This is a genomic window from Pseudomonas sp. PA1(2017) (assembly GCF_001945375.1).
Taxonomy (GTDB): domain Bacteria; phylum Pseudomonadota; class Gammaproteobacteria; order Pseudomonadales; family Pseudomonadaceae; genus Aquipseudomonas.
This window is the reverse complement of the sequence record NZ_MSXU01000003.1, coordinates 17,222-72,549: the sequence shown is the minus strand read 5'-3', so window position 1 is coordinate 72,549 and position 55,328 is coordinate 17,222. Positions and strand designations below refer to the sequence as shown.

The window sequence follows — 55,328 nt, the reverse complement described above, 5'->3', positions numbered from 1 at the left end:
CGCACATGGGCGTTACGCTGCAGTGCCCAGGCCGAGGCGCCCATGAACACCAGCGCGTGGGCGTAGAGCACGGCTTCCTGCAGCGCAGTGGCACCCAGGTTCATGCCATAGCGCAGGATCACCACCAGGGCCGTGCCGAGTACCAGAAACAGGGTCAACCAGGAGCAGGCCTGGCCGAAGCGGAAGTTCACGGCGTCGATGACCCGTGCGATCCCCAGAGGAAGTGAAGGCGTATTGGACATGATGCGTCCTTATAGTTATCGAAAAAGAGCGAAAAGCGGGGGATTTTAGGCGGCGCTTCGCGCGTACGGCAATGGCGCCCAGGCCGGTTGGCGCGGTTTGCCGTGATTTGTCGAATGACCTGGAAGCATCGGTCTTGAGCCTTCCGAGGGGACTGATGGCCATTGGCTAGACATGGATTGAAACACTTGCCGATCCTGTCTGGCCGGCGCCCGGTACTAGGATTGGCGCGCGGGGCGGTTGGCGGATCGCCACTGTGCATCGGGCTGGAACGGCCCACGGGTCATTATTACAACAACAAGGAGTTACCTATGAAACGTCGCCAAATACTGGCAGCGGCAGGTGTCGGCATCGCTGCAGGAGCGCTGGTCGGGTGCAAGGAGGAGGCCGGCGCTGCTGACGCGTCCAAGCCGGCCGCCGAGGCCAAGACCTTCAACTGGAAGATGGTCACCTCCTGGCCGAAGAACTTCCCTGGAGTAGGCGTCGGCGCCGAGCGTTTCGCCAAGCTCGTCGAGCAGATGAGCAATGGTCGCCTGAAGATCAAGGTCTACGCCGCCGGTGAGCTGGTGCCGGCTCTCGAAGTGTTCGATGCGGTCTCGCGCGGCACCGCGGAAATGGGCCACGGCGCGCCCTACTACTGGAAGGGCAAGGTGCCTGCCGCGCAGTTCTTCTGCGCCCTGCCGTTCGGCCCCAACGCCCAGGAAATGAACGCCTGGCTGCACTACGGTGGCGGCATCCAGCTCTGGGAAGAGGTCTACAAACCCTACGGTGTGCTGCCGATGGCCTGCGGTGCCACCGGCGTGCAGACCGCCGGCTGGTTCAACAAGGAAATCAACTCGGTCGACGACCTCAAGGGCCTGAAGATGCGCACCCCGGGCCTGGGCGGCGAAGTGCTGACCAAGGTCGGCGGTACCGTGGTGAACATGCCGGCCGGTGAAATCTTCACCGCCCTGCAGACCGGCACCATCGACGCCACCGAGTGGATCGGGCCATACAACGACCAGGCCCTGGGCCTGCACAAAGCGGCCAAGTATTACTACACGCCGGGCTGGCAGGAGCCGAACGTCACCTTCGAGCTGGACGTCAACCTCAAGGCTTGGGAGACCCTGCCGGCGGACCTGCAGGCCATCGTTCGCGCCGCCGCCCGCGACGTCAACGGCGACATGCTCGACGATTACAACGCCAAGAACATGGAAGCCATGGAGCAACTGAAGAAGGACGGCGTCGACGTGCGCCGCCTGCCGGATGACGTGCTCGCCAGGCTCAAGGAAGTCTCGGCCGAGGTGGTTGACGCCACCGCCGCCGCGGATCCTGCCGCGCAAAAGGTCTGGGAGCAGCAGAAGGCCTACCTGCAACGCCTGTACGAGTATGCCGAAGCCAACGAAAAGGATATTTATGCGATTCGCTGATCTTCTGAGTGAAGACAGGAGATGACGGTCGCTGCTTTGGCTTTTCGGTGCTTTTCTGCCACAAGACTTGCAGGCGACACCAATCGCCCCTTCAGGAGGCCGAGTGGAGTCGTTGTGGAGAGGGCCGGGCGGGTAGCCTTGAGCGGCATGGATGCCGCGAGAGCCGCGATGGGCCATGGATGGCCCTTCGTGGGGGGCCGCCTAGGTCGGGCCTTCGGAGCGATGATGGAACGAGGGAACCCCGGCGCAGCCGGGGCCGGATGTCGGGGCTAGACCTTTTGGTTTCTTTTGGCGGGGCCGGCCATCCGGGCAATGCCAAAAGAAACCCGCTCGACAGAGCGGAACCGAGTGTACAAGCAACACGGTAATTCTCGCTTGAGAAGATCAAAAGCTCGCGGCTAAAGCCCTTTCCACTAGGTTTGCGAATATCCGGTCTCGCCACCTGGCAGTCAGAACCGATCAAGCCATCCCGCAGTTAATCAGCTGCAGAAATGACAACGCCGGCTACGAGGCCGGCGTTTTTCGTTTCACGAACCGCGGTCAGGGACGCTTGCGATTGCTGATCATGGTGCCGTTACCCACATCGGTGAAGATCTCCAGCAGCACCGCATTCGGCACGCGACCGTCGATGATGTGCGAGCTGGTCACGCCACCCTGCACCGCTTCCAGGGCGCACTTGATCTTCGGCAGCATGCCGCCGTAAATGGTGCCGTCGGCGATCAGCTCGTTGACCTGCTCGGTGCTCAGCCCGGTCAGCACTTCGCCCTGCTTGTCCATCAGGCCGGCGATGTTGGTCAGCAGCATCAGCTTCTCGGCTTTCAGCGCTTCGGCCACCTTGCCGGCCACCAGGTCGGCGTTGATGTTGTACGACTCGCCTTTGGGGCCTACGCCAATCGGTGCGATCACTGGAATGAAGTCGCCCTTGACCAGCATGTTCAACAGGTCGGTGTTCACCCCGGTGACTTCGCCAACATGGCCGATGTCGATGATTTCCGGCTGGGTCATTTCCGGCGTCTGCCGGCTGACGGTGAGCTTGCGTGCACGGATCAGCTCGGCGTCTTTACCGGTCAGGCCGATGGCGCTGCCGCCATGACGGTTGATCAGGTTGACGATGTCCTTGTTGACCTGGCCGCCGAGCACCATTTCCACCACGTCCATGGTCGCCGCGTCGGTGACGCGCATGCCATCGATGAAGTGGCTTTCGATGCTCAGGCGCTTGAGCAGGTCGCCGATCTGCGGGCCGCCGCCGTGAACCACCACCGGGTTGATGCCCACCGCCTTCATCAGCACGATGTCGCGCGCGAAGCCTTCCTTCAGGTCATCACTTTCCATGGCGTTGCCGCCGTATTTGATCACCAGGGTCTTGCCAACGAAGCGGCGAATGTAGGGCAGTGCTTCGGACAGCACCTTGGCGACGTTGGTGGCGGCTTCACGCTCTAGGGTCATGCGGGGCTCCAGTGCTGGACGGGTCAGAACGGTAGTTGGACGTCAGGGGCGACGTTGTGCATCTGCGAGCGGAACAGCTCCTGGATCCGCTCCAGCTCGGCCTGGCTTTCCGCTTCGAAGCGCAGCACCAGCACCGGCGTGGTGTTGGATGCACGCACCAGGCCCCAGCCTTTGGGGTAATCGACGCGCACACCGTCGAGGTTGGTCACACTGCCTTCGCCCCACTGACCTTCACGCTGCAGGCGCTCGATGATCGGGAACTTGGTCTGCTCGGTGACCTGCACGTTGATTTCCGGGGTCGACACGTCGTTCGGGAACGCGGCGAACACCTGCTCGGCGGTGCGCTTGTCCTGGCTGAGGATTTCCAGCAGGCGCGCGGCAGCGTAGATGCCGTCGTCGAAACCGAACCAGCGTTCCTTGAAGAACACGTGGCCGCTCATCTCGCCGGCCAGCAGGGCGCCGGTTTCCTTCATCTTCTTCTTGATCAGCGAGTGACCGGTTTTCCACATTACCGGGCGACCGCCGTAGCCGCTGATCAGCGGGGTCAGGCGGCGGGTGCATTTGACGTCGAAGATGATGTCGGCGCCCGGGTTGCGCGACACCACGTCCTTGGCGAACAGCATCAGCAGGCGGTCCGGGTAGACGATGGTGCCGGTGTTGGTGACCACGCCCACGCGGTCGCCATCGCCGTCGAAGGCCAGGCCGACGTCGGCATTCTCTTCCTTGACCTTGGCGATCAGGTCGATCAGGTTCTCGGGCTTGCCCGGATCCGGGTGGTGGTTGGGGAAGTTGCCGTCGACCTCGCAGTACAGCGGGATCACCTTGCAGCCCAGCGCCTCGATCAGCTGCGGGGCGATCACCCCGGCAGCGCCGTTGCCGCAATCGACCACCACGCGCAGCGGCTTGGCCATGGCGATGTCGCTGCGGATCTGCTCCAGATAACGTGGCAGCAGATCGACGCGCTCGACGCTGCCTTCACCGCTGCTCAGGTCGTTGGTGTCGATGCGGGTCTTCAGCGCCTGAATCTGTTCGTTGGCCAGGGTGTCGCCGGCGATGACGATCTTGAAGCCGTTGTAGTCCGGCGGGTTGTGGCTGCCGGTGAGCATCACCGCAGTCTTGCCGGCCAGCACGTGGGCGGCGAAGTAGACGACCGGGGTCGGCACCATGCCGACGTCGCTGACCTGGCAGCCACTGTCGGCCACGCCCTGAATCAGCTGTTCCACCAGGCTCGGGCCGGACAGGCGGCCGTCGCGGCCAACGGCGACGTTCGGCTCGCCTTCGGCCAGGCTTTGCGAGCCGATGGCGCGGCCGATCCAGTAGGCGGTTTCTGGGGTCAGGCCTGCGCCCACCACACCGCGGATGTCATAGGCTCGGAAGATGTCTGCTGGGAGTTTCGGGGCTTGCGGCGCGGTCATGATCGGTGTCTGCTCCAGTCCCAGGAGATCCTGGTCGTCGTCGAGAATGTCGATATCGAGAATATCGGTGTCTTGAAACAGCGGATTCACGAGATCCGCCGGCTTGGCTGCGACGCGACTACTGGGTGTTTCACTGGCGGCGATGTCCGGGCGGGTCGCCACGGGTTCCTGGGCGCGACGGGGCAGTCGGCTCAGGCTCTGTGCCAGGTGGTGCAGGGCGGGCAGGCTCAAGCTGAAGGCTTTGACGGCTTTGCCCGCGGAGAGTTCTTTAACCAGTTCGGCCAATTGCGCAGTATCGCGATCCAGGCGCTGCTGCAGGCTGCGTTGGGTCAGATAAAGACCGGCCAGCGCACCGATCAGCGCAACCAGCAGCGCGAGGCCCAGCAACAGGGGCGACAGGCCCGAGGCGCCGAGGCCTGAGGCCGGCGTGAAGTTCAGCATCCAGTGCGGGTTGCCGGTGGCGAACGCCTGGGGCACGCCTTCGGCCTGGCCGCGCTGGGCCAGCACCTGGGCGGCGCCGGCATCGAAGCGTTGCACCAGCTGGATCTGCCCGACGTCCGCCGGCATTGGCGGCAGGTTGCCGAGCAGCCGGTTGAGGTCGACGGCCAGCAGCAGCGTGCCGACCATGGGCTGTTTGTCGTCCTGGCGTACCGGCGCCACGCTGTAGGCCAGCCAGCGCTCACCGACCTTGTAGGCTTCCACGGCCGGCGCCTGACCGGCTTCCAGGCGGCGCAGCAAGTCCAGCGCGGCGAAGTTCATCGGCGCGCTGCGCGAGCTGTCCGGAACCGCCTGGCCAGGCAGGTTGAGCTGGGCATCGACTACGCCATTCCAGTAGCGCAGGCCGTTCTCGGCATTGCGCACCTGGGCGTCATCGCCACTCTGCAGGGCTTGCGAGAGCGCCGGGTTGCGCGCTGCGGCGAGGGTGTCGGCGCTGAGTTGCTTGAGCGCCTGCTGCAGGCTGGCCGCCTGGCTGCTGCCCCAGGCCTGGCTGAGCTGTTGCTGCTGTAACTCTTGCGCCGGGCTCACCGCGGCGAACCACAGGATGGCACCGGCCAGGGCCACGCCAAGGGCGGCGGCGATCACGCCGGGGGCCAGGTCGGCCGATGCCTTGCTCTGGCCGCGAGTGGCGGGTTTCGAGTCGCCGGGGCGTTCTTCCTTGGGCGCGCGTTTGAAGCCTTTCATCCGACGTCTCCTGGCGAGCTAGAAGGGGATCACTTGGTGCCCGAGTGGCCGAATCCACCGGCACCGCGTTCGCTGTCGTCGAATTCCTCGACCACCTCGAAACGTGCCTGGATGACCGGTACCAGCACCAGTTGGGCGATACGTTCACCCACGGCCATCTTGAACGCGCTGTTGCCGCGGTTCCAGCACGACACCATCAGCTCGCCCTGGTAGTCCGAGTCGATCAGACCAACCAGATTGCCGAGCACGATGCCGTGTTTGTGGCCCAGGCCGGAGCGCGGCAGGATCAGGGCGGCCAGGCCCGGATCGGCGACGTGTATCGCCAGGCCGGTGGGAATCAGCACGGTCTGGCCCGGTTCCAGGGTCAGGTCTTCCTTGAGCATGGCGCGCAGATCCAGGCCGGCCGAACCGGGCGTGGCGTAGGCGGGCATGGGGAATTCGCTGCCGAGGCGGGGGTCGAGGATCTTGGCTTGTAGGGCGTGCATGGGGCGATCAGGGTTTCCGTGCGAATGAATGTCAGTGTTTGGGTTGCTGCGCGGCGATGAAACTCACCAGTTGGCGGGCGATCTTGCCCTTGCTGGTCTGCGCAAAGCTGGTCTGGTGCAGCGCGCGATCGATGATGGTGATCGCGTTGTCTTCGCTGTTGAAACCGATGCTCGGGTTGGCCACGTCGTTGGCGACGATCAGGTCGAGGTTCTTGTCCTTGAGCTTGCGCGAGGCGTACTCCAGAAGGTTCTCGGTTTCGGCGGCGAAACCGACGCTGAACGGGCGATCATCTCGGTGCGCCAGGGTGGCGAGGATGTCGGGGTTGCGCACCATCTGCAACAGCAGGCCATCGCCGCTGTTGGGGTCTTTCTTCAATTTGTGCTGGGCGACAACTTCCGGGCGGTAGTCGGCCACCGCCGCGGCGGCGATGAGAATGTCGCAGGGCATGGCCGCTTCGCAGGCGGCGAGCATGTCGCGGGCACTGACCACGTCGATGCGGTTGACCCGATCCGGCGTCGCCAGGTGCACCGGGCCGCTGATCAGGGTGACCTTGGCGCCGGCTTCCATGGCGGCCTCGGCGAGGGCGAAGCCCATCTTGCCGGAGCTGTGGTTGGTGATGTAACGCACCGGGTCGATGTTTTCCTGGGTCGGGCCGGCGGTGATCAATACGTGCTTGCCGGTCAGCGCCAGGTGCTCGAAGCAGTCGGCGGCCAGGTGTGCCAGGTCGTCGGCCTCGAGCATGCGGCCCAGGCCGACGTCGCCACAGGCCTGGCTACCGGAGGCCGGGCCGAACATTTTCAGGCCACGGCTGCGCAGCAGCTCGACGTTGGCCAAGGTGGCCGGGTCGCGCCACATCGCCTGGTTCATGGCCGGCGCCAGGGCCACCGGCGCATCGGTAGCCAGCACCAGGGTGGTGAGCAGGTCATCCGCGACGCCCTGGGCCAGGCGCGCCATCAGGTCGGCGGTGGCCGGCGCGATCAGCACCAGGTCGGCCCAGCGTGCCAGTTCGATATGGCCCATGGCGGCTTCGGCCGCCGGGTCGAGCAGATCCAGATGCACCGGGTGGCCGGACAACGCCTGCAGGGTCAGCGGGGTGATGAATTCGCGACCACCCTGGGTCATGACCACGCGCACTTCGGCGCCCTGATCCTTGAGGCGGCGGACCAGCTCGGCGCTCTTGTACGCCGCGATGCCGCCACCCACGCCGAGGATGATGCGTTTGCGATACAGCCGCTGCATAACTCTGCCTTTGTCGTGTGTAGTTACAGACGCAGGTGCCCGAGACCTCCCCAGGCCCGGCGCCCCGCGAAAAACGCGGCTACGATAGCACAGCGGCAGCAGGGGGGCAGCGGCGCGCCGGGCGGCGATTCGTCGGCAGCGGACTGGATGGGCAAGGGGCGTGCGATGAGCATTCGTGAGTGGCCTGCGGCAGAGCGCCCGCGGGAGAAATTGCTGGCCCAGGGAGCGGCCAGCCTGACCGACGCCGAGCTCCTGGCGATCTTCCTGCGTACCGGCGTGGCCGGGCAGAGTGCAGTGGACCTGGCCCGCCACCTGCTCGCCGATTTCGGCAGCCTGCGCGCATTGCTTCAGGCCGACCTGCCGTCCTTCTGCCAGCACCTGGGCCTCGGCCCTGCCAAGTTCGCCCAATTGCAGGCCGTGCTGGAAATGGGCCGTCGCCACCTGGCCGAACAACTGCGCCGTGATTCGGCCCTGGAAAGCCCCCAGGCGGTGCGCGATTACCTCAAGGCGCAGCTGCGTCACGAACCCCACGAAGTGTTCGGCTGCCTGTTTCTCGATGCCAAGCACCGGGTGTTGGCTTTCGAGGCGCTGTTTCACGGTTCCATCGACAGCGCCAGCGTCTACCCGCGGCAGGTGGTCAAGCGCGCCCTGGCCCACAATGCAGCGGCGCTGATCCTGACCCACAACCATCCCTCTGGCGTCGCCGAGCCGAGCCAGGCAGACAAGGTGCTGACCCAGCGCCTCAAGGACGCCTTGGCGCTGGTCGAGGTGCGCGTGCTCGACCATTTCATCGTCGGCGACGGCGAGCCGCTGTCGATGGCCGAGCACGGCTGGATGTAGCGGCGACTCGGCAGCCGTCAGCGGGCCTTGAGCAAGTCGCCGACTTCCAGCAGCACCATTTCGTTGTCGTCTGCTTTGTTCGGTTCGCGGCTGCTGGAGAACGGCAGGTTGTTGTCGTTGCCGACCACGATATGCCGATCATCGATGATGTCGACGTTCTCGATGGTGAAGAACGGGAAGGTCAGCACGCCGTCGTTCAGCGGCTTGCGGGCGATGCGCTGCGGGTTCTGGATGGTGAGCAGGTCGATGTAGCCGACCTTGCGCACGGCCTGGCCGACGTTGCCATCATCGAAAGCGACCTTGTAGACGCGCTTGAAGCGGGCGATATCCGAAAAACAGCGGGTGCCTTTCTCGTCAGGCGGGCAGGCCTTGTCCGCCGTGCCTTCACCATTGTCGCGCTCGATGATCAGGCCGCTGGCCGCATCGATCATGTTGAAATCGCCGATGGCGTGGCCGGGTTGCTCCAGCGGGTAGAACCAGTGGCGGCCCGTCCAGGCCTCGCTGGCGACATCGAATTCGAGCACGCGCAATACGTTCTTGCCATCGCGCTGCTCGGCACCCTTGCTGGCCGCGTCCCACAGCGGGCCTTCCAAAAGCGCGTATAGCTTGCTGCCGTCCTTCGCGGCGGCCATACCCTCCAGGCCCTTGGAGCGGCGCACCTGGAAGTTCATGGCGTCGGCCGGCCAGGCGGGGGGCGTCAGGGCGGGGTTGTCGGACGAGCGCACGGGTTTGCCGTCGGCCTCGACATCGAGCACCGCCTGTACGCGGCCCTTCATGTCTGTCTTGATCAGGTAGGGGCCGAACTCGTCGCCAATCCAGATGGAATCGCCGATCAGCTGGACGCTTTCCGGGTCGAAGTCTGCGCCGCTCAGGTAGCGCGTCGGCGTGCCCTCGTGAACGATGCGGAACGGGACCTTCTTGTCCGGGTCGCTGAGAAACACCGTGTTCAGCCGCTTGAATTCGCCGCTCTTGAAGTCGATGGCGTAATGGTTGAGATAGAGCATGGCGTCGGCGGAGTTGGCCTTGGTGCCGAAGCCGTTGTCGGTGAGTACCCAGAAGCTGCCGTCCGGCATGTGCTTGATGCCGGAGTGACCCTGCAGTGGCTGGCCTTCGAAGGGCAGCGAGAGGCCGGTGGGGCGATTGGCCGACAGGCCTTCGAGGCTGCCGATCTGTTCATTGCGCTGGCCGTTGGAGAATTTGCCGCTGAGGGTGAAATCCGCCGGCGCGTCCGCGGGCGGGCGGATGAAGCTGGCGGCCGGCAACACGGCATGGCCAGCCAACGTGGCCGGATAGCCGGTGGCGGTGTCCTGAGCCGCGACGAGCGAGGCCCAGCAGAGCGTGCTGGCCAGTAGTGCGTGAAGATGAGTGAGTCGACGCATACCTGATGATTCCCTGCGCTGAAAAGCCAACAGGGTGCGGCAGGCGTATGTCATGCCGGTGACAGGGCCCGGCATGGTTACCGCGGCCGGGCTGCCACCATCATGGATGGCAGCCCATCTGGGTCACGGCACGCTGACCTTGGAGAAATCCTGACGGCCGAACGGGCTGACGCTGTAGCCCTCGACGCCCTTGCGGGTCAGGGCATAGGCGGTCGGGTGGGCCAGGGGCAGCCACAGCGCCTGCTGCTGGATGATCGCCTGGGCGTCCTTGTACAGCGCGCTGCGTTTGGCCTGGTCGCTGACCGCCTTGCCATCGGCGATCAGCTTGTCGAGCTTGGCGTCGCAGAAGCGTGCGAAGTTCAGGCCGGACTCCACCGAGGCACAGGAAAACTGCGGGGTCAGGAAGTTGTCCGGGTCGCCGTTGTCGCCGGCCCAGCCCATGAACAGCAGGTCATGCTCGCCGGCCTTGGCGCGGCGGATCAGTTCGCCCCACTCGATCACGCGGATCTGCGCCTTGATGCCGACTTCGGCCAGATCGGCCTGCAGCAATTGTGCGCCCAGGCTTGGGTTGGGGTTGAGCAGGCTGCCCGAGGGGCGCGTCCAGATGGTGGTGCTGAACCCATCGGCCAGCCCGGCCTCTTTGAGCAGGTCACGGGCTTTTTGCGGGTCATGGGCGTAGCCCGGCAGATCGCTGGCGTAGCTCCAGGTGTTCGGCGGATAAGGGCCGTTGGCGGGTTCGGCGCTGTTCTCGAACACGGCCTTGAGGTAGCTGCTCTTGTCGAACGCCAGGTTGATCGCCTGGCGCACGACGGGCTTGTCCAGCGGCGGGTGCTGGCTGTTGATGGCCACGAAGGCGGTCATGAAGGCGGCGGTCTTCACGGTGTCGAGGTCGGCGTCCTTGCTCGCCGCTTCGACGTCGACCGGCTTGGGCGACAGGGCAATCTGGCATTCGCCCCGGCGCAGGCGTTGCAGGCGCACGTTGGCGTCCGGGGTGATGGCGTACACCAGTTCGTCGACCTTCGGCTTGCCGGCGAAGTAGTCGGCGTTGGCCGTGTAGCGCACCGCGGCATCCTTCTGGAAACGTTTGAACACGAAGGGGCCGGTGCCGATCGGCTGGCTGTTGAGCTTTTCCGGCGTGCCGGCCTTGATCAGTTGGTCGGCGTACTCGGCGGAATAGATGGAGGCAAAGCCCATGCTCAGGGTGGCGAGAAAGGTCGCGTCCGGTTTGTTCAGGGTGATGCGTACAGTATGTGCGTCGACCTTCTCCACCGTCTTGATCAGCGCCGGCCATTGCATGGACTGGGCATGGGGATAGCCGCTGGTGGCCGTCTTGTGCCACGGGTGGTTGGGGTCGAGCATGCGCTGGAAGCTGAACAGCACGTCGTCGGCTTCCAGCGTCGGGCGGCTGGGCTTGAAGTAGGCGGTGCGGTGCAGCAGCACGTCCGGGCGCAGGGTAAAGGTGTAGCTCAGGCCGTCGTCGGAGATCTTCCAGCTGCTGGCCAGGCTCGGCTCCAGCTTGCCGCTGGCGGCGTCGAATTCGACCAGGCGATTCATCAGCACGTCGGCCGAGGCATTGGTGGTGGTCAGGGAGTTGTACTGCACCACGTCGAAGCCATCTGGGCTGGCTTCGGTACAGACGCTCAGGGTCGCGGCCTGGGCGAATAGCGGGGCGACGAGCAGCGGCAACAGGGCAAGGCGCATAGTGATCTCCTGAACGTAACGGCGCGCATCCGGCGGGCCGGTCATGAAATACTGAGGGGAGAGAGGGTCGCGTTAACGCGTGGACAGACCCTAAACGATAAGATGCAGGCTAACAATGCAATACGGCGACGAGCGGTCGTTCGCGTCCATGCCCGACGCCTGGGGCTCAAGCCCCGAATGGCCTGGATTTTAAAGTGCGCTCGCGCTTGTTGCTGTGGGGGCTTTCTGGTATAAAGCAGCGCTCTTTTCTAGGGGCCCGGTTGCTTGATCGCGATCTATCACCGGTAAGACCCTGAAGAAACGCGGCGCCCAGCGCCGAAAAACAGAGATTAAGCGGCCAACCCATGCCGGGTTGGGCATGTGGTTTTAGAGGGCTGAGGTATGTCGAGAGTCTGTCAAGTTACCGGTAAGGGTCCGGTAACCGGGAATAACATTTCCCACGCAAACAACAAAACCCGTCGTCGTTTCCTGCCGAACCTGCAGCATCACCGCTTCTGGGTCGAGTCTGAAAACCGCTTCGTACGTCTGCGCCTGTCCACCAAAGGCATGCGCATCATCGACAAGCGTGGTATTGACGTAGTGCTGGCCGAGCTTCGTGCTCGCGGCGAAAAGGTTTAAGGAGACTGTCATGCGTGAACTGATCCGTTTGGTGTCCAGCGCCGGTACCGGCCACTTCTACACCACCGACAAGAACAAGCGCACCACTCCGGACAAGATCGAGATCAAGAAATACGATCCGGTCGTCCGCAAGCACGTTGCGTACAAGGAAGCCAAGATCAAGTAATTGATCGGCTGACTCGAAAAGCCCGCCCCATGGCGGGCTTTTTCATGCCTGCGATTTGGCGTGCCGCCGGTCGTTCAGGGCGCCGGTCGTAGCGTCAGCGTGCTGCGCGTATGGGCGGTTACGTTGTCGGTACTCAGGTGCTGCGGCACGTACTCGCCGTGTATGAAGCGCTGGGCCTGGTCGCTGTAGTGGCGGTCGAACGGTACGCCGCTCTGGCCAAGCGGGTTGATACCCAGGCTGTTGTCGGCATCGGCCAGGTCGACCAGCCGCCGCGTCGAGGGCCCGTAACCCACTGCCCAGGGCGCCGTGCCGATACGGTGCGACAGGTTGTTGGGCATCTCGTGGCCACCGGGCGCCGGCAGCGGGCCGATGTTGAGCAGCATGTTCAGCGGCCACTGTACGCCCAGCGGATGCTGATGGGTGAGGGTATGGGCCTGGCCCCAGCGCCATTGCGCCGGATCGTCGCCCAGGGTGGCGCGCAGGTGCTGCACGGTGGCGCGCCAGGCTTCGGCCACCGCTTCGGCGCGGCTGCGCGGCTGGCCATCGGCGCGCGCCCACCAGGGAGAATCGGGGGCAGCGGTCAGGCGCGGCAGTGCGCTGTCGATCATTCGCGTCGACAGCAGTTGCTCGAAGGCCTGCGCGCCCAGGCGCGGCGCCAGTGCCGTGCGGCCCAGTTCATAGGTGAGCTGGTTGAACAGCGTCGCCGGCAGCGATTGCAGCGGGTGATCGCCCTGCCAGGCTGCCAGAGCCTCGACCAGCTCCCGCTCCTGTTGGTCCGCAGCGGCGGCGCGCAGCTCGCCGAGAATTGGCGCCAGCAACCGCGGCCCGTAGGCTGTGGCGGTATCCAGTTGCAGGGCCTGGCTGTTGTGCAGGTCCCAGCGCACCTGCGGGTCGGCCAGTCGCTGATTCAGGCGTTGGCCGCGTTCCGGCGGGTTGTAGTAGCCCGGAATCTCGATGCCGCTCGCCGGCAGCGGCTGGAAGTTGGCCGAGACGATGTAGCCGCGCGGTGGGTTCTCTTCCTGCGGGTTGGCACTGAAGGGATGAAAACCCGGCTTGTCGGCGGCGCTCGTGCTGCCATCGAGGATGAACGCCGGGTTCACCCCGGTGGGCCGCACCGGCAGCTTGGCCGCGGCCCACCAGGCGATGTCGCCGCTGGCGTTGGCCCACACCAGGTTGAGGCCCGGCGCATGGATGCGCTCGGCGGCGGCGCGGCCCTTTGCCAGGGTGTTGGCACGGTTCAGGCGGTAGAAGGCGTCGAGTAGCGGGTTTTCGGTTTCCAGAAAGGTCCACCACATGGCGATCGGCGTGCTGCCGGCGCTGTCACCCAGAGCATCGTTGATGATGGGCCCGTGGGGCGAGCGGCGCAGTTGCAGGGTCACCGGCTCGCCGTCCTTGACCCGGATGACTTCCTCGCGCTGCTGCAGATCGACCCAGCGGCCCTGGTACCAGACCTGGGCAGGGTTGTCCGGGTTGAGGCGTTCGGCGACCAGGTCCATGTCGTCGTTCTGGAACATGGTCAGGGTCCAGGCGAACTCCCGGTTGTGGCCGAGAAAGGCCACCGGGGTCGCGGGCTGGTGATGGCCGTAGAGTTCGAAGCCCGGGTATTTGAGGTGCGCCTCGTACCACACCGACGGTGCCGAGAAGCGGATGTGCGGATCGCCAGCCAGCAGCGGCTTGCCGCTGGCGGTGCGGGCGCCGGCCACTGCCCAGGCGTTGCTGCCCTCGAACTGCGGCAGGCCGCTGTCAGCCAGGGCCTGATCGCTCAGGGCGGCGATCCGGTCGAGCATCCGCCAGTCGTTTTTGCCCAGTGCCGTGTCGAGCACGCCCTCGGGGTGCCAGTCGATATCGAAGATCGCCAAGTAATCGCTGCCCAGTTCATCACGAATGCGCGTCAGTAGCGGTTCGCTGCGCAGCGCCGCGGCGAAGCTGTAGGCCAGGTAGCCGGCGATGGACAGGGTGTCGGCTGCGGTGAACGGGCGCTTCTCGATGCCCAACAGGTCGAACTCCAGCGGCGCCGGGCGACTGTTCTGGTACTGGTTGATGCCGTCGAGGTAAGCGGCCAGCGCCTTGCCATGGGGGCTGTCGGGGTCAAGCTCGCGGGCTTGCTGGTCGGCGCGCTGGCGAATCTGCAAGGTGCGGAACAGGCGATCGGTGGGCAGCAGTTTGGCGCCGAGCACTTCGGCCAGCTCACCGCGGGCCAGGCGGCGCAGCATCTCCATCTGGAACAGGCGATCCTGGGCCTGTACGAAGCCCAGGGCGCGGTACAGGTCGGCTTCGTTCTGCGCCTCGATGTGGGGCACACCACGCTCGTCATAGCGCACCTGCACCGGTGCGCCGAGGTGCTGCAGCGCCAGCTCGCCGCTCCGCAGCGGCCGCTTGTCGTGCAGGTACCAGGCGCCACCACCTGCGACAGTCAGCAGGACGACCGCCAGGGTGATCAGGGTGCGTCTCATGCTGCCGTCCTTGTCTCACGCGGGCCGCCATGCTGCGGGCAATCAGCACGGACTGCAAGGCGACCTGCTCAGGACGTGACGCGGCTCTGACTGGTCTGGAACTGCCCGCACAGCCCGTTGAGGTGCTCGGCCAGGGACGCCAGGCGCTGACTGTCGCCGGCCACCTCACCGGCATCGCGAGCGGTGTCACCGGCCACCTGGCGCACCTGTTCGATCAGCCTGGCCACTTCGGTGGTTGCCGCCAGCTGCTCGCGGGTGGACACGCCGATGGTCTGGATCGCTTCGATGGAGCGGTGCACGTTGTCCAGCAGCGCCACCGTACGCTCGGTATGGCCGACGCAGCGGGCCACGCCGGCGTGGCTTTCGGCCATGGCGCTGACCGCGTTGGCCGAGCCCTGCTGCAGGCGACTGATCATGCCCTGGATTTCGCCGGTGGCCTGTTGGGTACGCTGCGCGAGCTGGCGTACCTCATCGGCCACCACGGCGAAGCCGCGGCCCTGTTCGCCTGCCCGTGCCGCTTCGATGGCCGCATTGAGGGCGAGCAAGTTGGTCTGTTCGGCCACCGAACGAATCACCTCCAGCACCCGGTCGATGGCCTGGGCCTCGACGGCCAGTTGTTGCACCACGCCGCTGCTGCTGTCCATCTGTCGAGCCAGGGTGTGGATTTCGCTCTGGGTGTCGCTGATCGCCGCGGCCCCCGCAGCGGCATCGGCATCGGCCTGGCGAGCGGTATGTGCCGCCTGCTCGGCGCTGTTGGAGACGTCGCCGACGGCATGGCTCAGCTGCTCGATGGCGCCGCCCATCTGCGCCGTGGCATCGAGCAGCGCATCGGCGCAGTGATTCAGTTCCTGGGTCGACTGGGTGAGGCGCTGGCTGGTGTCGCGCATCTCGTCACCGGCGCCGATGACCCGGCTCACCAGATTGTCGAGCAGCGCCAGGAAGCGGTTGAAGCGCTGCGCCAAACCGTCACTGGATGGGCTGCGGTAGGCCAGATCCACCGGCTGGCCCTCGCGCAGCAGGTGCGCCGAGGTACGTTGCAGGTCTTCCCCGGCTGCTGCCTCGCGGGCAGCGTGGCGCGCGAGCACCAGCAGAATGGCGGTTTCGACGATCACATAACCGGCGTGGATGAACACCACGTGCCAGCCGGAGCCCGGCTGCAGCAGGTAGATGCCGTTGTCGCCCTGCTGCAATGCGAAAAAGCTCAGGTGGTGCACGGCGATGGTGCCGGCCGCCAGGAGAATGGGCAGCCAGTCGCGGTAGTAGACCAGAAAGGCCAGCAGCACGAAGACGCTGAAGTGCGTCTCCACCATGCCGTGGCTCTGCTGGATATGCAGCGCTGCCAGCACCATGAAGGCCACGGCGATCAGGCAGCGGTACAGGCGCGTGCCACCGACCATCGCGTAGAGCGTGCTGAGCGTAACGGCGGTACCGCCGCCGATGATCAGGGCGGCGGCCCAGGTCGCGTGCCAGAAGGCCAGGCCCAGCGCGTACAGCACCATCAGCCAGACGACGCACAGCATCAGGCGATCGGCCTGGCGATAGAAATGATCGTGCATGGGTGTCCGTTCCTGTCGAGGCGGCGCTCAGAAGTGGCGGCCGTACGGAAAGAAAAGCAGATTCGGCTTTTTTTGCTGGCCGATTGCCGCTATTTAATCCAATCGCAGAAACAGCCGCTGGCCAGGTTGTTGTCCGCCAGCACCTTTCGCCCGTCGAGCAACGCATCGAGCAGCGGTTCGACGAAGCTGTTGCCAGAGGTGCAGGTGAACCCGCTGCTGTAGGGGCCGACGTAGACCAGTTCGCCGCGCTGGTCCCAGATCGCCACCGCCGGGCTGGCGGGTAGCCGTTCACTGCCGGCGAGGCCAGGCAGCGGCTGCAGCGCGCTCAGAGGCTGCGGCAACTGCCCTTCGCTACCGGGTTTCTGCACCGCATAGAACTGCACGCCGCGCCCGGCGTAACGCTCGACCAGTTCGCCGAGGTGCTGCTGGTTGCCGACGTTGCAGGGGCACGCGGGGTCCCAGAAATGCACCAGCCGAATCTCGCCTGGCCCTGCCAGTTGGTCTGGCAGGCGTAGCTGGCTGCCGGAAAACAGCGCGGTACGCTCATCGAACGGGCGCAGATAGCGCGCCTCGAACCACCAGAAGGCGGCGACCATGGCGGCCAGCCAGATGACGGCGACCAGGCAGGCGAGCAGGGTGGTGCGGCGGGAGCGGGCCATGCCGACAATTTCCGTTGAGCGGTCCGGTAGCTTGCCATGGCGCGCATGGCAGCAGAAGATCGTCACTGTACCGGGCACGTGCCCTGATGATGCTGCCGTGAATCAACGAGTCGATGGTGCCAATGTCCGATATCTTCCAACCCGAACCGCTGGTCGCCAGCCTGCGCCCGCTGGCCAGCGCTGCGCCATTGTCGGCTGCGGAGCTGGCCTATCGGCAGTTCTACGGCTTCGTGCCGCGCGAGGCGGTCGAGAGTCGGCTCGGCTGGTTCGAGGTGGACGATTACCGTATCGCCGGCCAGCTCTGGAAACCCCTGGCGCCCCGTGCCACGCTGCTGCTGCTGCACGGCTATTACGACCACAGTGGCCTGTACCGGCATGTGATCGAGTGGGCGCTGGAAGCCGGCTTCGCGGTGCTCGCCGTGGACTTGCCGGGGCATGGGCTGTCCAGCGGAGCGCGTGCCAGCATCAGGGATTTCGCCGAATACCAGGCCGTGCTGCGCGGCGCTCTGCAACAGGCCGATGCGCTGGGCCTGCCGGTGCCCTGGCACCTGTGTGGGCAGAGCACCGGCGGGGCGATCCTGATCGATTATCTGCTCAACGACAAACCGCTCGGCGCCGTCGGTGAAACCATCCTGCTGGCGCCTCTGGTTCGGCCACGGCGCTGGAACTGGTCGCAGCTCAGCTACCGCCTGCTGCGCCGCTTCGTGCAGGAAATCCCGCGGCGCTTCAGCGAGAACTCCAGCGACCCGGAATTTCTCGACTTCCTGCGCAACCATGACCCGCTGCAACCCAAGGTGGTGCCGACCGTCTGGGTCGGTGCACTGAGCCAGTGGGTGCCGCGCATCGAGCAGGCGCCACGCAGCAAGCGCAGCCCGCTGATCATCCAGGGGGAGGCGGACATGACGGTGGACTGGCGCCACAACCTGACGGTGCTCGAAAACAAGTTCAGCACGCCGCGGATCTTCCGGCTCCCCGAAGCGCGTCATCACCTCGCCAACGAGGCGGCTCCGCTACGCCAGCGCTATTTCGATTATCTCGGCGAACAGTTGAGCTGAGATTTACTGGCCGACCGCCAGGCCGGCGCGGATCGCTGTCAGAGCTGCCTTGTAGTAGGTCGCGCCTTCGCTGGACTGGGCGAAGGTCACGAACTCCTCCAGCTCCGGATCGGACAGCCCGCGGTAGACGTGCAGCAGGGTGTTGTCCAGGTCCTTGTCGATCTGGCTCATCAGCCGTTGGCGCTGACCGTCGAGCAGTCCCTGGGCAGTACCGCCGCCGAGCAGGCCGGGAATCATCTGGCTGAGGCTGTCGGCCGCCACGCCGGCTAGCGCCAGGCTGATCTCGGCACCCGCTTCACTGGCTGGCAAGGCCTGGGCCAGGTGGCGGATCAGCAGGCGGCGGGTAGCGTCGGCTTCGCTGACCGGCAGGCCGTCGGCGTATTTGGCCAGCTGATCGGGCCGGGTGGCGAGCAGCTCGGCGCTGACGATCTTGCGGCCCAGGGGCGATTCGAAGAAGCGCAGGGCGGGCGCCGGGTCAGCGAGGTTGGTGCGCAGGCTGCTTTCAGCGCGCTCGTCCATGGCGCGGGCGGCGAAGCGCCGATTGCTGTTGTCGACCAGCGCCTGATAGACCGCCGGCGGCAGGCTCTTGCTGTAGCGCGCCTGGGCGGCGCTCAGGGCATCGCTGAAATGCGCGCGCTGCTGCGGCCAGCCGGCTTTTTCATACAGCTCGGCATGGGTGTCGGCCACGGCGGGCAGGCTCAGGAGCAACAGCAAGAAACAACACAACGCGCGCATACGAACTCCTGTCTGGGGCGGCTATTTTCGGCAGCCAGGTGGAGCTTGTCGAGGTGTACTCGACACAGGGTAGAATCCTGCCATGACGACAGACATTTCCGATTCGCTGCTGAGCCGCATCATCGATGACCTTGCCGAATTCGGATGGTCGTTGCAAACCCAATTCGCCCCCGCTTCTCTGACCCGGGAACTGGCCGATGAGTGCCGCCAGCGCATCGCCCAGGGCACCCTGGCGCCGGCCGGTACCGGCCGTGGCCATGCGGTGGCGGTGCACGAAGGCACTCGCAGCGACCACATCCAGTGGCTCGAAGTCGGGCAGTCGTCGGCCTGCGATGGCTACTTGCAGTTACTCGACGAGCTGCGTGTGGCGATCAACCAGAGCCTTTACCTGGGGCTGGTGGACTACGAGAGTCACTTCGCCTTCTATCCACCGGGCGGCTTCTATCTCAAGCACCTGGATCGCTTTCGCGACGACGACCGCCGCGCGGTATCGGCCGTGCTCTACCTCAACGACGACTGGCAGGCCGAGGAGGGCGGCATGCTGCGCTTGTATCTGGCGGACGGCCAGGTGCGCGACGTGCTGCCCGAAGCCGGCACGCTGGTGGTGTTTCTCTCGGCGGATGTACCCCACGAGGTGCTGCCGGCCACCCGCGACCGGCTGTCCTTGACCGGCTGGTTTCGCCGCCGTGGCGATGGCGTGCTCTGAGCGGCTTGTCGTGACACGCAAATGAAAAAGGGAGGCCGAAGCCTCCCTTTTTCACTGCAGTAACGGCTTAGAACAGCACGCGGCTGCGGATGGTGCCGTTGACATGCTGCAGCTTCTCCAGCGCCAGGTCCGAGTAGTCGGCATCGACGTCGATGACCACGTAGCCGACCTTGTCGTTGGTCTGCAGGTACTGGCCGGAGATGTTGATGCCGTTGTCGGCGAACACCTTGTTGATCTCGCTCATCACGCCCGGGACGTTGGCGTGGATGTGCAGCAGACGGTGCTTGCCCGGGTGCGCCGGCAGGGCCACTTCAGGGAAGTTGACCGAGGACACCGAGGTGCCGTTGTCGCTGTACTTGACCAGCTTCTCGGCCACTTCCAGGCCGATGTTGGCCTGGGCTTCGGCGGTGGATCCGCCGATGTGCGGGGTCAGGATCACGCGGTCCAGGCCGCGCAGCGGGCTTTCGAAGACGTCGTCGTTGGACTTCGGCTCGACCGGGAACACGTCGATGGCCGCGCCGATCAGGTGTTCGTCCTTGATCGCCTGAGCCAGGTGGTCGAGTTCGACCACGGTGCCGCGCGCGGCGTTGATCAGGATGCCGCCCTTCTTCATGGCGCGGATTTCCGCCTCGCCGATCATCCACTGGGTGGACGGCAGCTCTGGTACGTGCAGGGAGACGATGTCGCACAGGCCGAGCAAGTCATGCAGCTTGCCGATCTGCTGGGCGTTGCCCAGTGGCAGCTTGGTCACGGTGTCGTAGAAGAACACCTGCATGCCGAGGGCCTCGGCGAGTACCGAAAGCTGGGTGCCGATCGAGCCGTAACCGACGATACCCAGCTTCTTGCCGCGGATTTCAAAGGAGTTGGCCGCCGACTTGATCCAGCCGCCACGGTGGCAGGAGGCGTTCTTCTCGGGAATGCCGCGCAGCAGCAGGATGGCCTGGGCCAGCACCAGTTCGGCCACCGAGCGGGTGTTGGAATACGGCGCGTTGAACACGGCGATACCGCGCTCGCGAGCGGCGTCCAGATCGACCTGGTTGGTGCCGATGCAGAAGCAGCCGACGGCGACCAGCTTCTTGGCGCAGTCGAAGATATCTTCGGTCAGTTGGGTGCGCGAACGGATGCCGATGAAGTGTGCGTCGGCGATCTTGGCCTTCAGCTCCTCGCCGGAGAGCGCGGTCTTGAGATACTCGATGTTGGTGTAGCCGGACGCCTTCAGGGTATCCACGGCATTTTGGTGGACGCCTTCGAGAAGAAGGAACTTGATCTTGCTCTTGTCGAGAGAGGTCGTGCTCATCGGAGTACCTGTTGCCCCACTAATTTAAGTGTCAGGAGAAGGATCGGCGCGCTCGCCAATCGGCCCGGCAGATCGCTGTGCAGGGCGATTGGCGGGGTGCATATGCTAGCATGGCTTCCCTTTTCCTTGCTCGGTTGCGACCTGAACGGTTCTCAGGGCGACCATGAACGTTTCGAGAGTTGCTATGACCGATCTCATGCCGATTGACGAACTCAGAACGCTGGTCGAGCCCGGCAAGGTGTTGACCGACGCCGCTTCCCTGGAAGCCTACGGCAAGGACTGGACCCGCCAGTACACGCCTGCGCCCAGCGCCATCGTGTTTCCCAAGACGGTCGAGCAGGTGCAGGCCATCGTGCGCTGGGCCAACGCCCACAAGGTCGCCCTGGTGCCTTCGGGCGGTCGCACCGGGTTGTCGGCGGCGGCGGTGGCCGCAAACGGCGAGGTGGTGGTGTCGTTCGACTATATGAACCAGATCCTCGACTTCGACGAGTCCAACCGCACCGTGGTCTGCCAGCCGGGCGTGGTGACCGGTGTGCTGCAGCAGTTCGCCGAAGACAAGGGCCTTTACTACCCGGTGGATTTCGCCTCCAGCGGCTCCAGCCAGATCGGCGGCAATATCGGCACCAATGCCGGCGGCATCAAGGTGATTCGCTACGGCCTGACCCGAAACTGGGTGGCGGGGCTGAAAGTGGTCACCGGCACCGGCGAATTGCTCGAGCTGAACAAGGACCTGATCAAGAACGCCACCGGTTACGACCTGCGCCAGCTGTTCATCGGTGCCGAGGGCACCCTGGGCTTCGTGGTCGAGGCGACCATGCGCCTGGATCGCGCCCCGCGCAACCTCACCGCCATGGTGCTCGGCACCGCGGATTTCGACTCGATCATGCCGGTGCTGCACGCCTTCCAGAGCAAACTCGACCTTACTGCCTTCGAGTTCTTCTCCGACAAGGGGCTGGCGCGGATCATGGCCCGTGGTGACGTACCGTCACCCTTCGAGACCCACTGCCCGTTCTACGCCCTCTTGGAGTTCGAGGCCAGCAGCGAGGAAGTGGCCAGCGAGGCGCTGAGCACCTTCGAGCACTGCATCGAACGGGGTTGGGTGCTGGACGGGGTGATGAGCCAGAGCCAGACGCAGCTGAAGAACCTCTGGAAGCTGCGCGAGTACCTGTCGGAAACCATCTCGCACCACACGCCCTACAAGAACGACATCTCCGTCACCGTCTCGAAGGTGCCGGCCTTTCTGCGCGATATCGACGCCATCGTCACCCAGCACTATCCCGACCATGAAGTGGTCTGGTACGGCCATATCGGCGACGGCAACCTGCACCTGAACATCCTCAAACCCGAGCATATGGACAAGGAGGCCTTCTTCGCCTCGTGCACGCGGGTCAACAAATGGGTGTTCGAGACCGTCCAGCGCTACAACGGCTCGATCTCCGCCGAGCACGGTGTGGGCCTGGTCAAGCGCGATTATCTGGAATACAGCCGCTCGCCGGCGGAAATCGCCTACATGAAGGCGATCAAGGCGGTGTTCGACCCCAACGGCATCATGAACCCGGGCAAGATCTTCGCCTGAACTAGGGTCTGCTGCCGTTCCACGCACGGCCGTGCCGGAGCCCGATTTGCCGCGAGGCAAGGCACGAGCATCGAAGTTTAGTAGGCTAAATGAGCCGGCGAGAAACGCTGTCTCGCGGCAAAACAGGCCCGGCCCTATGGGTTGCGCGAGAAATCTCGCCATGCGTCGTTGGAGGACTTGAAAAGGGAATGCCATTCCCTGCGTCCTCCGCCTAGCTTGGCAAAATTTCTCGCTGCAACGCGGGTCGCGGTGAAACGGCAGCAGACCCTACACAATAAAGGAGCGACCATGAGCTACCAGCACCAGTACATCGATGGCACCCGTATCCATTTCCCGCTGGGCAAGGTGGTGTGCGTCGGCCGTAACTACGCCGAGCACGCCAAGGAACTCAACAATCCGCTGCCGACCGAGCCGATGCTGTTCATCAAGCCTGGCAGCTGCGTGGTGCCGCTGGAAGGCGGCTTCAGCATCCCGCAAGACCGTGGCTCCGTGCATTACGAAGTGGAAATCGCCGTGCTGATCGGCAAGCCATTGTCGCGCAAGCCGAATGAAGAAGAAGTGCTCGACGCCATCTCCGGTTTCGCCCCGGCCCTGGACCTGACCCTGCGCGACGTGCAGAACAAGCTCAAGGACAAAGGCCACCCGTGGGAGCCGGCCAAGTCCTTCGACGGCGCCTGCGTGCTGGCGCCCTTCGTGCCGGGTGACGCGATCAGCGACCTGTCCGACATCGGTATCCGCCTGACCATCAACGGCGATGTGCGCCAGGATGGCACCAGCGGCGACATGATCTTCCCGATCGTGCCGGTGATCCAGGAGATGGCCGGGCACTTCAACCTGCAGCCCGGCGACGTGATCCTTACCGGCACGCCCGCTGGCGTCGGCCCGCTGAACACGGGCGACGAGCTGGTGCTGGATCTGGTCGGTCACTCCAGTTTTGCCAGCCGGGTAATCTGACAGGCGTAGCGCCCAATCCATGGGCTGCTGAAAGGCAGGAGCCGACACTCAAACCAACCTGTGGGAGCCCCGACCTCGGGGCGAAACGATTGCAGCCTGACTGCCTATTTCGGCGGTGCCTGAGCGATTCGCCGCGAGGTCGCGGCTCCCACAATGGATCGGATAACGTCCGCTCCCGCCACACGGCGGTCATCGCCCCTGAAACCGGCCTCCTGCCAATTAAGCTTCGCTTAAGCCCGCTTTAAGGCTCGCTTCAGCTAGGCGACTTAACCTGACCCCGTCATCTACAGATAGAGGGTCATCCCCATGAAAGCTCCCGTCATCGCACTGCTGCTCGCTCCGCTGTTCTCGACCGCCGCTCTGGCTGCCGGCTACACCGGCCCGGGCCAGGTCGCCCAGGTCACCACGGTCGAACAGGCTCTGAAAGCCGGCGACGATACGCCAGTGGTGCTGCAAGGCCAGATCACCAAGCGCCTGCAGGATGAACTCTATGAGTTCAAGGACGCCACCGGCACCATCCATGTCGAGATCGACGACGAAGACTGGCCGCCGCAGGCCATCTCCGAGAAAGCCACCGTCAAGCTGACCGGTGAAGTCGATAAGGACCTGACCAGCCGTGAAATCGACGTCGATATCGTCGAACTGGTGAAATAAGCCACACGCTGTTAGCTTCCCATCACCGCATTGAATGGCCGCCTCTCGATGATTCGAGGGGCGGCGTCGTCATTTCTGTCGTTGCATATGTGAGTCGCCATGGGCCGTCTGTTTTCGATCAAGGGATTACTCCTGCTGTTGGTGCTTGTGCTGTTGGCCGCACTGGTCACCGTTGCCGTGCAGTTCCGCCTGTTCGAACGGGCCTGGTTCAACGTCAGTCAGCCGGTCGAGGCGCCCGCCCACTCACTGTGGCTGAGCGACTACAAGGTAGTGATCGAGGCACAGCGCATCGAGGGGCTGGAGGACGACGTGTCAGCGCTGACCTACGATCCTGATCGCAAGAGCCTGTATACCGTTACCAACCAGCACCCCAAGCTGATCGAGCTGTCGCTGGATGGCAAGGTACTGAGGCAGATCGAACTGATCGGCTTTGGCGATCCGGAAGCCGTCGAATACGTGGCACCCGGGCGCTTCGTGATCGCCGACGAGCGAGCACAGCGGCTGGTCAAGGTGCGGATCGATGAGGACACCACGTCCATCGATGCCGCCGAAGGGCAGCAGATGTCGCTGGGCCTGGAAATGGGCACCAAGAACAAGGGCTTCGAGGGCTTGGCCTATGACCTGAAAGGCCAGCGGCTGTTCGTGGCCAAGGAGCGCGACCCGATGCGCATTTACGAGGTGCAGGGCTTCCCCAACCTCGACCCGGCAACGCCCAATCCCGTGCAGATTCGCGACGACCGAAAACGCGACGCCGGCATCTTTGTACGCGATCTTTCCAGCCTGCACTACGACAGCCTGACCGGCCACCTGCTGGCGCTCTCGGACGAGTCGCGGCTGGTCGTTGAGCTGGATGAGGCGGGCAAGCCGATCAGTAGCCTGTCGCTGTTGCAGGGGCAGCAGGGCCTGAAGAAATCGGTGCCACAGGCCGAAGGCATCACCATGGATGATCAGGGTGTGCTGTACATGACCAGCGAGCCCAACCTCTTCTATGTGTTCAGCAAGGGTGGTAAGGCCGGGTGAGGCTGGTCAGCGTCGCAGGTCGTGAGAGGCCGCACCACGCGCAGCGGCTGTTTTCTTCTTTCATGGGTGAGCGGGTATGGGGCGTCTGATTTCTTTCAAGTCACTGTTAGTGTTGCTGGCATTGGTCACTGCGCTGCTGCTGATTCTGTGGGGGCAGGAATTTCGAGTGTTCGAACGCGCCTGGTTCAACGTGCGGCAGCCGGCCGAGGCGCCGGCCAGCACGCTGTGGCTGGACGACTATCGGGTAACCCGTGAAGCCAGGGTGATCGAAGGCCTGGACGATGATGTGTCGGCGCTGGCCTATGATCCGGTGCGCAAGAGCCTGTTCACCGTCACCAATCAGAATTCCCGGCTGGTCGAACTGTCGCTCGACGGCAAGGTGCTGCGCGAGATCGGCCTGGTCGGCTTCGGCGATCCCGAGGCCGTTGAGTATGTCGCCCCCGGCGTTTTCGTGATCGCTGACGAGCGCCCGCAGCGTCTGGTCGAGGTGCGTATCGACGACGCCACCACTCAGGTCGATGCTGCCGACGGCCAGCAGCTGTCGCTGGGCCTGGAAATGGAAGCCAAGAACAAGGGCTTCGAGGGCCTGGCCTACGACCTGGCGGGCCAACGCCTGTTCATTGCCAAGGAGCGCGATCCACTGCGCATCTACGAAGTGCACGGCTTTCCGCATCTGGACTCGCAGAGCCCGTCGGCGATTCGCATCGTCGATGATCGCGAGCGCGATGCCGGCCTGTTCGTCCGTGACCTGTCCAGCCTGCAATACGATGCCCGTACCGGCCACCTGCTGGCACTGTCCGATGATTCGCGGCTGCTGGTGGAGATGGATGCCAAGGGCGAACCGGTCAGCAGCCTGTCGCTGCTCGGTGGCCAGCAGGGGCTCGAGAAGTCCGTGCCGCAGGCCGAAGGTATCGCCATGGACGAGCAGGGCGTGATCTACATGATCAGCGAGCCGAACCTGTTCTACACCTTCGAAAAAAAGGCCGGGTGATCGCTCAGCCGGCCTTCGCTGATCCAATCCGAGTGCTTAGCGCTGCAGCGACTTCACGCCTTCGGCGGTGCCGAGCAGCAGCAGGTCTGCCGGGCGCGCGGCGAACAGGCCGTTGGTGACCACGCCGACGATGGCGTTGATGTCCGCTTCTAACTTCACCGGGTCGGTGATGCTCATGTTGTGCACGTCGATGATCACGTTGCCGTTGTCGGTCACCACGCCTTCGCGGTACACCGGGTCGCCGCCCAGCTTGACCAGCTCCCGGGCCACATGGCTACGCGCCATGGGGATCACTTCTACCGGCAGCGGGAAGGCGCCGAGCACCGGCACCAGCTTGCTGCCGTCGGCGATGCAGATGAAGGTACGCGCCACTGCGGCGACGATCTTCTCGCGGGTCAGGGCCGCGCCGCCGCCCTTGATCAGGTTCAGGCGCTCGTCGCTTTCGTCGGCGCCGTCGACGTAGAACTCCAGGTCGCTGACGGTATTGAGCTCATACACCGGGATGCCGTGGCCTTTGAGCCGCGCGGCGGTGGCTTCGGAGCTGGCCACCGCGCCGTCGAACTCCAGTTTGTGCTTGGCCAGGGCGTCGATGAAGCAGTTGGCCGTGGAGCCGGTGCCGACCCCGATGACGCTCTTGGCATCGAGCTTGGGAAGGATGAAGTCGACGGCGGCCTGGGCCACGGCTTGTTTGAGCTGATCCTGGGTCATGCGGGTTCCACGAGAAGGAAGGAAACGAGGCCGCGATTATAGCCGGCAAAACCCCGGAATTCGTATGGTCGCTCGGCGGATGGTAGGGGCTGCTGTTGTGGTCCCCTTGCAATCTGGTGAAATTTTCCGCCGCAATGCGGCTTGTGCTGAAACGACGGCAGCCCCTGGTGTTAGACTCGTCCGTTCCCCTCGAAGCCGCCTGCGATGCCCGCCATGCTCGAACAGTACGTCAAGAAGACTCTGACCTCCCGTGTCTATGACGTTGCCGTGGAAACCCCGCTGCAACCCGCTCGCCAGCTTTCCGAACGCCTGGGCAATCAGATTCTGCTCAAGCGCGAGGATCTGCAGCCGGTGTACTCGTTCAAGATTCGTGGCGCCTACAACAAGCTGGCGCAGCTCTCGCCCGAGGAGCTGGCCCGTGGCGTGGTGACCGCCTCGGCCGGCAACCATGCCCAGGGGCTGGCCCTGGCCGCCAAGCACATGGGCGTGAAGGCGACCATCGTCATGCCGCGCACCACTCCTGAGCTCAAGGTGCAGGGTGTGCGTTCGCGTGGTGGCAAGGTCGTGCTGCACGGCGACGCCTTTCCCGAGGCCCTGGCCCACTCGCTGAAGCTGGTCGAGGAAAAGGGCTATACCTACATCCACCCCTACGACGACCCGCTGGTGATCGCCGGCCAGGGTACCGTGGCGATGGAGATCCTGCGCCAGCATCAGGGGCCGCTGCATGCGGTGTTCGTGCCGGTGGGTGGCGGCGGCCTGATCGCCGGTATCGCCGCCTACGTCAAATACCTGTACCCGAACACCAAGGTCATCGGCGTGGAGCCGGACGACTCCAACTGCCTGCAGCAGGCCCTGGCCGCTGGCGAGCGCGTGGTGCTGCCTCAGGTCGGGCTGTTCGCCGACGGCGTGGCGGTGGCGCAGATCGGCCAGCATACGTTCGATATCTGCAAGCAATGCGTGGACGAGGTGATCACCGTCAGCACCGACGAGATCTGCGCAGCGATCAAGGATATCTACGACGATACCCGTTCGATCACTGAACCTGCCGGCGCGTTGGCCGTAGCCGGGATCAAGCGCTACGTCGAGCGTGAAGGCATCGCCGACCTGACGCTGGTGGGCATCGACTCCGGCGCCAACGTCAACTTCGACCGCCTGCGTCATGTGGCCGAGCGCGCCGAACTGGGTGAGAAACGCGAAGCGATCATCGCCGTGACCATCCCGGAGAAGCCGGGCAGCTTCAAGGCGTTCTGCGAGGCCATCGGCAAGCGGCAGATCACCGAGTTCAACTACCGCTATCATCAGGACGGCGAGGCGCACATCTTCGTTGGCGTGCAGACCCACCCGGAGAACGACCCACGTGCGGCATTGGTGGAGAACCTTCGTGGCCAGGGCTTCCCGGTGCTGGACCTGACCGACAACGAACTGGCCAAGCTGCACATCCGCCACACCGTGGGCGGGCATGCGGCGGCAGTGCCGGACGAATGCGTGTTCCGCTTCGAATTCCCCGAGCGGCCGGGCGCGCTGTTCAACTTCCTCAACAAGCTGGGCGGGCGCTGGAACATCACCCTGTTCCATTACCGCAATCACGGCGCTGCCGATGGCCGGGTGCTGGCTGCCCTGCAGGTCCCCGAAGACGAGCGCCATCTGCTGGCGCCGGCGCTGGACGCCATCGGCTATCCGTACTGGGACGAAAGCGACAACCCGGCCTACAAGCTGTTTCTTGGCTAGCCATCTGATCAGCGTCTTTCATAGGCGCCGATCAACATAGGCTTTTTGATAGCTCTGATAGGTTCCCGGGTATCGCTCTGCTCCACCCAGGCTACCGTTCTTGCGCGTGTAGCCTGGCGTTGAGCGCAGCGGTACCCAGGGCCTGTACTTATAAAAAACAAAGGAAATACCGTGATGGAGCATTATCTGCTGATCAGAGTCCTCCATGCGCTGCCCGGCATTCTGCTGCTGGCCGGCGTTCTGGCCCATGCCTTCATGCTCTGGAAAGCCTGGCGCGGCGGTGACCGGGAGGTGTTGCAACGCAAGTTGCGGCGCACCCGCACCATCAGCCTGCCGGTGTTCGCCGTGCTGGCGCTGAGCCTGCCGGTGACCGGCTGGTGGATGGTCAACCTGGCCGGCTGGCCGCTGAGCCAGCTGTGGTTGCTGCTGGGCAGCATCCTGTTTGCCGTGCTGATGATCGTCGGCCTGTTGCTGCTCGGCCGCCTCGGCGCCTGGCAGGCCCAGGCCGACGGCGCGGTGCCCGCCAAGTCGTTGCGACTGGTGGTGGTCTACACCGCGCTGATCGTCGTGCTGCTGGTGGTGATCATGGCGGTGATGGGTGCCAAGCCGGCATGATCAGCTGTGCGCCTGGGCGGCGGGGCGCAGCCAGGTAACGGCCAGCAGCAAGTAGATCAATGAGCCACCCCAGTACAGCCAGGCGAAGCCGTTGTCCAGTTCGATCAGCAGGTAGGCCAGCAGAGGGCCCAGCGCGGCCCCGAGATCCTGGGCGATCGAATAGCGAGTCATGAAGGCGACGACATTGCCAGCACTGGCGGCATCGCTGGCCAGGGCGTCCGAGAGCGTGGTCAGCGCAGTCGCCAGTACCATCACCAGCATGGTCACGGCAATCCAGGCGATCAGCGGCAGGCCGCTGGCCATCAGGCCAAAGCTCGCCGCGGCGCCCATCAGCGTCCATCCATAAAGCCGTGAGCGCCCACCCGGGCCGTCTGACCAGGCGCCGACGCGCCGGCCTAGCCAGGGTTCCCAGGCCCAGCGCAGCGCCTGCAGAACGCCGGACAAGGCAGTGGCGCCGAGCAGCAGACCGAACACGTCGAGCTCGTTGCCGTAAAAGTGGGCGATCAGAGCGCTAAGCGTCGCTGCCAGCACGCCCTGAATCAGCAGAGCAACGCAAAAGCCATTGACCAGAACCCCGCGGGCGCCGGCCGCCGGCTTGCCGTCGAGCAAGGCGCGGCTACCTCGCGCGGGTGCGATATGTTGTTGGTCATGGCCGGCGGGCAGGTGGAAATGACGCAGCAACAGTGGCAAGCCCAGCAGGGCCAGGCCGGTAAAGCTCAGCGCCAGCGCTGGCAACCCATAGAGCGGAACCAGCAACCCCCCGAGCAGCATTCCCGCCAGGCTGCCGAGCCGGTAAAGGCCGTTGTAGAGGCCCATTGCCTGGCCACGCGACTGCCCGTCCGAGCAGTAGACTACGGCCGACAGGCCGCCAATGCGAAAGAATGACCAGCCGATCCCCCAGGCTGCGCGCAACACGAGCCAGACGAGAAAGCCTTTGGCGATGCCGTAGCCCAATGTCGTGGCGGCGCCGAGTACGGTGGCCAGCAACAGCCCGGTGCGCAGACTGATACGCTGATACAGCCAGCCGATCAGTGGGTTGAATGGCAGGCGGATAAGCCGGTTTACCGACAGCAGTACGCCGACCTGCCAGAGTGCATCGAGGCCCACGTCCTGCCAGTAGACGGGCAGGGCGATGTACAGCATGGAGTCGCCAGCCAGACACAGCGCGGTGGCCAGTGCGACCACCACCAGTGGTCGCGACGCAGGCTGCTCGACGGGGCGCGGCATAAAGCTCCTTGGCCGCTTACGGGGCCTGTTGCGCCTCAGTCGCGCAGTGACATGACCGGCCAGCCGCGTTTTTGCGCTTCGGCCAGCAGGTTCGGATCCGGGTCAACGGCGACCGGATAGCTGACCTGCTCGAGAAGGGGCAGATCGTTCATCGAGTCGCTGTAGAACGTCGCGCCGTCCAGGTTGAAGCCGTTTTCCTGCATCCAGCGGTTGAGGCGGGTGACCTTGCCTTCCTTGAAGCAGGGCACGTCGGTGGTGCGCCCGGTGTAGCGACCGTCGACCATCTCGCACTCGGTGGCCAGCAGGGTGTCGACGCCCAGGCGCGCGGCGATGGGCGCGGTGACGAAACGGTTGGTGGCGGTGATGATCACCAGCTTGTCGCCGGCTACGCGGTGCTTGTCGAGCAGCGCCAGGGCCTTGGGCAGGATGATCGGTTCGATGCATTCGGCCATGAACTCGCGGTGCCAGGCGTCGAGCTGGGCCATCTCGGTGCGGCCGAAGATAGCCAGGGTGAAGTTCAGGTAGTCGGTGATGTTCAGGCGCCCGGCCAGGTAGTCCTGGTAGAAGGCATCGTTGCGCGCCTTGTAGGTGGCGCCGTCGAGGATGCCGCGTTCGCACAGCCAGTCGCCCCAGGCATGGTCGCTGTCGCCGCCAAGCAGGGTGTTGTCGAGATCGAATAAAGCCAAACGCACAGAATCACCTCTTCATACAGGGCCATGGAGGCGGCCAGAATAGCGGCTTTGCCGGCCCGGGGAAAACCGCGCGACGGGCCGCCATGCAGTCCCATCCGAGCGCGTTGCCGCTGTCGCGAGCTTTGTGGAACAATGCGGAGACATGCGTTTACGAGGTTGTGTGCCGTGATCGATCCTGATGGTTTTCGCCCCAACGTCGGCATCATTCTCACCAATGATGTCGGCCAGGTGCTTTGGGCGCGTCGAATTAACCAGGATGCCTGGCAGTTCCCGCAAGGCGGTATCAATGACCGCGAGTCGCCGGAAGAAGCGTTGTACCGCGAATTGAACGAAGAAGTGGGCCTTGAAGAGCAGGACGTGAAAATTCTCGCCTGCACCCGGGGCTGGTTGAGGTATCGTCTGCCGCAGCGCCTGGTGCGCACGCACAGCCAACCGCTGTGCATCGGCCAGAAACAGAAGTGGTTCCTGCTGCGCCTGACCTCCGACGAGCAGCGCGTGCGTATGGACCTGACCGGCAAGCCGGAGTTCGACGGCTGGCGCTGGGTCAGTTATTGGTACCCGTTGGGGCAGGTGGTTACATTCAAGCGCGAAGTCTACCGTCGCGCACTCAAGGAACTCGCACCGCGCCTGCTGGCACGGGATTAGGCAGGGTCAGGCATGCTCAACACGCTGCGCAAGATCGTCCAGGAAGTGAACGCCGCCAAGGATCTCAAAGCGGCGCTGGGCATCATCGTGCAGCGCGTCAAGGAGACCATGGGCACCCAGGTGTGCTCGGTCTACCTGCTCGACCCGGAGACCAACCGTTTCGTGCTGATGGCCACTGACGGCCTCAACAAGCGCTCGATCGGCAAGGTCAGCATGGCGCCGAACGAGGGCCTGGTCGGCCTGGTCGGCACCCGTGAAGAGCCGCTGAACCTCGAAAACGCCTCCGAGCACCCCCGTTACCGTTACTTCGCCGAAACCGGTGAAGAGCGCTACGCCTCCTTCCTCGGCTCACCGATCATCCACCACCGTCGGGTGATGGGTGTGCTCGTCGTGCAGCAGAAAGAGCGCCGCCAGTTCGACGAAGGCGAGGAAGCTTTTCTGGTCACCATGAGCGCGCAGCTCGCCGGGGTGATCGCCCACGCCGAGGCCACCGGTTCGATCCGTGGCCTGGGCAAGCAGGGCAAGGGCATTCAGGAGGCCAAGTTCATCGGTGTGCCGGGCTCGCCCGGCGCAGCGGTCGGGACTGCCGTGGTGGTGCTGCCGCCGGCCGATCTGGAAGTGGTGCCGGACAAGAGCATCGACGACATCGATGCCGAACTGAAACTGTTCCAGAACGCCCTGGAAGGCGTGCGCGCCGACATGCGCAACCTTTCCGAGCGCATGGCGACCCAGCTGCGCCCCGAAGAGCGCGCGCTGTTCGACGTTTACCAGATGATGCTCGAAGACGCCGCCCTCGGTAACGAGGTGGTCAACGTCATCAAGACCGGCCAGTGGGCCCAGGGCGCCCTGCGCCATGTGGTCAGCGAGCACATCAACCGCTTCGAGCTGATGGACGACGCCTACCTGCGCGAGCGCGCCTCGGACGTCCGCGACCTGGGCCGCCGTCTGCTCGCCTACCTGCAACAGGCCCGTCAGCAGACCCTGGTGTATCCGGACAACTGCATCCTGGTCGCCGAAGAACTGTCGCCGGCGATGCTCGGCGAAGTGCCGGAAGGCAAGCTGGTCGGCCTGGTATCGGTGCAGGGCTCGGGCAACTCCCACGTGGCGATCTTCGCCCGTGCCATGGGCATTCCCACGGTGATGGGTGCGGTCGAGCTGCCGTATTCGAAGATCGATGGCATTCAGCTGATCGTCGACGGTTACCACGGTGAAGTGTTCACCAACCCCAGCGAGATCCTGCGCAAGCAGTATGCCGATGTGGTCGAGGAGGATCGCCAGCTCACCAAGGGCCTCGACGCCCTGCGCGCGCTGCCCTGCGAGACGCTCGACGGTCACCAGATGCCGCTGTGGGTCAACACCGGTCTGCTCGCTGACGTGGTGCGCGCCCAGGAGCGCGGCGCCGAGGGCGTCGGCCTGTACCGTACCGAAGTGCCGTTCATGATCAAGGACCGCTTCCCCAGCGAAAAGGAACAGCTGGCCATCTACCGCGAGCAGCTGACCGCCTTCCATCCGCTACCGGTGACCATGCGTACGCTGGATGTCGGTGGCGACAAGGGCCTGAGCTACTTCCCGATCAAGGAAGACAACCCCTTCCTGGGCTGGCGCGGCATTCGCGTGACCCTCGACCACCCGGAAATCTTCCTGGTGCAGGTGCGCGCCATGCTCAAGGCCAGCGAGGGCCTGAACAACCTGCGCATCCTGCTGCCGATGATTTCCGGTATCCAGGAACTGGAAGAGTCCCTGCACCTGATCCACCGCGCCTGGGGCGAGGTGCGCGACGAAGGCACCGACGTACCGCTGCCGCCCATCGGCGTGATGATCGAGATTCCCGCCGCGGTCTACCAAACCCGCGACTTGGCTCGTCAGGTGGACTTCTTGTCTGTCGGCTCCAACGACCTGACCCAGTACCTGCTGGCCGTGGACCGCAACAACCCGCGGGTGGCCGACCTCTACGACTTCCTCCATCCGGCGGTGCTGCAGGCGCTGACCAAGGTGGTCGAAGATGCCCACGCCGAAGGCAAGCCGGTGAGCATCTGCGGTGAAATGGCCGGCGACCCGAGCGCCGCCGTGCTGCTGATGGCCATGGGCTTCGACAGCCTGTCGATGAACGCCACCAACCTGCCGAAGGTGAAATGGCTGCTGCGCCAGATCAGCCTGAGCAAGGCCAAGGACCTGCTTGGCCAGGCCATGCGCATCGACAACCCGCAGGTCATCCACAGCACCCTGCAACTGGCCCTGCGCAACCTGGGCCTGGGCCGCATGATCAACCCGGCGTCGGATATTCAGGCTTAGCGGCTGGAGCAGAGCTGCTTCCACGGCACCCAGTTGCCAGCCTAGATCTCGAACCTCGCTTCTCCAATTGGTACGCCTTCGGCACCGAAGCTGCGCTCGACGACTCGCCGTCGACCGTCAGCATGGGCGAACACCAAGGTGCTCGCGCGGGTGCCGTAGGTCGGGCTGGTGATGAACACGCTGCCGAGCAGCCGTTCGAGATCCAGGCTCACCCCCGTCTTGGGTAGCGCCGCATCGTCCGGTTTGGTGGTGTCGGCCAGCAGCGCGAACAGCGCCTGCTCATCCGGCGCCTCGAGCGTGGCGACAAGTGCTGCCTTGGCGCGTTCGAGCTTGGGCCAGGGCGTATCCAATCCTGCATTGGAAACGCCATGGATACCGGCGGGCAGCGCCTGGGCCTGTCCGCCGTGCGAATTGAAGTGCCACAGTGCGTGGCGGTCGCCGACCAGCAGGTTGAAGCCGCTGTATTCATCCGCCTCACGGCGCAACTCGTTCAGAAAAGCCTCTGGACCCTGGTTTCCCAGCAGAAAGCGCAGCGGCAATTCACCCCGCGAACGAGAGCCCTGCTCGGCCTGCGGGTCTCGGATATTGGTGAGGGCGGCAAAGCGGCCTTCGGGGCCGATGCCCAGCCACATGCCGCCAGCCTGCAGATCGCGCCCGGCGATCAGCCCAGGCGCATCCGGCCACTCGGCCATGACGGCGGTCGGGCGGGCATGGAATTCATCGCGGTTGGCGGCGACCAGTAGCGGCAAGGTGTGGCCGGGACGCCAGGCGAGGACGATCAGGCACATGTTTATTTCAGCCTGCTGCGTACGCCAGCGGCGTCGAGAATTTCGCCGACATGTACCACGACCTTGCGCGCTCCCGCGCCCATGCCGAGCTCCATCAGAATGCGCTCTTCCACCTGGGAAAGGCCGCCTTCCAGCCGCTCCAGTGGCTGGATCAACAGTTTGGGTGCGGCATTGAGAAAGGCCAGGCGCTTGGGCATCAGGCCTTGCACTGTCTTTGCGATCAAGCGGTCGGCGATGCTGAAATCCGCCACCAGCAGACGTTGATTGCTAAACGGCGGGTCAGCCTCCAGTACCGTTACGCGGGCGCTTTCCAGATGGGTCAGGTGCAGATGATTGCAGGCGATGCGCAGGTAAAAGGTATTGGCCACGGTGCAGTTCGCTGTCTGGGAGAGCCCTCACTCTACGCAAAGCATCGTGTGGCATCCATCGCCAAAACTAGAGGCTGCGGGCTGCATCCGCTACCATGCCGCATCGCTTCGCAGAGCACACCATGATCTTCCTTCTCTACATCCTGCTCGGTGCCGCCGCAGGCCTGCTGGCCGGGCTGTTCGGCGTCGGTGGCGGCATGGTCATCGTGCCGGTGCTGATCTTCGCTTTTACCGCTCAGGGCTTCGATGCCTCCGTGCTGACCCATATGGCGGTGGGCACCTCGCTGGCGACCATCCTGTTCACCTCGGTCAATGCCGTGCGCGAGCACCATAGCCGCGGTGCGGTGCGCTGGGGGCTGTTCGTCTGGCTGACGGTGGGCATCGTGCTGGGCTCGGCACTCGGCGCGCTGACGGCTGACTCCATCGACGGCCTGGTGCTGCAGAAGATCATTGGCGTGTTCGCCCTGTGCGTGGCGCTGCAGTTGGCACTGGATCTGAAACCCAAGGCCAGCCGCGAGGTGCCGGGCAAGGCAGGGCTGGGCGCTGCTGGTGGCGTGATCGGCTGGGCCTCGGCGATCATCGGTATCGGCGGCGGTTCGCTGACCGTGCCATTCCTGACCTGGCGCGGTGTGCCCGTGCAGCAGGCGGTAGCGACCTCGTCGGCCTGTGGCTGGCCGATTGCCGCCGCCGGCGCCCTGAGTTACCTGTGGCTGGGTTGGGGCGACGCGCGTCTGCCTCACTGGAGTCTGGGTTACGTGTACCTGCCGGCGTTGCTCGGCATTGCGCTGACCAGCGTGTTCTTCGCCCGTACCGGCGCGCGGCTGGCCCATCGCCTGTCGCCGCGGGTGCTCAAGCGGTTGTTCGCCCTGTTGCTGTTTATCGTCGGCCTGAATTTTCTGTTGTGAGGAATCCTGATGCTGCCTTACCCGAATATTGACCCGGTCGCCCTCGACCTGGGCTTCCTGCAGATCCACTGGTACGGCCTGATGTACCTGGTGGGCATCGGCGGTGCCTGGTTCCTCGCCTCGCGGCGGCTGCACGCCTTCGACCCGACCTGGAGCAAGGAGAAACTTTCCGACCTGGTGTTCTGGGTGGCTATGGGGGTGATCGTCGGTGGGCGTCTGGGCTACGTATTGTTCTACGACCTGCCGGCGTACATCGCCAACCCGCTGCTGATCCTCGAAGTGTGGAAAGGCGGCATGTCGTTCCACGGCGGGCTGATCGGCGTGATGCTGGCAACCCTGTGGTTCGCCAGGCGCAACGGCAAGAGCTTCTTCGAGCTGATGGATTTCATCGCGCCGCTGGTGCCGATTGGCCTGGGCGCCGGGCGCATCGGCAACTTCATCAATGCCGAGTTGTGGGGCAAGGTCAGCGACGTGCCGTGGGCCATGGTGTTCCCGACTGGCGGGCCACTGCCGCGCCACCCGTCGCAGCTGTACCAGTTCGCCCTGGAAGGCGTGGCGCTGTTCGTCATCCTGTGGGTCTACTCGCGCAAGCCGCGCCCGACCATGGCCGTTTCCGGGCTGTTCGCGGTGTGCTACGGCATCTTCCGCTTCATCGTCGAGTTCGTCCGCGTGCCGGACGCCCAGCTCGGTTACCTGGCCTGGGGCTGGCTGACCATGGGGCAGGTGCTGTGCGTGCCGATGGTCCTCGCCGGCCTGGGCCTGATGGTCTACGCCTACAAGCGCCAAGCTGCAGTGGAGGTGGCCCGATGAAACAGTATCTCGACCTGATGCGCCACGTGCGCGAAAACGGCACCTTCAAGGAAGACCGCACCGGCACCGGCACCTACAGCGTGTTCGCTCACCAGATGCGCTTCGACCTGGCCGACGGCTTTCCCCTGGTGACCACCAAGAAGTGCCACCTCAAGTCGATCATCCACGAGTTGCTGTGGTTCCTGCAGGGCGACACCAACATCAAGTACCTGAAGGACAACGGCGTACGCATCTGGGACGAGTGGGCCGACGAGAACGGCGACCTCGGCCCGGTGTACGGCTACCAGTGGCGCAACTGGCCGGCGCCCAATGGCGAGTCGGTCGACCAGATCAGCAAGCTGATCGAGATGATCAGGAAGAACCCGGATTCGCGCCGCCTGATCGTCTCGGCCTGGAACCCGGCCCTGGTCGAGCAGATGGCCCTGCCGCCGTGCCACGCGCTGTTCCAGTTCTATGTGGCGGACGGCAAGCTGAGTTGCCAGCTGTACCAGCGCTCGGCCGACATCTTCCTCGGCGTGCCCTTCAACATCGCCAGTTACGCCCTGCTGACCCTGATGGTCGCGCAGGTCTGCGGTCTGCAGCCGGGCGAGTTCATCTGGACCGGCGGTGACTGCCATCTGTACGCCAATCATCTGGAGCAGGCCGACCTGCAACTGACCCGCGAGCCGCTGCCCCTGCCGACCATGAAGCTCAACCCCGAAGTGACGGACCTGTTCGCCTTCAAGTTCGAGGATTTCGAACTGGTCGGCTACCAGGCGCACCCGCATATCAAAGCGCCGGTGGCGGTCTGATGCATTTCCCGGGTATCGCTTCGCTCAACCCGGGCTACGTTCAAATAATCTCGTAGCCTGGGTTAGCCGAAGGCGTAACCCGGTAATGCTATCGCTCACTTGGGTAACGAAAAACGCTCGGCGATCTCTTCGACGAGCTCACTCGGACCGCTGAGTTTCCACTCGAACCAGTTGTCCCACTCCAGCCTCAGCTCATCCAGGCCGCGGCGCAGGCGGTAGCTGTCGTAATCGATGCCCTTGTCGAACGCCAGCGGGCTGTACTGCGCGACCTGCCGCCAACCCTCGGCCTTGAGGGTTTCCAGCAGGCGATTGCCCACTTGCGTATCGATACTCTCCAGCGTGATGTGCCCGGTGGTATCCACCGGCTGCCATTCCAGGCGCCGTCGTTTCAGCCACCGCCAGAGCCGGGTCATCGTGATGAGTCCTTGCCCAGCCCTTGTGCCAGGTGATCGATCAGAACCCGCAGTTTCGGCGGCAGGTGGCGGGTGGGGTGATAGAGAATCCACGCGGTACCCTGGTACGAGCCGGTGTAGCGCCACTGTGGCAGCACCCGTACCAACTCGCCACTGGCCAATGCCGCCGCGGCGGTGAAGTGTGGCAGGCAGGTAATGCCCAGGTGGCCGAGCACGGCGTTCAGACGTACTTCGCTGTGGTTGCTGGCGAAGCGGCCGCCCACCGTTACCACGCATTGTTCCGGCCCGTTGCTGAAGTGCCAGCGGTGGTCGTCCGGCGTTTCGTCGAGATACAGGCAGGCATGGCGCACCAGTTCGCTCGGATGCTGGGGCGTGCCATGGCGCTGCAGATAGGTGGGGCTTGCACACAGCAGCTGTTGGACATTGCACAGCGGCCGACCCGCGAGAGCCGCTGGCGGCTGGTCGGTGATGCTCACCAGCAGGTCGAACTGCTCGCTGATCAGGTCCGGGCTGCGGTCACTGAGGTTGAGGCTGACGTCCACTTCCGGATAGCGCTGCAGAAAGTCCTGAACCAGCGGCATGACCAGGAAGCGCCCGAAGGCCTTTGGCACGCTCAGGCGCACCCGGCCGCGCGGTTGGCTCATCAGCCTCTCACCGACATCCACGGCAGCCTGGGCGGCGTCGAGCATGTCCTTGCAACGCTCGAAAACTTCGCTGCCGGCTTCGCTCAGGCGCAGGCGCCGTGTGGTGCGCTCGAGCAGACGAACGCCGAGCGTTTGCTCGAGATGGGCGATCTGCCGGCTCACCGCCGACGCCGTGCTGCCCTGCTGACGGGCCGCAGCAGAGAAGCTACCAGCCTCGACCACGCGCACGAAGATGGCCAGATAGGGAAGCAACTGTGGTGTGATATTCGTGCGCATGGGGAACAGGTCTTGTTCGGGGTTGGTGGATTATCACGCTCAGGGACGCAATGGACAATGCGCTCCTCACCAAATGCAGGAAGTATCCACATGTCCACCCTGGTTAGCCGTTCCCCTTCGCGCCTGCTGCAGGCCAGTGATGTGCTCCTGTTGCTGGTCGCCATGGTCTGGGGCACCAGCTACGGCGTGGCCAAGGAGGCGTTGGTGTTCTACCCGGTGCTGGGCTTTCTCGCCGTGCGCTTCTGCCTGACCTTTCTGATCCTGCTGCCGCAGCTGCGCGGTGAAGGCCGCCAAGCCTGGGCACCCGGCCTCCCGCTGGGCGGCGTGATGCTGGCGATCTTCCTGTGCGAAACCTACGGCGTGCTGCACACCTCGGCGAGCAATGCCGCCTTCCTGATCAGCCTGTGCGTGGTCATCACGCCGTTCGTGGAATGGCTGATGTTCGACCGCCGTCCCGACTCGCGGCTGCTGCCGGCCGTGGTCCTATCGCTGTTCGGTACCTGGCTGCTCAGCGGTGGCGTCGATCTGCAGTTCAACCTGGGCGACGGCCTGATGCTGCTGGCGGCGCTGCTGCGCGCGGTGCTGGTGTGTCTGACCGGGCGGCTGACCGCACACACCCAGGTGCCGGCCCTGGCGCTGACCGCCGTGCAAACCGGGGTGATCGGTATTGGCTGTCTGCTGCTCGGGGTGATCGTTCTGCCAGGCGGTTTGCCTGCACTGCCGACCGTGCCAGCGTTCTGGATCGGCACCCTGTACCTGGTGCTGTTCGCCACGCTGTTCGCGTTCTTCGTGCAGAACTACGCGCTGCGGCGCAGCAGCCCGACCCGGGTGTCGCTGTTGATGGGCAGCGAGCCACTGTTCGGCGCGCTGTTCGCCGTGCTGTGGCTCAGTGAACAATTGAGCGTACAGGCCTGGATCGGCGGCTTTCTGATCGTCGCGGCGACGCTGTGGACGAGCTTGCTTAGGCGCTGAGTTGAGGTGATTATTCGTGGTGGAAGGGTGAGGCGTCTTCCACCCTACGGGGCTGAGTCTACCTGTGGCCTCGGCTCTGTAGCCCGGGTTAGCCAAAGGGGCAACCCGGGGCTGAGCAAGAGTATGAAAAAATCCGGGGGTCGCTGCGCTCGACCCAGGCTACGGGTTGCTGGGGTGCAAATGGATGGCCAGCCACAGCGCGCCATCGCTGGTGCGCTCCACCCGGTGGGGCGTGCCAGCGGGCATGAACAGTTTCGTAGCCTGGGTTAGCCGAAGGCGTAACCCGGGACGATGGTAAGGGCTTGCACAAATCCCGGGTATCGCTGCGCTCAACCCAGGCTACGGGTTGCTGGGGTGCAAATGGATAGCCAGCCATAGCGCGCCGTCGCTGGTGCGCTCCACCCGGTGGGGCGTGCCAGCGGGCAGGAACAGGTGGTCGCCCGCGCTCAGCTCGATCGCTTCACCTGCCACTGTCATGCTCGCCTCGCCGCGGGCCAGCAGTACCCATTCATCCTGTTCCTGCACGTAGTCCACCGACTCGATCCGTGACGAGCTGAGGATCCGTTCGATCTGCAGGTTGCGGTGGCTGAGAAGGGTGTCGAAGCGCTCACCCTCGGCAGGCGGCTGGCTGTCATGGAACAGGTTGGCAATGAGCATCGGGCGGGCTCGTGTTCAGCGGCGGCCGGGTTTGGGCACGCCGGCGACCAGCAGGTGGTGGTGATCACGGCAGTAGAGTTCTTCGTACCAGCCGTAGTGGGGATCGTTGCAGTAGCCATGTTGCAGGCAGGCCGGCAGATGCGCGAGGTCACTCTTGAAATCATCGCGCAGGGCGGCGAACAGCGAGTCGGGCTGTGGCCAGCCGGCGCGATGCGGCGCCTGGCCGAGGCGGTTGCCGCTGCTCAATTCGCGGGCCAGCACCGCGGCCAGCTCTGCGCAGAAGGTCATGACGCGCTCGGCACCGAGCCGATTTCACGAGCCAGACGTTCGACCTGTTCCTGGCGTTCGACCTGATCGACCCGGGCGCCCGGGTTCAGCGACGACCATTCCGGCCGTGCGCGGGCGACGCGCAGGGCGCCCGGCAGCTTGCCTTCGCGCCATTGGCTGTCTTGCAGGGCGCCGAGGCGCACCGCTTCGACGGCCGCGTGGCCGCGTTGATCCAGTGCGGCCAGCAAGTCCTCCTGGCGCAGCGCGAGCAGGCGCAGCACGGCGTCGTCGACGGTCAGCTCGCGTTGGCCCTGGAGCTTGCCCTTGAGGCGCGAGCCATAGTTACGCAGGGTCTGCGCGCCACCGCCGAGCAGCGCGCCAGCCAGAGCGGCGGTGCCCAGGGTCAGGCCGCCGACCAGCAGATCCACACCCGCGCCGGCCGCGGCACCGGCGGCCGCGCCGCCGCCCAGGCGGATGCCCAGTTGCTTGATGGTCTCCGGGTTGAACAGATCCTCGCCCCAGCGGCCGTCCAGCAAGGGCAGGTCGTCGGCGCGAGCATCTTCGCGGCGAAAGGCGTACAGGCGCAGCAGGGCTTCCACGCAGCGTTGTTCACGCTGGCGCACCTGGGTGCGCAAATCCTCGATGGCGCTTTTTTCCAGCTCCGGCTGGTTGGCGACGCTGCGCCGGCAGGCGGCGCAGTCGACCAGCAGCTCGGCGATCAGCCGCTTGGCGCTGCGGTGGCGAGCCACGCGCTGGGCTTCGTGATCGTCGATCAAGCGCTGCAATTGCGGGCGCGACTTCTCGTGCATCAGCGCCAGGCTTTCGTACAGGCGGCGCTCACCATCGAGCGGCGGCGCCACGCTGTCGAAACGCACCAGGGCATGCAACCCCAGGCGCGCCAGGGCTTCGCGCCAGTCGTCCTCACGGTGGTTGGCGCTGGCCACGAAATTCAGCACAGGCAGCAGCGGCCGGCCACACATGGCCAGCACGTTCAGCTCGTCGCGGTATTTGGCCAGCACCGGCTCGCGGGCGTCGATTACATACAGGCCGGCGTCCGAGGCCTGCAGCTGACGCAGCACCTTGGCTTCCTGTTCGAAGCGCTGGCGCGCCTCGCTGCCTTCCATGAAGCGCGCCAGTCGCGCCGGGCCGTCGAGGCGCTCGCCGGGGCGGTCGAGCCCGTCGAGGTAATCGAGCAGGGCGATGGCATCTTCCAGGCCGGGCGTGTCGTAGAGCTCCAGCAGCGCCTCGCCGTCCACCGACAGGCGCGCGCCCTCGACGTGGCGGGTAGTGCTGGGGCGGTGGGATACCTCGCCAAAGCCGACGTCACGGGTCAGGGTACGCAGCAGCGAGGTCTTGCCGACGTTGGTGTGGCCGACCACGGCGAGTCTCAGGGCCTGGGTCATAGGTACTGGCTCCCGTGTCGATCCTGTAGGAGCCCCGACCTCGGGGCGATGCGAAGGGAGCCATGGAGCCGTAGCAGCGGTACGGTACCCATTCGCTGGGAGGGCGCGGCTCCTACGCTGATTCGGGCCTCAGTGCGGTAGGGTGGATGATGCTTGACCGATCCACCAGGCTTCACAGTTGCACGTTGGATGAAAGGATCGCCGGCTGCGCGCCCCGATCCACGCCTACGGTTCTCTTCAGTCATGGCCGGTCTCCAGCCAGGTCAGCGGCGAGCTGCCGCGGTGGGCCAGTTGCAGGTCGTCCAGCGCCTTGTGCCAGTCGCCGAGGCGCTCGCTGTCGAGGGTCTCGCCCTGGGGTGGCTGCAGCAGCCAGATGCGTGTTTCGCCGGCACTGCGGGCCAGTTCGGCGAGCAGTGCCAGGCTACCGCGGTCCGGCGAGCGCCGTGGATCGCAGGCGATGGCCAGGCGCGCCGGCGGAAAACGGGTGAGCTGGTCGAGCAACTGACGGCGTTGCTCACGGCTGTCGATGATCCCGGCGTCGGCCACCGACTTGGGCAGCGCCGGCGGCCAGGGGCGGCGGTCGTCGAGTTCGATCGCCACCAGCAGTGCGCCGTCGCTTGCGGCGACGCCGGCAGCCGGCTGCACCCGATGCAACTGCGTCGGTTCGGCATCGCAGATGCCTAAGCGCTCGCTGTTGGGTTGCAGGCGGTCACGCAGCAGGTCGTAGCCGGGTTGCGACAGGTCCAGGGTCAGCCGGGCCGTGCCGGCTCGCCAGCGCCACAGGCACACCAGGCCCAGCAACAGGCGCGGCAGCAGCCCGTAGATCACCAGTACGCCGATCAGCCAGCCAGCCCAGGCGTGGCGGGCGGCTTCCAGTGGTAATGGGCTGTCGCCGCTGGCGCGGATGGTGGCGGCATCGGGCACCGGAAAACCGAGCAGGCCAGGCAATGCGCCCAAAGCCTGGGTCAGGGCGACGAAGGTATCGCCGCCGAGCAGAGTGGTCTCCCAGACGAAGCCATAGCGGCGGGTGGAGAGCAGCGCCAGCAGCATTACCAGGGCGGTGGTCAGCGCCACCAGCCAGAGGCCGTGTACGGCCATGCCGACCAGCCAGCGATTGAGGCGCTGGCGACGCAGCAGCAGAACCAGGGCCGGGCCGGTGTGCAGTGCGCTGGCATCGCGGGCCAGCTTTTCGCTGAGCCACAGCCACAGACGGCCGAGCACCGCGCCATGACCGCCACCGAACAGCAGGCCGAGCAACCAGCCCAGCAGCATCAGAATATGCAGGCCGAGCAGGCTGCCCAGGGCCCAGAACACGTTCACCGGCGTCTGCCCGTCACCCAGGGCCGCTACCGCCAGGCCGGCGCCACTGGCCAGGGCCAGCAGGCCGAGCAGCAGCAGGGCCAGGCGCGCGCCTTGCAGCCAGTGGCGCTGCGCCTGCACTTGGCCGTCACGTTCGGCCAGGTGCAGGGCGCGGTGTTCGATACGGGTGGCCAGGTCGCCACCGGCTACCTGGGCGCGGCGGTTGGCTTCGCTGTCTTCGAGCAGGCCGGCATGTTCTTCGCGCAGGCGCACGGCCTCGCAGAGCCAGAGGCGTTGCAGCTTGGGTAGGGACACGCGATCTCCCGGTGAGTGTCAGTCTCCGGGAGCATACCCGCTGCGTGGTGAATGACAACAGCTCGCAACAGACCCTAAAGTGTGGCGGCGTCGCGCAGGCGCACGGCGATATCCGGCTGATCAATGAACAGGCCATCGATGCCCGTGGCCAGGAAGGCGCGCAGCTCGGCGTCGATGTCGCCGCGGGTGGCCGGGTCGCTGCCCCGTTGCAGGTCGGTGGGCAGGAACTGGTTTTCGGCGCGGAAGGTGTAGGGATGAACCTTGAGGCCGGCTGCATGGGCATCGGTGACAAAACGTGTCGGCTCACCCAGGCTGCCGTCCGGTTGGCGTGGGATGACGTAGCCCTTGTCCGGGCCCACGCCGTTGGCGTACTCGGCCACTGCCTTCAATCCAGCAGGCGTGGCCATCTGCGCGTAGGTCAGCGGATTACCCAACTCGACCTGATCCTGTGGCTGGCCCTTGCCGTACAACTGCACCAGGCGCAACGGGCTGAGCTGGCGCAGGGCCTTGAGGTTGCTCACTTCGAACGACTGGATAAACACCGGTGCCTCTGAGTCCCGATAGCCGTTGCGGGCCAGCACCTCGACCAGAGGTTTCTCCATGGCCAGCCCGAGCTGCTGGAAGTGCGCGGGGTGCTTGGTCTCGATATACAGGCCGATCTCGCGGCCCTGGCTGACCTGCAGCGCCTTCACCAGGCCGATGATTTCCTGCAGGGTCGGAATCTCGAACTGGCCATCCAGGCGCGTGTTGCCTGGGCGGATATCGGGGATGCGTTCGATGGCGCGCAGGCGTTTGAGCTCGGCGGCGGTAAAGTCCTCGCTGAACCAGCCATCGAGCTCGACCCCATCGATGCGCTGCTTGCGTTTGCGGTCGGCGAACTCCGGGTGCTCGGCCACGTCGGTGGTCAAACCCAGCTCGTTGTCATGGCGGGCGAACAGCTGGCCGTCCTTGCTCATCACCAGGTCCGGCTCGATGTAGTCCGCGCCCTGCAGCACCGCGACCGCATAGGCGGCCAGGGTGTGCTCGGGCAGGTAACCGCTGGCGCCGCGATGGGCGATGATCAGCGGCTTGCCGTCGTCGGCGCGCTTGGCTGCGGGGGCTGTCGGTTGTTCCGCGTTGGCGGTGAAGGGCAGGGCGAGCAGGGCGCTGAGTAGCAGCGCGCGGGGCTGGTGGGTCGGCATGGAGAGGGCTTCCTGGCGATTTGAAGGGTTAGCCTGCACCATCAACCATGGCGCGCGCATGACAATGCAGCAAGTCATGCGACGGCAGGCGGCCCTCTGCTATGCTCGCCGCCATGACGACTCGACTCCCCCTCTGCCTGATCGCCGCCCTCGCCGAAAATCGCGTGATTGGCCGCGACAATCAACTGCCCTGGCGCTTGCCGGCGGATCTCAAGCACTTCAAGGCCATGACCCTCGGCAAGCCGATCATCATGGGCCGCAAGACCTGGGATTCCCTCGGCCGTCCGTTGCCGGGACGTCTCAATCTGGTGGTCAGCCGCCAGGCAGGCCTGCAGCTCGAAGGCGCGGAAGTCTTCGCCACGGTCGAGGCCGCACATCAGCGTGCCGAAGCCTGGGCGCGCGAGCAGGGTGTCGACGAGGTGATGCTGATCGGCGGTGCCCAGCTTTATGAGCAGGCGCTGCCGGATGCCGACCGCCTGTACCTGACCCGGGTGGCGCTGCAGCCGGAGGGCGACGCCTGGTTTCCGGCCTTCGACGAGGCGCAATGGCAGCGCGTCGAGTGCGACGAGCAGGCGGCCACCGATGAGGCACCCGCACATCGTTTCGAAACCTGGGCACGCCGCTAGCCCGCCACGGCGCCGCACTTAAACGCGTTTCGGCGCTTCGCTGGGCTCGGCCACTTCGTCGCGGTCGTCGATGAATTCGGTTCGCGGCGAGCCGTCGGCGTTGAGCTGGAACACCCGGCTCGGCTGGCCCTTGGCATTGAAGAACACCTGACCAAGACCGGCGGAATTCCACAGCCGCTCGCCCGACCTGCTGTGTTTGGGAATGTGCGGGAAAACCTGCATGCGCCGGCGCTTGGTCAGCCAGTTGAGTGGTGACCAGGGCGCGTACAGCCAGCGATTGAGGCGGTCGAAGACGTCCAGCAGACGGCGTGGGAATTCGTTCTTCACGCCGCTGCTGGTGATCTGCCAGATGGTCGGGCCGCGCAACCGGTGCCGCACCTTGACCTCGTAGAAGAACGAGTAGTGCACGTCGCCGGACAGCACCACGTAGTCTCGGGGGGTGCGCGAGTGGCGGAAGATGTTCATCATCACGCTGGCGGCACCGCGGTGTGCCATCCAGTTTTCCGCATCGACCATCAGCGGGTGGCCGGCCCAGCTGAATATCCGCTGCACGGCTTCGATCAGCTTGACCCCGAACATCGGCGCCGGCGAGACGATGATGGCGCTCGGGTGGTCGAGCAGGTTCTGTTGCAGTTCGCTGAGCGCTTCCCAGTCGAGCAATCCGGATGGGCGCTTGAGGTTGCGCTCGCTGCGCCAGCGGCGGGTGCGGGTATCGAGCACCAGCAGCGCCGGGCTGCTGGGCAGCACGTAATGCCAGTGCTGGAAACTCATCAACTCGTCGATCAGGCGATCCTGGGCCGGGCTGTCCAGGCCAGCGTCTCGCGCTCGCTCGCACAGCGCTCGGGCATTGGCCAGCGGTTCGGCGAAGGCATCCGGGTCGTTGCCCCAGCCCTGGCACAGCAGGTAGCCGATCAGCGCATTGCCGATGATGCGCTTGGAGAAAGGATGGCCGTAGGCGGTTTCCTCCCACTGGGCCGACAGGTTCCAGTCATCGGTGATGTCGTGGTCGTCGAAGATCATCAGGTTCGGCAGGTGCGCCAGCACCCGTGCCACGTCACCGAGGTTGTCGACGAAGGCCGCGATGCAGGCGCGCTCGCTGTCGTAGCGCTGGGCGTCTTCGGCGTTCAGCTCGGGCGCCGCGTTATCGAGCAGTCGCCAGGGGGTGGGCGACCAGACCAGCAGGTACATGGCCAGCACTTCGGCCAGGGTGACCAGGTGGTTGTCGGCATTGCTGCTGGTGAAGATGGGTTTTTCCGTGCCACCGAAGAAGCGCTCGCGCAGGGTTTCGTTGCTCTTCAGCGCGGGCAGCAGATCGGCGCGGTGGTAGTAGCTGGCCGGGTGTCGATACAGGTCGGCACTGTCGTCGATGACGGCGCCTTCGAGCCGTTCGTAGTACAGGCCCAGGCGCTCGATCAATTGGTGGATGGCGTACAGCATCGGGCCGGCGACATCGTCGACATACACCTGGTCACCGCTGTGCATCAGCAGCGCGGGCCGTTCGTGGGGCGCATGGGGCGTGGCCAGCAGGCGGTCGGCACACGGTAGCCCGTCCTTGGCGGCATGGTGCGGTTTGCGGCAGGAGCCATGCAGCAGGTGATCGATGCGCGCGCGCAGCACGAAATTGGGACAGGTCGCGCCGTCATATAGCAGGTGCGTGGCCCACTCGGCGATGCCCTGGGTGCCGTCGATCAGCAGGTCGTAGTCGATCCGGGTGTCCTGGGGCAGCGGCGTGTCGAGGTGCAGGTCGATCAGGTGGATGACCGCGTGCTCACCGACCACCAGGCGCTGGCAGGCATCGTCGCCCAGTGGGTAATCACCGGCGGGCTGCTCGCCGGGCGCCAGGCGCAGCGTCAGTTGCAGCGGGCGGCTGGCGACCAGCCAGAGTACCAGGCGGCCCGGCTCCAGCCGGCGCAGTAGCGGGCCGGCGAGTACGGCGGGCAGGTCGGTAGCGAGGGCAGAGTCTGGCAACGGCATCCTGGATCGTTCGCGGCCGCTGTTCATTCAGCTGGCCTGGGGTTGGAGAATCAATAAGGACATGGCGCTTGGCCATTGGTTCTGCTGTCACAAAAGCTTCATGGTTCACTGCGCGGCCTTGCGCAGTTCATCCAGGTCGAGAATCTCGATTTCGCCGTAGGTCAGCCTGACGATACCGCGGGCCTGCAGATCCTTGAGTACGCCATTGGCGGTCTGCCGGGAGATGGCCAGCATCGCCGCCAGTTGCTCCTGGGACAGGTGGATGATGCGCCGCGGGCCCTGGGTTTCGCCATAGTCCTCGGCGATCAGCAGCAGGCGCCGCGCCAGACGCTGCGCGGCGGGTAGCAGGCTGATCTCCTCGAGTGCGATGAAGGCCAGGCGCACCTTGTGAGCCATCAGCAGGGCGAGGTCGCGCCAGTAGGCGGGATGCGTGTCGAGCAGGGCCAGGAGGCCGGTTTGGGACACGTGCAGCAGCGTGCTGGCGCCTTCGGCAACCGCGTCATGGGTGCGTGGCTGGCCGTCGAACAGGGCGATCTCACCGAACCAATGCGGCGCTTCCACCAGCACCAGCAGGGCTTCCCGGCCATCTTCACCCACGCTGCCGACGCGCATGGCGCCCTTCAATACGGCGTACAGCCCGCTGGGCGCGTCGCCACGGCTGAACAGGCGTTGCCCGGCCTCCAGGCTCAGCAGCTTGCCTTGCGCCAGCAACGCCTGTTGTAACGCTGGCGGCAACGCGGCGAACCATTGGCCTTGATGCAAGGTATCGCGCAGATCGTTCATGGAAATTCCGCTTTGTCGGCTAGCTGACAGTGCTGGCGCACGAGCTGCGCCATGATTAGGCGGCACGTACCCCGAGAGGATAACAACAATGAAAACCCTGGTGGATCACCTCGCCCAATATGCGGCCTATCACCGTGATCGGCGCAATATCGTCACTCACTTCGTCGGCATTCCGATGATCGTGCTGGCCGTTACCGTGCTGCTGTCGCGACCGGGCCTTTTGGTGGGCAGTCTGTGGCTCTCGCCGGCCACCCTGGCCGCGCTGCTCAGCACCCTGTTCTACTTGCGCCTGGACGTCCGCTTCGGTGTGGTGATGGGCGTGTTGCTAGGGTTGTGCCTGTGGTTCAGCGCCGGGTTGGCGATGGCCGGCACGGCGCTGTGGCTGAGCATGGGCCTGGGTCTGTTCGTGGTCGGCTGGATCATCCAGTTCATCGGCCATTTCTACGAAGGTCGCAAGCCGGCATTCGTCGACGACCTGATGGGGCTGATCATCGGGCCGCTGTTCGTGGTCGCCGAGGCGGCCTTTCTGCTCGGCCTGCGCCAGGACGTCGAGCATCAGGTGGTCGAGCGGGCCGGGCCGACCTGCATACGTGAGCGCAAGGTGGCCTGAGGGCGCCGGCTGGCTCTGCTAAACGCTTGATCAGCCCAGCGCCCGGTACTGCTGGGCTTGCCCCAGGAGCCAGTCACGAAAGGCCTGCAGCGCCGCCGACTCGACCTTGCGCTCCGGCACGGTCAGGTAATAGGCGCGGCCGCCGTCCGGTACCGGTCGATCGAGGGCGACCACCAGGCTGCCGTCCGCCAGTTCGCGCTGGATGAGAAACGGCGGGATCAACGCCACGCCCATTTCATGGCGGGCCGCCTCGGCGAGCATCGAGAACAGTTCCAGGCGCGGGCCGGTCATGTCGCGACTGATGTTCAGCCCCTGCGCCGCGAACCACTGGCGCCAGGCGTAGGGGCGGGTGCTCTGCTGCAGCAGCGGCAGTTCGGCGATTCGCTCGACGGTGGCCGGCTGGCCGCCGAGCAGCATGGGGCTGCACACCGGCGTCAGGTGTTCGTGCATCAGAAAATGCGCCTCGGTACCCGACCAGTCGCCATCGCCGAAATAGATCGCCGCATCGAAGCCGGTATCGGCGAACAGGAACGGCCGTGTGCGGTTGGTCAGGTGCACGGTGACCTCCGGGTGCAATCGCTGGAAGTCCTTGAGTCGCGGCAGCAGCCATTGCGTCGCGAAGGTTGGTACCACGGCGAGCTCCAGGCCCATGGCGCCCTGGGCACCCATCAGCGCCAGGGTGTCGCGCTCCACGGCATCGAGCTGTGCGGCTACCTTGGCCGCATAGGCGGTGCCTGCTTCGGTCAGCAATACGCCGCGGCGCGAGCGGCGAAACAGCTCAACGCCAAGAAAAGCTTCGAGCCCGGCGATCTGCCGGCAAACCGCGCCCTGGGTCAGCGCCAGTTCATCGGCTGCCCGGGTGAAACTCTGGTGGCGGGCGGAGGCCTCAAAGGCCACCAGTGCCGCGGTGCTGGGAATCTTTCGACGCATCTGTGCAAGTACCTCACTGGATAGCGCTTTTTATTGATATTCAGGCTATCTCGGAGTGAGCTTTTTGCACAGTGGCATGCAGATTAGTCGTTTGCGGGCAGCCGGCTAGGCTTTTAGGCTCAGCTCACACGTTACTGCCCGAGGATTTCACGATGGCTGGCAAGGCAAGCTTCAACTGGATCGACCCGCTGCTGCTCGACCAGCAGCTCACCGAAGAAGAACGCATGGTGCGTGACAGCGCTGAGCAATTTGCCGCCGACAAGTTGGCGCCGCGGGTGCTCGAGGCCTTCCGTCATGAAAAAACCGACCCGGCGATCTTCCGCGAGATGGGCGAAACCGGCCTGCTTGGCGCGACCATTCCTGAAGCCTACGGTGGCAGCGGCCTCAACTACGTGTGCTACGGGCTGATCGCTCGCGAAGTGGAGCGTATCGACTCCGGTTACCGCTCGATGATGAGCGTGCAGTCGTCGCTTGTGATGGTGCCGATCAATGAATTCGGCAGCGAGGCGACCAAGCAGAAGTATCTGCCCAAGCTGGCCTCTGGCGAGTACATCGGCTGCTTCGGCCTCACCGAGCCGAATTACGGCTCCGATCCGGGCTCGATGATCACCCGCGCCAAGAAGGTCGACGGCGGTTACCGCCTGACCGGCAACAAGATGTGGATCACCAATAGCCCGATTGCCGATGTCTTCGTGGTCTGGGCCAAGGACGATGCCGGCGAGATCCGCGGCTTCGTGCTGGAAAAAGGCTGGGAAGGCCTGTCGGCGCCGGCCATTCACGGCAAGGTCGGCCTGCGTGCGTCGATCACCGGCGAAGTCGTCATGGATAACGTGTTTTGCCCCGAAGAGAACGCGTTCCCCGATGTGCGCGGCCTGCGCGGCCCGTTCACCTGCCTGAACTCGGCTCGCTACGGCATCAGCTGGGGCGCGCTGGGCGCTGCCGAAGCCTGCTGGCACACGGCGCGCCAGTACACCCTGGATCGTCAGCAGTTCGGCCGCCCATTGGCCGCCAACCAGCTGATCCAGAAGAAACTCGCCGACATGCAGACCGAAATCACTCTGGCCCTGCAGGGCTGCCTGCGCCTGGGGCGGATGAAGGACGAAGGCACCGCGGCGGTGGAAATCACTTCGATCATGAAGCGCAACAGCTGCGGCAAGGCTCTGGATATCGCCCGGATGGCCCGTGACATGCTGGGCGGCAACGGCATCAGCGACGAATTCGGCGTGGCCCGCCATCTGGTCAACCTCGAGGTGGTCAACACCTATGAGGGCACCCACGATGTGCACGCGCTGATTCTGGGGCGGGCGCAGACGGGCATCCAGGCCTTCTTCTAAGCCGCTCCAGGTTGTCGATCGTTCCCGCGCCTGGCGTGGGAGCGCCTGCGTCATCTCCGTACGAGGCCTCTGCGATGTCCGGTGCTCTGTCTCATTTACGCGTACTCGACCTGTCCCGCGTGCTCGCCGGCCCCTGGTGCGGGCAGAACCTGGCCGACCTCGGCGCCGAGGTCATCAAGGTCGAACGGCCCAAGGTCGGTGACGATACCCGCCACTGGGGGCCGCCTTACCTGCGTGATGGAGAGGGGCGCGACACCAGCGAGGCGGCCTATTTCCTCGCCGCCAACCGCAACAAGCAGTCGTTGACCCTGGATTTCACCCAGGCCGAAGGTCAGCGCCTGGTGCGCGAGCTGGCGGCCAAATCGGACATCCTCATCGAGAATTTCAAGGTCGGCGGCCTGGCGGCCTACGGACTGGATTACGCCAGCCTCAAGGCAATCAACCCGCGGCTGATCTATTGCTCGATCACCGGTTTCGGCCAGAGCGGCCCTTACGCCAAGCGGGCCGGTTATGATTTCATGATCCAGGGCCTGGGCGGCCTGATGAGCCTGACCGGCCAGCCCGATGGCGGCGAGGGCGGCGGCCCGGTCAAGGTCGGCGTCGCGCTGACCGACATCCTCACCGGGCTGTACGCCACGGTCGCCGTGCTGGCGGCGCTGGCGCACCGCGACAAGACCGGCGAGGGCCAGCACATCGACATGGCCCTGCTCGACGTGCAGGTGGCGTGCCTGGCCAACCAGGCGATGAATTACCTGACCACCGGTGTTTCGCCGAAGCGCCTGGGTAATGCCCACCCCAACATCGTGCCTTACCAAGCCTTCCCGACCGCCGATGGCGACCTGATCCTCACGGTGGGTAACGACAGCCAGTTCCGCAAGTTCTGCGAAGTGGCCGGGCATCCCGAATGGGGCGCGGACCCGCGCTTTGCCAGCAACGGCCAGCGTGTCGCCCACCGGGCCGAGCTGATCCCGCTGATCCGCCAGGCCACGGTGTTCCGTACCACCGCGCAATGGGTCGGCCTGCTCGAAGCGGCAGGCGTGCCATGCGGGCCGGTCAACGATCTGCAGCAGGTGTTCGCCGATCCGCAGGTTATCGCCCGGGGGCTGCGTCTTGACCTGCCCCATCCGCTGGCGGGCAACACGCCTCAGGTGGCCAGCCCGCTGCGGCTGTCGGCCAGCCCCGTCGAATATCGCCAGGCGCCGCCGCTGTTGGGGGAGCACACCGAGCGCGTGCTCGGCGAGGTGCTGAGGCTGGACGCCGAGCAGATTCAGGCGCTACGGGATCAGGGCGTGATCTGACCCGGCGTGAGCCGACGAGTCAGAGACGCTGAGTGTACTCAGGCGTCCAGCTGGGAGGCCGGGCCGAAGAACTCGTAGTGGCACTGTCCGCCGGGAACCCCGAGGTCGTTCAGGTGCCGCTTGACCTGCGCCATGAAGGGCTTCGGCCCGAGGAAGTACGCGTCCAGGTCGCGGTCTTCCGGCAGCCAGTCGGCCAGTTGTTCGCGGCTGACCACACCCTGGGCATGGGGCTGGTCACCGTCACGCGGGGCGCTGTAGCAGAAGCGGTAACTGATCTGTGGGTAATCGCGGCTCTGTTCTTCGATCCACCGTTTGAAGGCATGTACCCCGCCGTGGCGCGCATAGTGAATGAAATGAATCGGCCGGCCGCTTTCGCGGGCCGCTTCCAGCATGGTCAACGCCGGAGTGATGCCTACGCCCGCGGTGATCAATGCCAGGGGCTTGCTCGAGGGGCGCAGCACGAAGTCACCCGCCGGCGGAAACAGTTCCAGGGTGTCGCCTTCCTGAACATGGTCATGCAGGTAGTTGGACACCTTGCCCTCGTTTTCGCGCTTTACGCTGATGCGGTAGTCGCGGCCGTTGCCCTGAGCGGAAAGCGAGTAGTTGCGGCGCTGTTCCTGGCCGTCGATGACCATGCGCAGGCCGATGTATTGTCCCGGCTGCTGGCGTAGCACGGCACCGCCGTCCACCGGCGCCAGGAGGAAAGAAGTGATCTCCTCGCTCTCGACGTTCTTGCTCACCACCCTGAAGTCGCGCGACCCGCGCCACCCGCCCGGTGCCTGTTCGTGTTCCTTGTACGCCTGCTCTTCCGCGCCGATCAGGATGTCCGCCAGTTGCCCGTAGGCCACGCCCCAAGCCTGGATCACGTCATCCGTAGCGATTTCCTCACCCAGCACTTCGCGAATGGCCCGCAACAGGCAACTGCCCACGATCGGGTAATGTTCCGGCAGGATCTGCAGCGCCACGTGCTTGTTGACGATCTGGTCTACCAGCGGGCCGAGCGCCTCCAGTCGGTCGATGTGCCGGGCATACATCAGCACCGCATTGGCCAGTGCGCGCTGCTGGGCGCCGCTGGCCTGGTGGGCCTGATTGAACAGCGGGCGTACCTGCGGATACTCCTTCAGCATCATCGCGTAGAAGTGTCGGGTCAGGGCTTCGCCGCCGGTTTCCAGCAGGGGCACGGTGGCTTTGATGATGGCGCGTTGTTGGTTGCTCAGCATGGTGATCGTTCCTGTCGCAAGGCATGGATGTTTTCTCTACCTGGCTCATTACAGATCCCGTGCCAACTTGCGAGGCCGCTGGATTACTGGGGTTGGGCATGCTATGAGTCTTTTTGACTTAGATGCTTTCGTGTCTTTATGACTCTATTGGTGTCTTTATGACTTCAAATCCGTTGCTGGTTGCCCTGCTTCCGCTGGTGGATGACCTGTCCCGCGAACTCCCCGAGCGTGAGCGCTATCGACGGCTGCTCGCTGCCTTGCGGCAGCTGTTTCCCTGTGACGCCGTAGCGCTGCTCAGGCTCGACGGCGAGGTGCTGGTGCCGCTGTCCGTGGAGGGGCTGAGCGCCGACACCATGGGTCGACGCTTCAAGGTGAGCGAGCATCCGCGCCTGCATGAGCTGTTGCAGCATCGCGGGCCCACCCGCTTTGCCGCCGACTGCGAGTTGCCCGATCCCTACGATGGCTTGCTGGAAGGGCAGCATGGGCACCTGGAAGTGCATGACTGCCTGGGTTGCCCGCTGTATGTGAAAGAGCAGCTCTGGGGGCTGCTGACCCTGGACTCGCTGCAGTCGAGCAGCTTCGGCCGTGTCGACCTGGGCATGCTGGAAGCTTTCGCCAGTCTCGCGGCGGCGACCGTGGCGGCCAGTGAGCGCATTTCCCTGCTTATGGGGCGCGTGGAAGATGAGCAGCGCCGCGCCGACCTTTATAAGCAAGCAGCTGCCGCCGTGCGGCCTAGGGAGATGATCGGTCAGAGCCCCAGGCACAAGGCGCTGCTGCAGGAGATTGAGTTGGTCGGCAGCAGTGACCTGACGGTGCTGATCAGTGGCGAGACGGGCGTGGGCAAGGAGCTGGTGGCCGAGGCGCTGCATGGAGCGTCGGCCCGGGCCTCACGACCCATGGTCAGCATCAACTGTGCGGCGCTGCCGGATACCTTGGTGGAGAGCGAGTTGTTCGGTCACGTCCGGGGCGCATTTTCGGGAGCGGTCAGCGAGCGGCGTGGCAAGTTCGAACTGGCTGACGGTGCCACCCTGTTTCTCGATGAGGTAGGCGAGCTGCCCCTGGCAGTGCAATCAAAGCTGCTGCGGGTATTGCAGAGCGGGCAGCTGCAACGCGTGGGGTCGGATCGCGAGCACCGGGTCGATGTGCGGGTGCTGGCGGCTACCAACCGCGACCTGGCCGAAGAGGTGCGTGCTGGGCGCTTTCGTGCCGACCTCTATCACCGCCTGAGCGTCTACCCGCTCAAGGTGCCAGCCCTGCGTGAGCGGGGGCGCGACGTGTTGCTGCTGGCGGGGTACTTTCTCGAAGACAATCGTGCGCGCCTGGGGCTGCGCAGCCTGCGTCTTGCGCCGGATGTGCAGAAGACGCTCTTGCAGCATGACTGGCCCGGCAATGTACGAGAGTTGGAGCACCTGATCGGCCGCGCAGCGATCAAGGCGCTGTCGGCCTGTGCCGAGCGTCCGCAGATACTGACCATCGACAGCCGTGCGCTGGACCTGCATCCCGCGCATCGTAGCTATATAGAAGAAGAGGTGAGCGGGACGAGCGAGTCAGAGGTACCGCCGGCGGGGCAGTCGCTTCGCGACGCGGTGGATGACTACCAGCGGCGCGTTATAGAGGCAGCCCTCGATCGTCATGCCGGGCGCTGGGCGGACGTGGCGCGCGAGCTGGCAGTGGATCGGGCCAACCTGCAGCGGTTGGCCCGGCGGCTGGGCCTGAAATAGGTCTGTTCAGGTTGCTGCTTATATAGAGGGAGCCCGGCTGGCAGCTTTATTTCAATTAG

52 protein-coding genes (1 of these 52 cut by a window edge) are annotated in these 55,328 nt (G+C 65.0%); 24 read left to right on the top strand and 28 right to left on the bottom strand.

The window, feature by feature from the left end:
• On the bottom strand, positions 1-242 hold the 5' portion of the coding sequence (locus BVH01_RS05470) for a TRAP transporter small permease subunit (RefSeq protein WP_027908548.1). It extends 304 nt beyond the left edge of the window; the window shows 242 of its 546 coding nt (coding positions 1-242); it begins with the start codon at positions 240-242; its stop codon lies off the left edge, out of view.
• Positions 243-551: 309 nt separating this feature from the next.
• On the opposite strand from BVH01_RS05470, the gene BVH01_RS05465 reads away from it, so the two are divergent.
• Positions 552-1,649 carry a TRAP transporter substrate-binding protein gene (locus tag BVH01_RS05465; RefSeq protein WP_075929365.1) on the top strand — a complete coding sequence of 366 codons (1,098 nt, stop codon included), beginning with the start codon at positions 552-554 and terminating at the stop codon, positions 1,647-1,649.
• Between the two features lie 540 nt (positions 1,650-2,189).
• On the opposite strand, the gene argB is transcribed toward BVH01_RS05465, so the two are convergent.
• The 4 genes from argB to coaBC form a co-directional block, all read right to left on the bottom strand.
• The gene (gene argB, locus BVH01_RS05460) at positions 2,190-3,095 is read right to left on the bottom strand and encodes an acetylglutamate kinase (RefSeq protein ID WP_027908549.1); all 906 of its coding nucleotides are present in this window, start codon (positions 3,093-3,095) and stop codon (positions 2,190-2,192) included.
• 23 nt (positions 3,096-3,118) lie between these two features.
• Positions 3,119-4,510 carry a phosphomannomutase/phosphoglucomutase gene (gene algC, locus BVH01_RS24830; RefSeq protein ID WP_218189091.1) on the bottom strand — a complete coding sequence of 464 codons (1,392 nt, stop codon included), beginning with the start codon at positions 4,508-4,510 and terminating at the stop codon, positions 3,119-3,121.
• 1,211 nt (positions 4,511-5,721) lie between these two features.
• Complete coding sequence (gene dut, locus BVH01_RS05450; RefSeq protein ID WP_075929363.1) at positions 5,722-6,177, bottom strand: dUTP diphosphatase; 456 nt, start codon at positions 6,175-6,177, stop codon at positions 5,722-5,724.
• A 31-nt stretch (positions 6,178-6,208) separates the two neighbouring features.
• The gene (coaBC, locus tag BVH01_RS05445) at positions 6,209-7,417 is read right to left on the bottom strand and encodes a bifunctional phosphopantothenoylcysteine decarboxylase/phosphopantothenate--cysteine ligase CoaBC (RefSeq protein WP_075929362.1); all 1,209 of its coding nucleotides are present in this window, start codon (positions 7,415-7,417) and stop codon (positions 6,209-6,211) included.
• A gap of 165 nt (positions 7,418-7,582) precedes the next feature.
• Between coaBC and radC the strand changes: the two genes are divergently transcribed.
• Entirely contained in the window at positions 7,583-8,257 is a 675-nt protein-coding gene (radC, locus tag BVH01_RS05440; protein ID WP_075929361.1) for a DNA repair protein RadC, read from the top strand.
• Positions 8,258-8,274: 17 nt separating this feature from the next.
• Here the strand turns inward: radC and BVH01_RS05435 are convergent, their stop codons facing one another.
• Positions 8,275-9,636 carry an esterase-like activity of phytase family protein gene (locus BVH01_RS05435; RefSeq protein ID WP_139317783.1) on the bottom strand — a complete coding sequence of 454 codons (1,362 nt, stop codon included), beginning with the start codon at positions 9,634-9,636 and terminating at the stop codon, positions 8,275-8,277.
• 123 nt (positions 9,637-9,759) lie between these two features.
• The gene (locus BVH01_RS05430) at positions 9,760-11,337 is read right to left on the bottom strand and encodes an ABC transporter substrate-binding protein (RefSeq protein ID WP_075929360.1); all 1,578 of its coding nucleotides are present in this window, start codon (positions 11,335-11,337) and stop codon (positions 9,760-9,762) included.
• 381 nt (positions 11,338-11,718) lie between these two features.
• Between BVH01_RS05430 and rpmB the strand changes: the two genes are divergently transcribed.
• Together rpmB and rpmG are read left to right on the top strand one after the other, a co-directional pair.
• Entirely contained in the window at positions 11,719-11,955 is a 237-nt protein-coding gene (gene rpmB / locus BVH01_RS05425; protein WP_013793374.1) for a 50S ribosomal protein L28, read from the top strand.
• A gap of 10 nt (positions 11,956-11,965) precedes the next feature.
• Positions 11,966-12,121 (top strand): 50S ribosomal protein L33, encoded by a 156-nt coding sequence (gene rpmG, locus BVH01_RS05420; protein WP_013793373.1) that lies wholly within the window; start codon positions 11,966-11,968, stop codon positions 12,119-12,121.
• 74 nt (positions 12,122-12,195) lie between these two features.
• Here the strand turns inward: rpmG and BVH01_RS05415 are convergent, their stop codons facing one another.
• From BVH01_RS05415 to BVH01_RS05405, 3 genes are all read right to left on the bottom strand, one after another.
• On the bottom strand, positions 12,196-14,574 hold the full coding sequence (locus BVH01_RS05415; RefSeq protein ID WP_075929359.1) for a penicillin acylase family protein: 2,379 nt from the start codon (positions 14,572-14,574) through the stop codon (positions 12,196-12,198).
• Between the two features lie 68 nt (positions 14,575-14,642).
• Positions 14,643-15,377, bottom strand: coding sequence for a methyl-accepting chemotaxis protein (locus BVH01_RS25125; RefSeq protein ID WP_371915584.1), 735 nt, complete (start codon positions 15,375-15,377; stop codon positions 14,643-14,645).
• Between the two features lie 842 nt (positions 15,378-16,219).
• The gene (locus BVH01_RS05405) at positions 16,220-16,789 is read right to left on the bottom strand and encodes a DUF6436 domain-containing protein (RefSeq protein WP_075929357.1); all 570 of its coding nucleotides are present in this window, start codon (positions 16,787-16,789) and stop codon (positions 16,220-16,222) included.
• Positions 16,790-16,911: 122 nt separating this feature from the next.
• Here BVH01_RS05405 and BVH01_RS05400 point away from each other — a divergent pair, with 122 nt between their 5' ends.
• Positions 16,912-17,844: an alpha/beta hydrolase gene (locus BVH01_RS05400; protein WP_075929356.1), complete on the top strand. Its 933-nt coding sequence runs from the start codon at positions 16,912-16,914 to the stop codon at positions 17,842-17,844.
• A 3-nt stretch (positions 17,845-17,847) separates the two neighbouring features.
• On the opposite strand, the gene BVH01_RS05395 is transcribed toward BVH01_RS05400, so the two are convergent.
• Positions 17,848-18,579: a hypothetical protein gene (locus BVH01_RS05395; protein ID WP_075929355.1), complete on the bottom strand. Its 732-nt coding sequence runs from the start codon at positions 18,577-18,579 to the stop codon at positions 17,848-17,850.
• An 82-nt stretch (positions 18,580-18,661) separates the two neighbouring features.
• On the opposite strand from BVH01_RS05395, the gene BVH01_RS05390 reads away from it, so the two are divergent.
• A complete protein-coding gene (locus BVH01_RS05390) occupies positions 18,662-19,285 on the top strand; it encodes a 2OG-Fe(II) oxygenase (protein WP_075929354.1) in 624 nt (207 codons plus the stop codon).
• 67 nt (positions 19,286-19,352) lie between these two features.
• Here BVH01_RS05390 and serA read toward each other — a convergent pair whose 3' ends face one another.
• Complete coding sequence (gene serA, locus BVH01_RS05385) at positions 19,353-20,582, bottom strand: phosphoglycerate dehydrogenase (RefSeq protein ID WP_075929353.1); 1,230 nt, start codon at positions 20,580-20,582, stop codon at positions 19,353-19,355.
• 184 nt (positions 20,583-20,766) lie between these two features.
• Between serA and BVH01_RS05380 the strand changes: the two genes are divergently transcribed.
• From BVH01_RS05380 to BVH01_RS05360, 5 genes are all read left to right on the top strand, one after another.
• On the top strand, positions 20,767-22,158 hold the full coding sequence (locus BVH01_RS05380) for an FAD-binding oxidoreductase (RefSeq protein WP_075929352.1): 1,392 nt from the start codon (positions 20,767-20,769) through the stop codon (positions 22,156-22,158).
• Between the two features lie 288 nt (positions 22,159-22,446).
• Positions 22,447-23,112, top strand: coding sequence for a fumarylacetoacetate hydrolase family protein (locus BVH01_RS05375; protein WP_075929351.1), 666 nt, complete (start codon positions 22,447-22,449; stop codon positions 23,110-23,112).
• Positions 23,113-23,418: 306 nt separating this feature from the next.
• Positions 23,419-23,766, top strand: coding sequence for a NirD/YgiW/YdeI family stress tolerance protein (locus BVH01_RS05370; protein ID WP_013793364.1), 348 nt, complete (start codon positions 23,419-23,421; stop codon positions 23,764-23,766).
• A gap of 99 nt (positions 23,767-23,865) precedes the next feature.
• A complete protein-coding gene (locus tag BVH01_RS05365; RefSeq protein WP_075929350.1) occupies positions 23,866-24,786 on the top strand; it encodes an SdiA-regulated domain-containing protein in 921 nt (306 codons plus the stop codon).
• Between the two features lie 76 nt (positions 24,787-24,862).
• Complete coding sequence (locus BVH01_RS05360; RefSeq protein WP_075929349.1) at positions 24,863-25,777, top strand: SdiA-regulated domain-containing protein; 915 nt, start codon at positions 24,863-24,865, stop codon at positions 25,775-25,777.
• A gap of 36 nt (positions 25,778-25,813) precedes the next feature.
• On the opposite strand, the gene rpiA is transcribed toward BVH01_RS05360, so the two are convergent.
• Entirely contained in the window at positions 25,814-26,485 is a 672-nt protein-coding gene (gene rpiA, locus BVH01_RS05355) for a ribose-5-phosphate isomerase RpiA (RefSeq protein ID WP_075929348.1), read from the bottom strand.
• Positions 26,486-26,698: 213 nt separating this feature from the next.
• On the opposite strand from rpiA, the gene ilvA reads away from it, so the two are divergent.
• Both ilvA and BVH01_RS05345 read left to right on the top strand, forming a co-directional pair.
• Positions 26,699-28,213 carry a threonine ammonia-lyase, biosynthetic gene (ilvA, locus tag BVH01_RS05350; protein ID WP_075929549.1) on the top strand — a complete coding sequence of 505 codons (1,515 nt, stop codon included), beginning with the start codon at positions 26,699-26,701 and terminating at the stop codon, positions 28,211-28,213.
• 174 nt (positions 28,214-28,387) lie between these two features.
• Positions 28,388-28,828 (top strand): DUF2269 family protein, encoded by a 441-nt coding sequence (locus BVH01_RS05345; protein ID WP_075929347.1) that lies wholly within the window; start codon positions 28,388-28,390, stop codon positions 28,826-28,828.
• On the opposite strand, the gene BVH01_RS05340 is transcribed toward BVH01_RS05345, so the two are convergent.
• Together BVH01_RS05340 and BVH01_RS05335 are read right to left on the bottom strand one after the other, a co-directional pair.
• Positions 28,829-30,055 (bottom strand): MFS transporter, encoded by a 1,227-nt coding sequence (locus tag BVH01_RS05340; RefSeq protein WP_075929346.1) that lies wholly within the window; start codon positions 30,053-30,055, stop codon positions 28,829-28,831.
• Positions 30,056-30,090: 35 nt separating this feature from the next.
• On the bottom strand, positions 30,091-30,747 hold the full coding sequence (locus BVH01_RS05335; protein ID WP_075929345.1) for an HAD family phosphatase: 657 nt from the start codon (positions 30,745-30,747) through the stop codon (positions 30,091-30,093).
• A 165-nt stretch (positions 30,748-30,912) separates the two neighbouring features.
• Between BVH01_RS05335 and BVH01_RS05330 the strand changes: the two genes are divergently transcribed.
• Entirely contained in the window at positions 30,913-31,392 is a 480-nt protein-coding gene (locus BVH01_RS05330) for an RNA pyrophosphohydrolase (RefSeq protein ID WP_013793353.1), read from the top strand.
• Between the two features lie 12 nt (positions 31,393-31,404).
• The gene (gene ptsP, locus BVH01_RS05325) at positions 31,405-33,684 is read left to right on the top strand and encodes a phosphoenolpyruvate--protein phosphotransferase (protein ID WP_075929344.1); all 2,280 of its coding nucleotides are present in this window, start codon (positions 31,405-31,407) and stop codon (positions 33,682-33,684) included.
• 41 nt (positions 33,685-33,725) lie between these two features.
• Here the strand turns inward: ptsP and BVH01_RS05320 are convergent, their stop codons facing one another.
• Both BVH01_RS05320 and BVH01_RS05315 read right to left on the bottom strand, forming a co-directional pair.
• Positions 33,726-34,472 (bottom strand): NRDE family protein, encoded by a 747-nt coding sequence (locus BVH01_RS05320; protein ID WP_075929343.1) that lies wholly within the window; start codon positions 34,470-34,472, stop codon positions 33,726-33,728.
• Between the two features lie 2 nt (positions 34,473-34,474).
• The gene (locus BVH01_RS05315; protein ID WP_075929342.1) at positions 34,475-34,840 is read right to left on the bottom strand and encodes a hypothetical protein; all 366 of its coding nucleotides are present in this window, start codon (positions 34,838-34,840) and stop codon (positions 34,475-34,477) included.
• Between the two features lie 122 nt (positions 34,841-34,962).
• Between BVH01_RS05315 and BVH01_RS05310 the strand changes: the two genes are divergently transcribed.
• The 3 genes from BVH01_RS05310 to BVH01_RS05300 are packed head-to-tail and all read left to right on the top strand — an operon-like array spanning position 34,963 to position 37,346.
• On the top strand, positions 34,963-35,745 hold the full coding sequence (locus BVH01_RS05310) for a sulfite exporter TauE/SafE family protein (RefSeq protein ID WP_075929548.1): 783 nt from the start codon (positions 34,963-34,965) through the stop codon (positions 35,743-35,745).
• A 9-nt stretch (positions 35,746-35,754) separates the two neighbouring features.
• Positions 35,755-36,555 (top strand): prolipoprotein diacylglyceryl transferase, encoded by an 801-nt coding sequence (lgt, locus tag BVH01_RS05305; protein ID WP_075929341.1) that lies wholly within the window; start codon positions 35,755-35,757, stop codon positions 36,553-36,555.
• A complete protein-coding gene (locus tag BVH01_RS05300) occupies positions 36,552-37,346 on the top strand; it encodes a thymidylate synthase (protein WP_075929340.1) in 795 nt (264 codons plus the stop codon). Before lgt ends, BVH01_RS05300 begins: the two co-directional genes overlap by 4 nt.
• Positions 37,347-37,441: 95 nt before the next feature.
• On the opposite strand, the gene BVH01_RS05295 is transcribed toward BVH01_RS05300, so the two are convergent.
• Together BVH01_RS05295 and BVH01_RS05290 are read right to left on the bottom strand one after the other, a co-directional pair.
• Entirely contained in the window at positions 37,442-37,759 is a 318-nt protein-coding gene (locus BVH01_RS05295; protein WP_083659429.1) for a hypothetical protein, read from the bottom strand.
• Positions 37,756-38,679 (bottom strand): LysR family transcriptional regulator, encoded by a 924-nt coding sequence (locus BVH01_RS05290; protein WP_075929339.1) that lies wholly within the window; start codon positions 38,677-38,679, stop codon positions 37,756-37,758. The genes BVH01_RS05295 and BVH01_RS05290 overlap by 4 nt, the downstream gene beginning before the upstream one ends.
• Before the next feature lie 90 nt (positions 38,680-38,769).
• Here BVH01_RS05290 and BVH01_RS05285 point away from each other — a divergent pair, with 90 nt between their 5' ends.
• Positions 38,770-39,651 (top strand): DMT family transporter, encoded by an 882-nt coding sequence (locus BVH01_RS05285; RefSeq protein WP_075929338.1) that lies wholly within the window; start codon positions 38,770-38,772, stop codon positions 39,649-39,651.
• Between the two features lie 339 nt (positions 39,652-39,990).
• Here BVH01_RS05285 and BVH01_RS05275 read toward each other — a convergent pair whose 3' ends face one another.
• The 5 genes from BVH01_RS05275 to BVH01_RS05255 form a co-directional block, all read right to left on the bottom strand.
• Positions 39,991-40,308 carry a cupin domain-containing protein gene (locus BVH01_RS05275; protein ID WP_075929337.1) on the bottom strand — a complete coding sequence of 106 codons (318 nt, stop codon included), beginning with the start codon at positions 40,306-40,308 and terminating at the stop codon, positions 39,991-39,993.
• A gap of 15 nt (positions 40,309-40,323) precedes the next feature.
• On the bottom strand, positions 40,324-40,596 hold the full coding sequence (locus BVH01_RS05270) for a hypothetical protein (protein WP_027909010.1): 273 nt from the start codon (positions 40,594-40,596) through the stop codon (positions 40,324-40,326).
• Entirely contained in the window at positions 40,593-41,978 is a 1,386-nt protein-coding gene (locus tag BVH01_RS05265; protein WP_075929336.1) for a GTPase/DUF3482 domain-containing protein, read from the bottom strand. The genes BVH01_RS05270 and BVH01_RS05265 overlap by 4 nt, the downstream gene beginning before the upstream one ends.
• Positions 41,979-42,215: 237 nt before the next feature.
• Complete coding sequence (locus BVH01_RS05260) at positions 42,216-43,592, bottom strand: DUF2868 domain-containing protein (protein WP_075929335.1); 1,377 nt, start codon at positions 43,590-43,592, stop codon at positions 42,216-42,218.
• A 74-nt stretch (positions 43,593-43,666) separates the two neighbouring features.
• A complete protein-coding gene (locus BVH01_RS05255) occupies positions 43,667-44,773 on the bottom strand; it encodes a glycerophosphodiester phosphodiesterase (protein ID WP_075929334.1) in 1,107 nt (368 codons plus the stop codon).
• 101 nt (positions 44,774-44,874) lie between these two features.
• On the opposite strand from BVH01_RS05255, the gene BVH01_RS05250 reads away from it, so the two are divergent.
• Positions 44,875-45,399 carry a dihydrofolate reductase gene (locus BVH01_RS05250; protein WP_075929333.1) on the top strand — a complete coding sequence of 175 codons (525 nt, stop codon included), beginning with the start codon at positions 44,875-44,877 and terminating at the stop codon, positions 45,397-45,399.
• 18 nt (positions 45,400-45,417) lie between these two features.
• On the opposite strand, the gene BVH01_RS05245 is transcribed toward BVH01_RS05250, so the two are convergent.
• Positions 45,418-47,373, bottom strand: coding sequence for an alkaline phosphatase family protein (locus BVH01_RS05245; protein WP_256562708.1), 1,956 nt, complete (start codon positions 47,371-47,373; stop codon positions 45,418-45,420).
• Between the two features lie 105 nt (positions 47,374-47,478).
• Positions 47,479-48,156 (bottom strand): Crp/Fnr family transcriptional regulator, encoded by a 678-nt coding sequence (locus BVH01_RS05240; RefSeq protein ID WP_075929331.1) that lies wholly within the window; start codon positions 48,154-48,156, stop codon positions 47,479-47,481.
• Between the two features lie 88 nt (positions 48,157-48,244).
• On the opposite strand from BVH01_RS05240, the gene BVH01_RS05235 reads away from it, so the two are divergent.
• Complete coding sequence (locus BVH01_RS05235; RefSeq protein ID WP_075929330.1) at positions 48,245-48,766, top strand: DUF962 domain-containing protein; 522 nt, start codon at positions 48,245-48,247, stop codon at positions 48,764-48,766.
• A gap of 30 nt (positions 48,767-48,796) precedes the next feature.
• Here BVH01_RS05235 and BVH01_RS05230 read toward each other — a convergent pair whose 3' ends face one another.
• Positions 48,797-49,696: a LysR family transcriptional regulator gene (locus BVH01_RS05230; protein WP_075929329.1), complete on the bottom strand. Its 900-nt coding sequence runs from the start codon at positions 49,694-49,696 to the stop codon at positions 48,797-48,799.
• 152 nt (positions 49,697-49,848) lie between these two features.
• On the opposite strand from BVH01_RS05230, the gene BVH01_RS05225 reads away from it, so the two are divergent.
• Together BVH01_RS05225 and BVH01_RS05220 are read left to right on the top strand one after the other, a co-directional pair.
• Positions 49,849-51,030, top strand: a complete 1,182-nt coding sequence (locus tag BVH01_RS05225) for an acyl-CoA dehydrogenase (protein WP_075929328.1) — start codon at positions 49,849-49,851, stop codon at positions 51,028-51,030.
• A gap of 74 nt (positions 51,031-51,104) precedes the next feature.
• Positions 51,105-52,328 carry a CaiB/BaiF CoA-transferase family protein gene (locus BVH01_RS05220; RefSeq protein WP_075929327.1) on the top strand — a complete coding sequence of 408 codons (1,224 nt, stop codon included), beginning with the start codon at positions 51,105-51,107 and terminating at the stop codon, positions 52,326-52,328.
• Between the two features lie 38 nt (positions 52,329-52,366).
• On the opposite strand, the gene hmpA is transcribed toward BVH01_RS05220, so the two are convergent.
• Complete coding sequence (gene hmpA / locus BVH01_RS05215) at positions 52,367-53,548, bottom strand: NO-inducible flavohemoprotein (RefSeq protein WP_075929326.1); 1,182 nt, start codon at positions 53,546-53,548, stop codon at positions 52,367-52,369.
• Positions 53,549-53,706: 158 nt separating this feature from the next.
• On the opposite strand from hmpA, the gene norR reads away from it, so the two are divergent.
• Entirely contained in the window at positions 53,707-55,269 is a 1,563-nt protein-coding gene (gene norR / locus BVH01_RS05210) for a nitric oxide reductase transcriptional regulator NorR (RefSeq protein ID WP_075929325.1), read from the top strand.
• Positions 55,270-55,328 lie beyond the last annotated feature (59 nt).

Bases quoted from the DNA above. Each gene is read 5' to 3' on its own strand.
- BVH01_RS05465 (WP_075929365.1), top strand. From the start codon at position 552: ATGAAACGTCGCCAAATACTGGCAGCGGCAGGTGTCGGCATCGCTGCA.
- argB (WP_027908549.1), bottom strand. From the start codon at position 3,095: ATGACCCTAGAGCGTGAAGCCGCCACCAACGTCGCCAAGGTGCTGTCC.
- algC (WP_218189091.1), bottom strand. From the start codon at position 4,510: ATGACCGCGCCGCAAGCCCCGAAACTCCCAGCAGACATCTTCCGAGCC.
- dut (WP_075929363.1), bottom strand. From the start codon at position 6,177: ATGCACGCCCTACAAGCCAAGATCCTCGACCCCCGCCTCGGCAGCGAA.
- coaBC (WP_075929362.1), bottom strand. From the start codon at position 7,417: ATGCAGCGGCTGTATCGCAAACGCATCATCCTCGGCGTGGGTGGCGGC.
- radC (WP_075929361.1), top strand. From the start codon at position 7,583: ATGAGCATTCGTGAGTGGCCTGCGGCAGAGCGCCCGCGGGAGAAATTG.
- BVH01_RS05435 (WP_139317783.1), bottom strand. From the start codon at position 9,636: ATGCGTCGACTCACTCATCTTCACGCACTACTGGCCAGCACGCTCTGC.
- BVH01_RS05430 (WP_075929360.1), bottom strand. From the start codon at position 11,337: ATGCGCCTTGCCCTGTTGCCGCTGCTCGTCGCCCCGCTATTCGCCCAG.
- rpmB (WP_013793374.1), top strand. From the start codon at position 11,719: ATGTCGAGAGTCTGTCAAGTTACCGGTAAGGGTCCGGTAACCGGGAAT.
- rpmG (WP_013793373.1), top strand. From the start codon at position 11,966: ATGCGTGAACTGATCCGTTTGGTGTCCAGCGCCGGTACCGGCCACTTC.
- BVH01_RS05415 (WP_075929359.1), bottom strand. From the start codon at position 14,574: ATGAGACGCACCCTGATCACCCTGGCGGTCGTCCTGCTGACTGTCGCA.
- BVH01_RS25125 (WP_371915584.1), bottom strand. From the start codon at position 15,377: ATGGGCGGCGCCATCGAGCAGCTGAGCCATGCCGTCGGCGACGTCTCC.
- BVH01_RS05405 (WP_075929357.1), bottom strand. From the start codon at position 16,789: ATGGCCCGCTCCCGCCGCACCACCCTGCTCGCCTGCCTGGTCGCCGTC.
- BVH01_RS05400 (WP_075929356.1), top strand. From the start codon at position 16,912: ATGTCCGATATCTTCCAACCCGAACCGCTGGTCGCCAGCCTGCGCCCG.
- BVH01_RS05395 (WP_075929355.1), bottom strand. From the start codon at position 18,579: ATGCGCGCGTTGTGTTGTTTCTTGCTGTTGCTCCTGAGCCTGCCCGCC.
- BVH01_RS05390 (WP_075929354.1), top strand. From the start codon at position 18,662: ATGACGACAGACATTTCCGATTCGCTGCTGAGCCGCATCATCGATGAC.
- serA (WP_075929353.1), bottom strand. From the start codon at position 20,582: ATGAGCACGACCTCTCTCGACAAGAGCAAGATCAAGTTCCTTCTTCTC.
- BVH01_RS05380 (WP_075929352.1), top strand. From the start codon at position 20,767: ATGACCGATCTCATGCCGATTGACGAACTCAGAACGCTGGTCGAGCCC.
- BVH01_RS05375 (WP_075929351.1), top strand. From the start codon at position 22,447: ATGAGCTACCAGCACCAGTACATCGATGGCACCCGTATCCATTTCCCG.
- BVH01_RS05370 (WP_013793364.1), top strand. From the start codon at position 23,419: ATGAAAGCTCCCGTCATCGCACTGCTGCTCGCTCCGCTGTTCTCGACC.
- BVH01_RS05365 (WP_075929350.1), top strand. From the start codon at position 23,866: ATGGGCCGTCTGTTTTCGATCAAGGGATTACTCCTGCTGTTGGTGCTT.
- BVH01_RS05360 (WP_075929349.1), top strand. From the start codon at position 24,863: ATGGGGCGTCTGATTTCTTTCAAGTCACTGTTAGTGTTGCTGGCATTG.
- rpiA (WP_075929348.1), bottom strand. From the start codon at position 26,485: ATGACCCAGGATCAGCTCAAACAAGCCGTGGCCCAGGCCGCCGTCGAC.
- ilvA (WP_075929549.1), top strand. From the start codon at position 26,699: ATGCTCGAACAGTACGTCAAGAAGACTCTGACCTCCCGTGTCTATGAC.
- BVH01_RS05345 (WP_075929347.1), top strand. From the start codon at position 28,388: ATGGAGCATTATCTGCTGATCAGAGTCCTCCATGCGCTGCCCGGCATT.
- BVH01_RS05340 (WP_075929346.1), bottom strand. From the start codon at position 30,055: ATGCCGCGCCCCGTCGAGCAGCCTGCGTCGCGACCACTGGTGGTGGTC.
- ptsP (WP_075929344.1), top strand. From the start codon at position 31,405: ATGCTCAACACGCTGCGCAAGATCGTCCAGGAAGTGAACGCCGCCAAG.
- BVH01_RS05320 (WP_075929343.1), bottom strand. From the start codon at position 34,472: ATGTGCCTGATCGTCCTCGCCTGGCGTCCCGGCCACACCTTGCCGCTA.
- BVH01_RS05310 (WP_075929548.1), top strand. From the start codon at position 34,963: ATGATCTTCCTTCTCTACATCCTGCTCGGTGCCGCCGCAGGCCTGCTG.
- lgt (WP_075929341.1), top strand. From the start codon at position 35,755: ATGCTGCCTTACCCGAATATTGACCCGGTCGCCCTCGACCTGGGCTTC.
- BVH01_RS05300 (WP_075929340.1), top strand. From the start codon at position 36,552: ATGAAACAGTATCTCGACCTGATGCGCCACGTGCGCGAAAACGGCACC.
- BVH01_RS05295 (WP_083659429.1), bottom strand. From the start codon at position 37,759: ATGACCCGGCTCTGGCGGTGGCTGAAACGACGGCGCCTGGAATGGCAG.
- BVH01_RS05290 (WP_075929339.1), bottom strand. From the start codon at position 38,679: ATGCGCACGAATATCACACCACAGTTGCTTCCCTATCTGGCCATCTTC.
- BVH01_RS05285 (WP_075929338.1), top strand. From the start codon at position 38,770: ATGTCCACCCTGGTTAGCCGTTCCCCTTCGCGCCTGCTGCAGGCCAGT.
- BVH01_RS05275 (WP_075929337.1), bottom strand. From the start codon at position 40,308: ATGCTCATTGCCAACCTGTTCCATGACAGCCAGCCGCCTGCCGAGGGT.
- BVH01_RS05270 (WP_027909010.1), bottom strand. From the start codon at position 40,596: ATGACCTTCTGCGCAGAGCTGGCCGCGGTGCTGGCCCGCGAATTGAGC.
- BVH01_RS05265 (WP_075929336.1), bottom strand. From the start codon at position 41,978: ATGACCCAGGCCCTGAGACTCGCCGTGGTCGGCCACACCAACGTCGGC.
- BVH01_RS05255 (WP_075929334.1), bottom strand. From the start codon at position 44,773: ATGCCGACCCACCAGCCCCGCGCGCTGCTACTCAGCGCCCTGCTCGCC.
- BVH01_RS05250 (WP_075929333.1), top strand. From the start codon at position 44,875: ATGCTCGCCGCCATGACGACTCGACTCCCCCTCTGCCTGATCGCCGCC.
- BVH01_RS05245 (WP_256562708.1), bottom strand. From the start codon at position 47,373: ATGCCGTTGCCAGACTCTGCCCTCGCTACCGACCTGCCCGCCGTACTC.
- BVH01_RS05240 (WP_075929331.1), bottom strand. From the start codon at position 48,156: ATGAACGATCTGCGCGATACCTTGCATCAAGGCCAATGGTTCGCCGCG.
- BVH01_RS05235 (WP_075929330.1), top strand. From the start codon at position 48,245: ATGAAAACCCTGGTGGATCACCTCGCCCAATATGCGGCCTATCACCGT.
- BVH01_RS05230 (WP_075929329.1), bottom strand. From the start codon at position 49,696: ATGCGTCGAAAGATTCCCAGCACCGCGGCACTGGTGGCCTTTGAGGCC.
- BVH01_RS05225 (WP_075929328.1), top strand. From the start codon at position 49,849: ATGGCTGGCAAGGCAAGCTTCAACTGGATCGACCCGCTGCTGCTCGAC.
- BVH01_RS05220 (WP_075929327.1), top strand. From the start codon at position 51,105: ATGTCCGGTGCTCTGTCTCATTTACGCGTACTCGACCTGTCCCGCGTG.
- hmpA (WP_075929326.1), bottom strand. From the start codon at position 53,548: ATGCTGAGCAACCAACAACGCGCCATCATCAAAGCCACCGTGCCCCTG.
- norR (WP_075929325.1), top strand. From the start codon at position 53,707: ATGACTTCAAATCCGTTGCTGGTTGCCCTGCTTCCGCTGGTGGATGAC.